Genomic DNA, 56,803 nt, shown 5'->3' with positions numbered 1-56,803 from the left:
CCAGGCCAGGGGCTTGTCGCCGCCCACGTCTTCCAGCCAAAGATAGGGGTCGGAGGCAGGCTGGTGCGCTTGCGCGCCGCCCGCTGCCGCCAGGCCAAGCACTACGCCGGAGGCCATCTTCCGATACGATGGCTTCACAGTTGGCGGGCCTCAAAGGTGTTGCATTGGGCGATTTCGCCCGACTCGATGCCGCGGTTGAACCAGCGCACGCGCTGGGCCGAGCTGCCGTGGGTGAAGGAGTCCGGCATCACTTCGCCGCCGGACTGCTTCTGCAGTGCATCGTCGCCAATGGCGGTGGCTGCATTCAACGCCGCTTCCACGTCGCCTTTTTCAATGATGCTGCGGGCGCGGTTGGCGTGGTAGGCCCAGACGCCGGCGAAGCAGTCGGCCTGCAGTTCAAGGCGCACCGACAGCGCATTGGCCTGGCGTTCGGAGGCATTGCGCTGGGCATTGTGCACCTTGTCGCTCAGGCCCATCAGGTTTTGCACATGGTGGCCCACTTCGTGCGCGACCACATAGGCTTGCGCGAATTCGCCCGGGGCGCGGAAGCGTTGCTCGAGCAAGCGGAAGAAATCGAGGTCGATGTAGATGTCCTGGTCGCCGGGGCAGTAGAACGGGCCGGTGGCGGAACGTCCGGTACCGCAGGCGGTCTGGATTGCGCCGCTGAACACCTTCATCTTCGGCATCTGGTAAGTGCCGCCGTTGCGGCGGAACAGGTCCTTCCATACATCTTCGGTGTCGGCCAGCACGACCTTCATCAATTTGTACTCGCGGTCATTGCCTTCGGTGCGCGGACGCTGTTGCTGCTGCTGGCTTACCTGGACCGGTCCGCCGCCGCTCAGCAGGCCGAGGATCGTCATCGGATTGACGCCCAATACCCAGCCGCCAACCAGCGCAACGACGATAGTGCCGATGCCGATCGATCGGCCGCCGAACCCGAATCCGCCGCCGCCACCGCCGTCGCCGCGGTGATCTTCGACATTTTCGCTTTCCCGGTTACCTTCCCAACGCATTTTTTAACTCCTTGTTTGTTTTCGCTAAGTGTAACGCATTGGTGCGCGGCGCAGGCGCACGTAGAATGCAGACCATGAAGATTGAACGCAAAACTATGGCCTGCGCACTGGCCGCCGTGATGTTGTTGGCAACTGCGGCGGGCGGCGCCTGGTACTTCCAACGGTTAACAGAACGAGAGCGAGAACTAGAGCGCGGCAGCGTGCCGTGCGCGCAGCAAGCGCCTTCCCGGTTCAGCCCCTATTGCCTGGCACAGTCGCAAGCGGCTGCCGGTCGCGGCGACCGCGCTGCGATGGCGGCATTGGTTGAATATTTCGACCAACGCCAGCCTGCGGAAGCGGTGCGCTGGACGCGCGCGGCGGCGAAACTGGGCGAACCGCGCGCGCTCAGCCGGGTGCTGTCTTCATGCGGCACGGCGGGACCGTTCACCGTCGACGAGGCGCAAGCCTTGTTGCCGGCAGCGCCGGCGCTGGAAGCGCTGAATTTCCGCCTCGGGGGTTCGTGCGCGCCGGCAGACATGGAGGCGGCACGCGCGCTGGTGCCGGCCGGGTTGCTGGCCGCGCCGGACAGCGCGGGCCTGTGCAAGGTGGCGCTGCGCTTTGGCCTGCTGCGCCTGTCGCGCGACGGGGCGCAACTGGATTCGCAGGCGGCGCAACAGCTGCTGGCGGAATGCGAACGCCGCCAGCAAGTGCCCGCCGCCGTCCGCAAGGAGGCGGAAACGGTGCGGCAGATGCTGGCGCGCGAAGTCAACCCGGTGCGCATCAGCGTTGATTGACCCAGATCGGGGCTGACCATAACTGCTTGCCGTCGTCCTGGGTCAGGCGCGCGTAGTAAAAATGCGCACCTGGCCGGGGCGTGAAGCTGTGCTGCATGGCGCTCACGCCGGGCAAGGGCTGCACGTCGCCGCGCCGGCCGGGCACGCCTTCCATCACCTCCAGCGCCGCGATGCCGCGTCCCGCGGTGCTCACGTAATGCACTTGCAGCGTGAGCGGGCCGCTATTGTCCATGCGGGCGCCCATCATGTTGCCGTTGGCGGTGAGCGCGATGGCGGCCCGCTTGTCCATCGTGGCGAAAACGCGGCGGGCGCGGATGGCGTCGAGCAGGGCCTCGGCGGTTGGCGTGGTGCCGCTGGGCAGCAGGATGCCGGTGCGGTTGCTGTACGAGGCGCCCCAGTTGGCGCAGTGGTTGTCCTGGTCGCTGCTGAATGCCAGGCGGTAGCCGGCTTCCAGCAGCTTGCCGCAGGCCTCTTCGTAGAAGCTGTGGCGTGGTTCGCTTTCATCCAGGCGTTGCGAGAAGGCGTTGCTGTTCATGACTTCGCACAAGGCCATGACGGCGCCGCCGTCTTCGCTGAAGGCCAGCGCTTCGCCGCCGATCGGGAATTGCCTGGCGCCAGGATGGTTGAACTGCCCCAGCCAGCCTTGCGCTTTCATCACAGCGTATAAGGCGGCGTAATCGTTCTTCGGCGTGACCACGTCGGCAAAGGGCTCGCCATCGGCGCTGCGTTCCCAGCCCAGCAGGGCGGGGCTGTTGAGGATGTTGAGGTGGCCGCCGCCGCTGATCACGCCCCATTCCATGCCGTACATGGCCACGAAGCCGGGGTGCTGGGCGGTGTATTGCTCGGCGCTGGCGATGCCCAGGCGGTACAGTTGGCGGGCGGCCAGCGGGTCGGCATGGGGGTCGCTGCCTTCGCTGCCGTCGTACATGTGGTTGTGTTCCGAGGTGAGCAGGAACTGCAGGCCGTGCTGCTGTGCGAACCGGTAGGCGTCTTCGGGGCCGAATGCGCCTGCGCCGGGCGCCTGGGAACCGCGGCAGCGCGCGGGATCGCCGCCGCCGTCGCTATGGTTGGTCTGGCTGTGCAGGTTGCCATAGACGATGTCGAAGCCCAGGCCGTCGAAGCGTGCCGGCCCGGCCATGCCGTCGGCGGCCACCGTCGCGCTGGCGGGCAGCAGCGGCTGCGCTTGGCCGATCGCGATGGGGCGGTGCTGGCGGATATCGCCGGCTTGCAGGCGCAGCTCGTAAATCCCGGCGGGCAGGGAGGCCGGCGGGCGCCATTTGACCACGGCCTGGCCGCTGCCGCCATGCAAGACGTGGCGTCCGCGCCACTGATGAACCAGCCGCCCGCCCGGCTGGTGCAGGCCCAAACGCCAGTTCACACGGCGCGTCGCGCTGGCACCGGGAAGCGTAAAGTGCACGATGAAAGCCCTGCTGTGCCCCCTTGCCGGCGGCTGAAAAGCGGCCTCCAGCATGGCATCGAATTCGCGGTGTTCCAACACCGGCGCGGGTGGCGGGCGCTGCGGGCCGGTGGGCGCGGCGCCGGCCGGCACGGCAAGGCAGAGTGCCGCGCAATGCGCGAAGGCTAGGAAATTCCGGCCAGCCCGGGATGCCGGTAAGATGTGGAATCCATTTTTCATGATGAGTCCTCCTGTCGCGCTTTGGACCAGGAGGTCACGAATTGGTTCCGTTCAGGCCTGCTTTAATAGTATGCTGCTCAGATGCAAGACTTTTCTCAATGGATGAGGCGTAAGCTGCGGGGCCTGGCCAGCGGGCGGGCTCTACTATGGATTCTTGGCATGTCGCTGGCGGCAGCGGTCGGCGCCACCTTGTTCGCCACCACCTCCAACACGGTGGAGGACGAGGCGCAAGCGCGCTTTGATAATTTGAACCGTGCCACCCAGTACAGCATCTCGGCGCGGGTGAAAGCCTATTCGGACGTGGTGCGCGGCCTGGTGGCGCTGTTCCAGACGTCCGACCACGTGACCCGCCTGCAATTCCGGCAGTACGTGACCACCCTGAACATCAACAAGCATTACCCGGCGATCGAAGCCATCAACTTTGCGCCGAACGTGCCGCAGGCGGGGCGCGATGCCTTTGTGGCTGCGGTGCGCAGCGATATCAGCCTGGCGCCGGGCGGCTACCCGAAGTTCGACATCAAGCCCCCCGGCAAGCGCGAACAGTATTCGCCGCTGACCTATCTTGAGCCCATGGGCCTGATGATGGAGAAGTTTGGCGTGGATATCACCGCCAATCCCGCCATCGACCGCGCCATGCAACTGTCGCGCGACACGGGCGAGATCAGCGCTTCCGGCCAGCCGGTCCTGCTCAAGCAGCCGGTGCCGCACATCGGGCTGGGCATGCGCCTGCCGGTCTACAGGCGCGGCATGCCGGTGGACGATGTGAACAGCCGGCGCGCCAACTTCATCGGTTCGGTGGGCATCGGCTTTTCGGTGGCCAAGCTGATACAGGGCGCGATCGACGAGATGGCCGATCGCCAGGTGCACATGATCCTGTATTCGGACGCCTCCACCGATCCGGAAAAGCGCAACCTCACCATCGAGCCGGAAGACCGCCTGCTGTTCAACGATAACGGCTCGATCGACAAGCCGGCCGCGCTGACGGGCGACCGCAGCGACTATTTCATTTCCGTGCTGCCGATCGATTTCAACGGCAGCCTGTGGAAGGCCCAGTTCTACGCCCGCAAGGATGCGATGATCGTCGGCTTCGACCGCTGGATTCCCTATATCGCACTGGTGATCGGCTTTGTCGGCACGCTGCTGATCTACGGCTACCTGTTCACCATGTATTCGCAGCGCCGCAACGCGATGGAGCAGCGCCGCCTGCTGGACAGCGTGCTCGATAACGTCGAGGCGCACGTCTACATGAAGGACCAGGACCGGCGCTACGTCTACGTCAACGCCAAGATGGCGGAGGTGATCGGCCTGCCGGTGGAAGACATCCTCGGTCGCCTGGACGTGGAAGTGATGCATAAGCGCGAGGCCGACCAGGCCTGGATCGAGGATAGCGTGGTGCTTGCCGACCGCCAGAAGCGCTCGGGCGAAGCCAGCTACACCGACCGTCACGGCGTGGTGCACCACCTGTGGACCGTGAAGGCGCCGGTGCGGCTGGAAAAAGACGTCACGGTGGTGATCGCGCTGTCGACCGATGTCACCGAGTTGCACATGCTGAAAGAGCAGGCGCGCGCGGCCAACCAGGCCAAGAGCGATTTCCTGTCCAATATGAGCCACGAAATCCGCACGCCGATGAATTCCGTGATCGGCATGGCGCACCTGGCGTTGAAGGGGGCCAGCAATCCGAAGCAGAAGGACTACCTGCAAAAGATCTACCACTCCGGCCAGCACCTGCTGGGCATCATCAACGACATCCTCGATTTCTCCAAGATCGAGGCGGGCAAGCTGGACCTGGAAGTGCTGGACTTTGCGCTGGAGTCGCTGTTGACCAATATCTCCGGCCAGTTGGGCGATGCCGCCAACCGCAAGGGACTGGAACTGGTCTTTGAAATCTGGCCGGGCCTGTCGCACCAGTTGCGCGGCGACCCGCTGCGCCTGGAGCAGGTGTTGTTGAACTTCACCAGCAATGCGATCAAGTTCTCCGAAAATAACAAGATCTACATCCGCGCGCGGCCGGTGGAAGACCGCGACAATTACACCGTGGTGCGTTTCGAAGTGCAGGACAACGGCATCGGCATGACGCCGGCCCAGGTTTCCAGCCTGTTCCAATCCTTCCACCAGGGCGACACGTCGACCACCCGCAAGTACGGCGGCACCGGACTGGGCCTGGTCATCAGCAAACAATTGGCCGAGCTGATGGGCGGCACGGTGGGCGTGGAGAGCGAACCGGGCAAGGGTTCGACATTCTGGTTCACGGCCAAGCTGCAGAAGGGCACCCACCTGCTGCAGGCGACCGACACCAACGCACTGCAGCCGGATATGCTGGCGCCGATCCACGGCGCCTCGATCCTGCTGGTGGAAGACAATATCTTCAGCCAGCAAGTGGGCCAGGAACTGCTGGAAGATGCCGGCGCCACCGTGGTGGTGGCCAATAACGGCAAGGAAGCCATCGACCTGCTGCTGAAGGAGCACTTCGATTGCGTGCTGATGGACGTGCAGATGCCGGTGATGGACGGTTACGAAGCGACGCGCATCATCCGCGCCCACCCGAAACTGTCCGGCACCCTGATCATCGCCATGACGGCCAACGCCGGCCGTGAAGACCAGGCGCGCTGCCTGGCTGCCGGCATGGACGAATTCGTGACCAAGCCGATCGCGCCCAACCTGCTGTTCTCGGTGCTGTCCAAGTGGATGAGCCAGCGCGCCGCCGCAGGCCGCATGGCCCAGGTGCGCAGCACCACCACGCCGGGCCAGCCGGCGCCGGCGCCGATGCCGATGCCGGCGGCCATGCCCGCGCCGGCGCCAGCGGCCGGGCCGCAAGCCGATAGCGCCGCCGATGCCTCCGCCGGCGGCGAGCCGGAACTGTTCGATATGCGCGCCCTGGCCCAGACCTTCGGCAACAAGCCCGAAAAGATGCGCAAGTACGCCAATATGTTCCTCGATTCGGCGCAGGACGGCTTGCGCGAGGTGCAGGCGGCCCTGGAGGCGGGCGACATCGTGCGCCTGTCGGAACTGGGGCACCGCATCAAGTCTTCGGCGCGTGCCGTGGGCGCCATGAGCTTTGCCGACCTGTGCCTGGCGCTGGAAAAAATGACCCCGGCCGACGGCATCGATCGGGCCCGCTCCATCGTCAGCCAGATGCAGCCATTGCTGGACCGCTTGCGCGAACATATCGGGCAGGAAATGAACGTCAATATTCCCGGATAGCGGGCTTTGCGGCGATAATGGCACTCCACGCTATTTCGCTGCTTTTACATGTCCCAAAGCATCCAACCCGGACTCCTGATTTTGCACGGCAACCAGCTCGAAGAGTTGCGCAGCGCCGTGTTCCAGTGGTTGCGCGGCCATCCGCTGGCGCCGCTGGAGCAGGAAATCTTCCTGGTGCAATCGAATGGCGTGGCGGAGTGGTTGAAGATTGCGCTGGCCGAGGAAACGGGCCTGTGCGGCGCCACCCGCGTTGCGCTGCCGGCGCGGCTGCTGTGGGAGATTTATCGCGGCATGCTCGGCCATGCGCGCGTGCCGCCGGTTTCCGCCTTCGATAAAGCCCCGTTGACCTGGCGCTTGATGCGCCTGCTGCCGCAATTGTTGGCGCAGGATGCCTTTGCGCCGCTGCGCCATTTCCTGCGCGACGGCGATCCGGAGCGCCGCCTGCAGCTGGCCGAACGGCTGGCCGACTTGTTCGACCAGTACCAGGTGTACCGCGCCGACTGGCTGGAAGACTGGGCCGCCGGGCTTGATCAATTGCGCAATGCGCGCGGCGAAGCCGTGCCGCTGGCGCCCGAGCAGCGCTGGCAGGCCGCCTTGTGGCGTGCGGTGGCGGCCAGCGTGCCGCTCGAGGAACGCGGCCTGGGACGGGCCAGCGTGCACGCGGCCTTCGTCGAGGCGGTGCAGCGCGGCGACACCCCGCTGGGCCGCCTGCCGCGCCGCATCGTGCTGTTCGGCGTATCGGCGCTGCCGTACCAGACCTTGCAGGCCATGGCCTCGCTGGCGCGCTTCACCCAGGTGGTGATCGCGGTGCCCAATCCCTGCCGCTATTACTGGGGCGACATCATCGAGGGCCGCGACCTGCTGCGCGCCGCCGCCCGGCGCCGGCACGCCGCGCGCAAGGATCTCGACCTTTCCTCGGTGCCGCTGGAAGCGCTGCATGCGCACAGCCACCCGCTGCTGGCGAGCTGGGGCCGCCAGGGGCGCGACTATATCCGCATGCTGGACGAATTCGACACCGCCGGCGACCTGGCGGGGCGCGACGACAAGCTGCGCGTCGACCTGTTCGGGGATGAAGAGGGCGCGACGCTGCTGGCGCAGGTGCAGGCCGCCGTGCGCGATATGCTGCCGCTGGCCGAGCATCCCCGGCTTGCACCCGAGGACAGCGACCGTTCGATTGAATTCCACGTGGCCCACAGCGTGCAGCGCGAAGTCGAGATCCTGCACGACCAGTTGCTGGCCATGTTTGCCGCCGACCCCTCGCTGCGCCCGCGCGACGTGGTGGCGATGGTGCCGGATATCGACGTTTTCACCGCCTCGATCCGGGCCGTTTTCGGCCAGCACCGGCGCCACGACCCGCGCTTCATTCCGCACGAAATCGGCGACGTCAACGACCGCAGCGTCAATCCGCTGCTGGTGGCGCTGGAGTGGCTGTTGCGCCTGCCGCAGCAGCGCTGCCGCCAGAGTGAGGTGCGCGACCTGCTGGACGTGCCGGCCCTGGCGCGCCGTTTCGGCCTGGACCCGGACGACCTGCCGACGCTGGGCCAGTGGATCGAAGGCGCCGGCGTGCGCTGGGGACTGGATGCGGAACACCGCGCGGGCCTGGGCCTGGCGCCGGCGGGTGAACAGAATGCCTGGATGTTCGGCGTGCGCCGCATGCTGCTTGGCTATGCCGCCGGTAGCGGCGCCGCCTTTGTCGGCATCGAACCGTATTCGGAAGTGGGCGGCCTGGACGCCGCACTGGCCGGATCACTGGCGCAACTGATCGAGGCTTTGCTGGCCTGGCGCGAGCGCCTGGGCGCGGCGCACCGTCCTGCCGATTGGGCGGAGCAGGCGCGCCTGCTGTTGGCTGCCTTCTTCAGCGACCGTGACGAGGCCGACCGCCTGACGTTGGCGCGCCTGGATGACGCGCTGGACAAATGGCTGGCGACTTGCGAGGACGCCGGCTTCGACGAGGCAGTGCCGCTGGCGACCCTGCGCGAAGCCTGGATGGGCGGCCTCGATGAACCGTCGCTGGAGCACCAGTTCGTCTCCGGCGGCGTCACCTTCTGCACCCTGATGCCGATGCGCGCCGTGCCGTTTCGCGTGGTGTGCCTGCTGGGCATGAACGATGGCGACTTCCCGCGCCGTGCCAGCCGCGCCGACTTCGACCTGCTTGCCTTGCCCGGCATGGCGCGCCCGGGCGACCGCTCGCGCCGCGATGATGACCGCTACCTGATGCTGGAGGCCGTGCTGGCGGCGCGCGACAAGCTGTACGTGAGCTGGGTTGGGCGCAATGTGCGCGACAACAGCGAGCAGCCGCCGTCGGTGCTGGTGGCGCAGCTGCGCGATTACCTGCATGCCGGCTGGAGCCTCGACCTGGCCGCCCGCACCACCTTGCATGCGCTGCAGCCTTTCAGCCGCGCCTATTTTGAGCGCGGCGGCCTGCTGACCTTCGCCGGCGAATGGCGCGCCGCGCACGATGCCGATTCAGATGCGGATACCGATGCGGATGCCGATGCCGATGACGCCGGGGGCGTCGCCGGCGGAAGCGCGTTGCCGCCGTACGAGGTGGAAGACAGCTTCCGGCTGCGGCTGTCCATGCTGGCTGCATTCCTGCGCCAGCCGGTACGGCATTTCTTCCGGCAGCGCCTCGGGGTCTACTTTGCCGAATCGACGATGGTCGGCAAGGACGAGGAACCTTTCCAGCTCGATGGCCTGCAGCGCTATATGCTGGAAGACGCCATGCTGGCGGACGGCGGCCGGATGGAGGCCATGGACGAGGTCCGGGCCAGCCTGCAGGAACGCGCCCAGCGCCTGCGGCGCCAGGGCGTGCTGCCGATCGGCCTGATCGGCGACCGCGTGCTCGATGAACTGGTGGAGGAATTGGTGCCGGTGCGCACCGCGTGGCTGTCCCTGCGCGGGACCTACAGCGAAGAGGCGCCCAAGCTGGCAATCCACCTGGAACTGGCGGGCCTGGTCCTGGAAGACTGGATCGACCAGCTGCACCGCGCCGAAGGCGCCACGGTCTGGCTGATGCAGATGTCCTCGCGGGTATGCGACAAGGCCGCCGCGCCGCGCGGCGAAAAGCTGATTCCGATGTGGCTGCGCCAGCTCGCGGCGGCTGCGCAAGGCCAGCCGGTGACCGGCTTCCTGGTCGCGCGCGATGCGATCGTCATCATGGAGCCGCTTGAGCCGCAGGCGGCCCGGGCGACCCTGGCGCGCATTGTCGAGCTGTGGCGCGCCGGCATGGACCAGCCGTTGCCCGCGGCCTGCAAGACCGGCCTTGCGCTGGTATTGGACGGCGACGCGCGCAGTACCTACGACGGCGGCTTCGAGCTGACCGGGGAAAACGAAGACCCTTGCCTGGCCCGCCTGTGGCCGGACTTTGCGGCCCTGGCCGGGCAGCCGGGGTTTGTCGACATCAGCCGCGCGCTGTACCAGCCGTTGGCGGACTGGCTGGCGCAGTCGGTGACGGTGCAGCCGATTGAAGGCGACGGGGAGGGCGGGGCATGAGCATCGCACTGGACCCGCTCGACTTCCCGCTGCATGGCTCGCGCCTGATCGAGGCCAGCGCCGGTACCGGCAAGACCTGGACCATCGCCGCATTGTACGTGCGGCTGGTGCTTGGCCATGGCGGCGGGAACGCCTATCGCCGGCCGCTGATGCCGAACGAAATCCTGGTGATGACGTTCACCCGCGCTGCCACGCGCGAATTGTCCAACCGGGTGCGCGAGCGGCTGGTCGAGGCGGCGGCCTACTTCCGTGCCGAGGCGCCGCCGGCCGCGGATTCCTACCTGGACGCGCTGCTGGAGGAACTGCCCGACCAGGCGGCGCGCCAGCAGGCCGCCTACCGCCTGCAACTGGCCGCCGAGACGATGGACGAGGCGGCGATCTTCACCATCGACGCCTGGTGCCAGCGCATGCTGCGCGAGCACGCCTTCGACAGCGGCAACCTGTTCGATGAAGAATTGCTGAGCGACGAGACGGCACTGTACGAGGACGCGGTGCACGACTACTGGCGCCAGCAGGTATATCCGCTGGGCGAGCAGGCCTTGGCCGTGTTGCTCTCCGCTTGCCGCGACGTGTCGGCGCTGGGGCGAAGCGTGCGCGAGCTGGCGCGCCGGCCCGCTGCCGCCGCAGCGGCCGGCGACGAGCCGCTGGGCGTCATGATCGGCCGCGTCCTGCACCAGCAGCAAGCCGCGCTGGCGGGCCTCAAGCAGGGCTGGGCCGAGCGTGCCGGGCGCATGGAGGGCTGGATCGCAGCCCAGCGCGAGGCCAATGCGAAGTGTTTCAACGGCACCAAGCTGCGCGCCGACTCGGTCGCCAAATGGTTTGCGGCCCTGCGCGACTGGGCCAACGATCCGGCGCTGGCCGAACCGGAGATGAACGCCACGCCGTGGTTCCGCCTGACGCCGGCCGGCATGGCCGACGCCTGCGCCAAAGGCTTCGCACCCGACATCCCGGCCGACTTTGACGAAGTCGCGCCGCTGCGCCGTGCGCTGGACGCCATCGAACCGGTGCGCCACCATGTCCTGCGCCACGCGGCCGCCACGATTGCCGCCCGCATGGAGGAGTTGAAACGCCAGCAACGCCTGTTCGGCTTTGCCGACATGCTGGAGCGCTTGCGCAGCGCGCTGGAAGGCGCCAACGGCGCGGCGCTGCGCCAGCGCATCGTCACGCAATTCCCGGTGGCGATGGTGGACGAATTCCAGGATACCGCGCCAAGCCAGTACCGCATCTTCAACCTGTTGTACCAGGTTGCCGCCAACGATCCCGATCTCGGCCTGTTCCTGATTGGCGATCCGAAACAGTCGATTTACGGCTTCCGTGGCGCCGACATCCACAGCTATCTCGATGCGCGGCGCGCCACGGAAGGCCGCCATTACCAGCTTGGCACCAACTTCCGTTCCACGGCGCAGATCGTCGCCGCGGTCAACCAGGTCTTCCTGCACGCCGAAGGCGTGGCCGGGCAGGGCGGCTTTGCGCGTGGCGCGTTCCGCTTCCGCACCGAAAACGGCAACCCGCTGCCGTTCGACGCGGTGGGCGCGCGCGGCCGCGCAGAGCGGCTGGTCGGTCCGGCTGGCGATATCCAGGCCCTGACCGCCGGCTGCACGGTGGAGCAGTTGGGCGCCGACGCCTACCGCGAATACTTCGCGGAGCAGTGCGCCGAGCATATCGCCGGCCTGCTGAATGACCCGGCCACAGGGTTCCGGGAGGGCGCCGGATTCAAGCGCCTGCAGCCGGCCGATATCGCCATCCTGGTGCGCGACCGCCGCGAGGCGGCCGCCGTGCGCCGCTCGCTGCAACGCCGCCTGGTGCCCAGCGTCTACCTGTCCGACAAGGATTCGGTGCTGTCGAGCGAGGAAGCGGCCGATATCCTGCGCTGGCTGTCGGCGGTGGCCAATCCTCTGGACGGCCAACTGGCACGCACCGCTTTCGCCACCCGCACCGCCAACTTGCCGCTGTCGGAACTGGCGCTGTTCTCGGCCGACGAGCTGGCCTGGGAGCGCCGCGTTGAACAGCTCAAGGAATTGCACGTGGTCTGGCAGCGCCAGGGCGTGCTGGCCATGCTGCGCCGCTTCATCCACGACCTTGGCCTGCCGGCGCAGTTGCTGGCGCGCGCCGGCGGCGAACGCAGCCTGACCAACCTGCTGCACCTGGCCGAGCTGCTGCAGCAGGCCAGCCGCCAGTTGGAGGGCGAACAAGCGTTGATACGCTGGCTGGCGGAGCAGATCGACGAAGAGACCGACGGCGGCGATGAGCGTGTGCTGCGCCTGGAATCGGATGCCGAACTGGTCAAGGTCGTCACCGTGCACAAGTCCAAGGGCCTCGAGTACCCGCTGGTCTTCCTGCCGTTTGCGGTCACGGTGCGCAAGGTCGACAAGCGCAACCGCACCTTCTTCGAGTACACCGATGCCGATGGCGAGCGCCGCCTCGACATGCGCCTGTCCGATGAGGGCCAGCAAGCCGCGGAGGCCGCCCGTATCGAGGAAGACCTGCGCCTGCTCTATGTGGCGCTGACGCGGGCGCGCCACTTCCTGTGGCTTGGCGTCGCGGCGCTGCCGGCGCGCAAGAAAGATGAAAACACCCTGCACGATTCGGCCCTGGGCTATTTGCTGACAGGCGGCGAGCCGCTGCCTGCCGGCCAACTGCTGGAGAGCTGGCAGCGGCTGCGCGCCGGCTGCGATGCCATTTCCGTCGCCCTGCTGGAGCCTGCCGTGCCGGTGACCCGGCTGGCGCGTGCGGTAGAGCGCCCGCCACTGGAAGCGCCGCAGGCCTATCGGGCACAGTTCGAGCGCGATTGGTCGGTCGGCAGCTTTACCTCGCTGGCGAGGCGCAGCGGCAACGAGCCGCTCCCGGCGCCGATGCACGCCGCGCAGGAAACCCTGCTGGAAGGCGAAGACGCGGGCGCTGCGCTGCGCATCGAGGATACGGCCTGGCACCGCTTTCCGCGCGGCTCCGTGCCAGGCAACTTCCTGCATGACCAGCTCGAATCGCTGGCGCGTGACGGCTTTGCCTCGATCCACCAGGAGCACTATGCGGAGCGCGCGGCGCGCCTGATCAAGCGCGCCGGCTGGGGCCATCGCGAGGCCGACACGCTGGAGTGGCTGCGCATGATCGCCAGCACCGAACTGCCGCCTCTGGGCGGCGCGCTCGACACCATCGGACAACTGCTGCCGGAGATGGAGTTCTGGTTTCCCAGCGAGCGGCTGGACACGGGGCAACTGGACCGCCTGTGCCGCCAGCACCTGCTGGAGGGTATCGCGCGTCCCGGCTTGCCGCAGCGCGAGCTGCACGGCATGCTGAAAGGTTTCTGCGACCTGGTGTTCGAGCATCAGGGCCGCTACTGGGTGCTGGACTATAAATCGAATGCGCTGGGCGGCGGCGACGCGGCCTACCACAAGGCGGCGCTGGCGCACGGCATGGCCGCGCACCGCTACGATGTACAGGGCGCGATCTACATGCTGGCGCTGCACCGCTTGCTGCGCACCCGCCTGGGCGATGTCTACGACCCGGCCACGCAACTGGGCGGCGCAATCTTCTATTTCCTGCGCGGCGTCGGCAATGCCCAGACGCGCGGCTGCTACCTGCTGCCGCCGGACGCCGAACTGCTGGATGGACTGGACGGGCTTTGCCAATGAGTTTTTACGAACATATCGACATGCTGGCCGAAGGCGGCATGCTGCGCCGCCTGGGGCCCGAGTTCGCACGTTTCGTGACGGCGCTGGAGCCGCACGGCAGCCTTGCATCGGGCGCCCCGCTGGCCCTGGCCTGCCTGTTGCTGTCCGAGCTCGAAGGCCGCGGCCACAGTTGCCTGCACTTGTCGGCGCTGTCCGGCGATCCCTCGCCGATGCTGGGCTGGGGCGAAGACGACTGGCAAAGCCTGTGCGCCGAAGCGGGCGACCTGCCGCCAAGCCAGGCGGCCTGGCACGACTTCCTGCAGGCGTGCCCGCAAGTGCTGGCCTGGCCGGGCGGCGCCGACCAGGGCCAGCCGCTGGTACTGGCGGGCGGCCGCCTGTACCTGCGCCGCTACTGGTCCGACGAGAACACGGTTGCCCACGCGGTGCGTGCACGTACCGGCACGCCGCATGTTTCCGAACCGGCGCTGGTGCGCCAATGGCTCGACCGCCTGTTCACCCATGCAACGCGCGAGGGTGGTGCGGACTGGCAGAAGATCGCCTGCGCGGTTGCCTCGCGCGGCGGCCTGGCGGTTATTACCGGCGGCCCGGGTACCGGCAAGACGTATACGGTGGCGCGCCTGCTGGCGTTGCTGTTTGCGGTGGAAGGCGGCAACGCCGCCCAGCTGCGCGTGGCGCTGGCGGCGCCGACCGGCAAGGCCGCCGCGCGCCTCAAACAAGCCATCGACGGCGCGTTGGGGGACTTGGAACAAAGCCTGGCGGGCGCCTTGCCGCTGCGCGAGCTGGCGCAGCGCATGGGGGGCGCCCGCACCCTGCATTCGCTGCTGGGCGCGCGCCCGGACACGCGGGCGTTCCGCCACGACGCCGGCAACCCGCTCGATGTGGACGTACTGATCGTCGACGAAGCTTCGATGGTGCACTTGGAGATGATGGCGGCCCTGCTGGATGCCTTGCCGCACGGTGCGCGCCTGATCCTGCTGGGCGACAAGGACCAGCTGGCATCGGTGGAAGCGGGCTCCGTGCTGGGCGACTTGTGCCACGACGCCCAGGCCGGCGGCTACAGCGCGGCCACGGCAGCGTTCGTGGAAGCGGCATCCGGCCAGGCCATCCCGCCGGAATTCCTCGGCAATGCGGGTGCGCTGGCGCAGCAGACCGTCATGCTGCGCCAAAGCCGCCGGTTCGGCGGTCCGATCGGGCAGCTGGCCACGGCCGTCAACCATGGCGATGCCGACGCCGCGCGCGCCGTGCTGCGCTCCGACAGCGGCGGGCAACTGCACTGGAACGAAGCGGCGCAGCAGGAGGACATGCTGCGCCTGGCGCTCGAGGGCTACCGGCCGTTCCTGCACATGATCGGGCAGGGCGCGGGCATGACCCCGCACGATGAATGGAGCGCCGGCGTGCTGCAAGCCTTCGAGGGCTTCCGCCTCCTGTGCGCCGTGCGCGAAGGCGAATGGGGCGTCTCGGGCCTGAACGAGAGCATCGCGCAGCGCCTTGAAGAACACGGCTTGCTGAAGCGGCGCGGCGACTGGTATGTGGGCCGCCCGGTCATGGTCACGCGCAACGACTACGCCACCGGCGTGTACAACGGCGACATCGGCCTGGTGCTGCCCGACCCTGCACGGAGCGGCTCGCTGCGCGTGTATTTTTCGGACGGCGGCCAGGTGCGCAGCGTGCTGGCGACCCGCCTGCGCAACGTGGAAACCGCATTCGCCATGACGGTGCACAAATCGCAAGGTTCGGAGTTCAGCCATACCGTGCTGGTGCTGCCGCGCGAAGCGTCCAGCGTGCTGGCGCGCGAACTGGTCTACACCGGCATCACGCGGGCCCGCCGGCATTTTACGCTGCTGACGCCCAACCCGGGCGTGCTGCCGGACGCGATCCGGCGCCGCACCGAGCGCACCAGCGGCCTACGCAGCCTGCTCGCCTGACTGATTGCCTGACTGAGCGCCTAACTGAGCGCCCGCTTGCAGGTCGGCGTGGATCGCCTGCAGCATCGTATCCAATGCCGGCGCCAGCTGCGCCAGTTCGGCCGCTGCGTCGCCGCCCGCACGCAGCGCATTGATCACGCCTGCCGCAGCCTGGCGCAAGCCTTCCATGCCCAGCTGTGCCGATAGGCCGGCCAGGGTGTGGGCCATGCGCTGCGCGCGCTGGCGGTCGCCCAGCGCCACCGCGTCGCCGATGGCAGCGTGCAGCGCGGCCTGGCCTTGCAGGAACTGGCCCAGCATCTTGCGCAGTTGCGCGCGGTTGCCCTGCTGGCGCGCCAGCGCCCCGGCCATGTCGGCGCCGAGGGCGGCCAGGGCCGGGAAGGCCGCTTGCGCTGCCGCCTGCGCCTCGGCGGATGCGGCGGCGCCCGGCAGCGCATGGTGGAACAGGGCGCTGAACACGAAGCGGTTGCCTTCGGCCGGATCGCTCTCCAGCAGCAGGTGGCCGCCCATCATAGCCGCCAGTTGGCGCGCCACGGAAAGACCGAGGCCTGCCGCCGAATCGCCTGGGCCGGCCGGCTCGTACAGCTGGACCGCGGCATCGCGCGCCGCGCCGGTGTCGCGCACTTCCCAGCGCAGTACCGTGCCGTCCTGGCTGCCGGCATCTTCCCGCCGCAGCAGCAATTGCACCTTGCCCCGTTCCGTGAACTTGATGGAATGCGCCAGCAGGTGCTGCAGCAGTTGCTGCAGGCGCGCCGCATCGCCCACGAGTTCTTCCGGCAACCCCGCTTCCACCGTGCATTCGAGCAGCAGGCCTTTGGCTTGCGCTGCCGCCTGCCACTCGCTGCAAGCCTGTTCGGCCGCTTGGCGTACGCTGAACACGCAATCTTCCATATGCAGCTGGCCAGCCTCGATGCGCGAAAAGTCGAGGATATCGTTGAACATCGCCATCAGGCTGGCAGCCGCGCCGTCAACCTGCTCAAGATAGCTGCGCTGGCGCGCATCGAGCGGCCCGCGCAAGGCCAGCTCGGTCAGGCCGAGGATGGCGTTCAGCGGGGTACGGATCTCGTGGCCCATATTGGCCAGGAAGGCGCCCTTGCTGCGATTGGCGTGCTGCGCCGCCTCATGGGCCGCGGCCGTCGCACGCTCGGCCTGGCGCAACTCGGTCACGTCGATGCCGAAACTGAGCAAGGCGATCTCGCCTTCTTCCAGTGCGCTGTGGTGCCAGGCGATGCGGCGTTCGTCGCCCGAGGCGGTATGCAGCAGGTGTTCGTGGCCGGCCGGCATGGCGCGGAACTGTTGCGGATGACCGCCCTCGGGCCACTGCGATACGGCCGACATGGGCAACAGCGGCAGGTCGCGCCATACGCGCCCTAGTACGCTGTCGCGGCCGCAGCCGGTGACCTGGGCTGCCGTTTCATTGAAGATCAGCACCTCGCCCTCGTGCCCCAGGCCCAGCACCAGCATGCCGGCGCTGTTCAACAGGCGGTCCAGCAATTGGCGTGTGCAGTGCAGCTTGTGCTCCGATGCGCTGCGCGCGGCCGCAGCCGCGGCCAGGCCTTCCTGCAGCGCATGCAAGGACGACAGCAGCTCGCCCGTTTCGTCGTGGAACGGCTGGGGCGCCGGCGAGGACAGGTCGCCGCTGCGCACGCGCTGCGCGATGGCCAGCGCCTGCGCCACTGGTTGCGTGATGCTGCGGCTGATCAGCCACGCCATGGCGACCGCCAACGCCAGCGAGCCGGCCAGGATCGCCAGCAACAGCGCGCTGTCGGCGCGAATGCGCTCGGCCGCCTGGCCTTCGGTAAAGCGCGCGCGGCTGGCCGCCTGGTTGACCAGGTTATCGATCACTTGCCGGTGCAGGTCGTAATGGCGCTGCATCTTGGCCAGCGCATGCTCGGCGCGCGCCCGGTCGCCCAGTTCCAGCGCGGGCACCAGTTGGCCGAAGGCTTCGTTGTAGAAGGCGGTGGCCTGGCTATTCGCTTGCTTGAGCGATTCCGCCAGGCCGGCGTCGAGCGGCCGGCTTTGCCAGTAATGGACGCGCGCCACCTGCTGCGCATGCAGGGTGCGCAGGCGCTGCGCCAGCTGCTCGCGCTCGACCTGGCTGCCGGCGGCAACCAGCTGCTCCGCCACCAGGAAGGACTCGATGATGTACAGCGGCGGCGGCAGCACGTCCGCAATCAAGTCCTTGCCCTGGATTACCTCGCCATACAGCGGTCCGTTGACGCGCAAGGCATCGAGCGTGCGGAACGACCATAGCCCGTATAGCAGGAAACCGCCGGCGAAGATCCCCACGAGGATCGCCAGGCGGCGCGCGAAGCGCAGGTTGCGCAGCAGGTCCATGGTGCCTCTCGGCAGCGAACCCCGTCAGGCATGCTACATGCGGCGGCGACGGCGTTCCGTTGTGCGCACGGCTTTCTTGCGCGGGCTGGATGCTTTCATCACTTTGGGAGCGTTGTCGCCCGCCAGCAGGCGGCGGATGTTCAGCGCATCCATCAGGCGCGCCGAATTGCCCCCGGCGTTCAGCAGGACCAGGGTGGCTGCGCGGCCGGCTTCGGTGATGCGCATGATCAGGCAGCGGCCCGCTTCTTCGGTATAGCCGGTCTTGGACAGGCCGATATCCCAGCCCTTGGCGCCGACCAGGCGGTTGGTGTTGTGGTACTGCACCATGCGCCCCTTCATCTTGATCACTTCCTCGGTATCGGTGGTGATGCGGCGGATCTCGGGATAGCGGGCGGCGGCGGCGGCCATTTTCACCAGGTCGGCCGCATTCGATGTATTGTTAGGCGACAAGCCGGTCGGTTCATCGATCTGGGTGCTGGTCATGCCCAGCTGCTGGGTCTTGGCGTGCACGGCGGCCGTAAACGCGGCCGGGCCGCCGGGGAAGGTGCGGGCCAGCGCGGCGGCGGCGCGGTTATCGGACGACATCAGCGCCAGTTGCAGCAATTCGCCGCGCGAGATGGTGGCGCCGACCGGCACGCGCGAAGTGCTGTGCTTGAGCGTGTCGACATCGTCCTTGTCGATGCTGATCTGCTCGTCCATATCAAGCTTGGAGTCGAGCACGACCATTGCGGTCATCAATTTAGTCAGGGAGGCGATCGGAACAACGGCGGTGGCGTTCTTCTCGACCAGCACTTTGCCAGTCTCATCCTCGACGACAAGCACGGCTTGCGAGCCCAAGGGCACGGCAAACGCGGCTGCGGAGATCGACATCAGCAGGGCTGCGGTTATTTTCTTCAACATGGTCGGAGCGGGTTCGTTGGGGCGGAATATTGCTAGATTAGGGGCAATATTCTCAATATGGACAATATCACTATCGGGTTAACTCGTCCAGCAAACGTCAATCATGCGCAACTGAACAATAAAAAACATGGCGTGCGGCGTCGGCGCCGGGAATACTGCTATTGTTATTCGATAATATTTCCTTCTTGAAATTTGCCATGTTGGTAATTGAGAGAATTGCAAAATATCCCCTGCGCGCCTGGACCGCGGTGATCTGGTTGGCCTTGGCAGCGGCCTGGCTGGCCGGCAGTGCCTACCGCGCCAGGCTGGAACAAGGACGCCTGGCATTATTGAATATCGACGTACAGCGCGACGCGATTGCCGCCATGTCATTAACCCTGGACAGTAATTTGATGGGGGTGATTTCCCTGCTCGGATTGATTGAGCCGGATATCAAAAAAGAAAGCACCGAAGCAATTCCGTCCAACCAGCCGAAAATATCGGCCTTATTGGAAAACGTCGGTCGCAGCCAGCAAATCCAGGGTTTATTCGTGGTCGGCAAGGATGGTTTTGTCAAATCGTCATGGGACGATAGCGGCCAAGCTTCCACCGGCATCGACGTGCGCTTCCGCCCTTATTACCAGCAAGCCATGGCCGGCCGCAACAATATCTACGCCGCCGTCAGCCTGGCGCGCAGCGACCATGCCCTGTATTTCGCGGCGCCGGTGTATGCCGGCCTGGCGCGCAGCGGCGATCCGGTCGGCGTGGTGGTGGCACGGACCGATATGGAAAAGCTGGAACGCCTGCTGGCGCGCAGCGGCCAGGCCGCCGTCCTGCTGTCGCCGCAGGGCGTGGTGTTCGCCAGCAGCCGGCGTGAATGGCGCGGCATGCTGGCCGGCCCGGTGTCTGCGGCCAGGGTGGCTGAAATCCGCGCCGTGCGCCAGTTCGGCAAGCTGTTCGAAGGGCAGGCACCGCGCCCGCTGCCGGTCAGCCTGGCGCCGGGCATGGCGCAGGGAGAAGGGCGCCGTTACGCGGTGGCATCGGCCGCCGTGGATTGGCACGATCCATCGGGCAGCTGGCAGTTGCTGGTGCTGGAAGACCTGGGCCTGAGCGTGCCGCCGGGCAGCGGCGTGCCGGCCGCCGCCATGGCCGCCAGCGTGGTGTTCCTGCTGGGAGCGGCCGGCCTGCGCGCGGTGCGCAGCCAGGCGGCCCAGCAGCGCGCCCACCTCGAACTCGAACGCGTGGCGCACGAGCAGGAACTGCGCGCCGAGCGCAAGATGCAGCTGGCCCAGGTAGCGCTGCAGATGCAGCAGGCATCACAGCGCCATGCCCGCCTCGCCGTCTTCCTCGATCAATGCCATCAATTGTTCGGCGCCATGCAGGGCGTCATCTACACCGCCGACGCCGATGGACTGGCGCTGGCCGCCAGCTATGCCAGCACGGCGCCGCCGCCACGCCTGGCCCTGGGCGAAGGCTTGCTGGGCCAATGCGCCCTGCAGCGCGAAGCGCGCATCGTCGACACCGCTGGTGCAGGCGCCGCATGGAGCATTCGTTCCGGCCTGGGCGAAGCCAGGGCGGGCGCCTTGTTGCTGGCGCCGGTGCAGTTGCGCGGCCGCCTGTTGGGCGCAGTGGAACTGGCGCTGCTGCAGGCGCCCGATGCGGCCAGCTATGAACAATTCCTGTCAGCGCTCGACCTGCTGGCAATCAATTTGACTGAGTAGGGAGGACGCGTGGCCCGCTTACTGGATAGACTCGAGAAACTGGGGCTGGCGTGGAAACTCGCGCTGGGTTTTGGCGGCAGCCTGTTGATCACGCTGGCGTTCGGGCTGCACAACGTCACCACCCAGGCCCGGATGCATGACGAGATCCTCGGCATCTACAAGAATGACCTGCTGGGCATTTCGGACGCCAAGGATGCCCTGGCCCAGTTTGCGCAAGGCGGCAGTGCGCTGCGCCAAGCCTTGCTGGCCCGCGACAAGAGCGGCCGCGATCGCGCGCTGGGCCTGGCGGAGGAGGCGAAGCGCCAGCAGGACCGGGCGCTGGACCAACTGCGCCCACGCATCATCCGCGAAGAAAATCGCAAGAACCTGGCCGAATTCGAGACTGCCTATGCCGGCTACGACTTGCGCGTGGACCAGGCGGTGCGCTTGTTGCGCGCGGGGCAGGCCGAGCAGGCCGCCGCGGTGGTGGCCGAGCAGGCGTTCCAGGAGCACGGGGTGCGCGCCAATCACGCCCTGGCGCGCATCGCCGCGATCAAGGAAGACAGTGCGCGCCACCAGATCGAGCAGATGCAGTCGCTGTCGCGCTACGAGATGCAGCTGACCTACGGTTTGCTGGGACTGAGCCTGGTGTTGGGCATCCTTTTCAGCTACCTGGTGGGCCGCTCGGTGCGCCTGCCGTCGGAGCGGTTGCGCAGCGCTGTGCAGCAGCTGGCAAAAGGCAAACTGGGCGCCGAAGTGCCGCTGACGGATTTTCCGAACGAGATGGGCAGCCTGGCACGCTCGATCAAGGTGCTGCAGGAAGAGGCCTGCAAGATGGAGGCGCAGCGCTGGCTCAAGACCCACCTGGCCGCGATCGGCAACGACCTGCAGTCGGCCGACAGCGCTGAAGACCTGGCCACGCGCACGCTGGCGGCACTGGCGCCGCTGGTGCAGGCCGGCCACGCGGCCTTCTACCGGCATGAAGCGGAGGAGGGCAGTCTGGCGCTGTTGGCCGGCTATGCGATACGCGGCAGGTCCGCGGCGCAGCACAGCTTCCTGCTCGGCGAAGGGCTGGTGGGGCAATGTGCCGCGCAACGCAAGCCGATCATCATGCGGCAAGCGCCGGCCGGTTATGTCCGCATCGGCTCCGCGTTGGGCGAGGCCGACCCGGCCAGCATCGCCATCGTGCCGTTGCTGCGCAATGAGCGGCTGCTGGGCGTGCTGGAATTGGCAACGCTGGAGCCCTACGGCGACCAGGCCCAGTCGCTGCTGGAGGGCGCACTGCCGGTGGTGGCCATGAATATGGAAATCCTGGAGCGCAATGCGCGCACCCGGATGCTGGAGGAACGCAGCCGGCTGGTACTGGGCACCGTGAGCGACGGTATTGTCGGCCTGGACCTGGCCGGCCGGATCACCTTCGTCAATCCGGCCGCGCCTGCCTTGCTGGGCTACGGCGAAGGCGAGCTGGTTGGCGCGGCGTGGCAGCAGGACGGCGAGCAGTTGAAACGCAAGGACGGCAGCAGCTTCCCGGTCGATTATGTGGACCGGCCAATGTACAAGGATGGCGCGCAAGTCGGTTCGGTGGTGGTGTTTCGCGACATCACCGAACGCAAGGCCTTGGAGCAGGAAATCAAGCGCAGCAATTTCCTCGGCGATATCGCGCTGGAGATGACAGGCTGCGGCTACTGGGTGATCGACTACAACGACCCGGAATACTATATCCAGTCCGAGCGCGCTGCGCGCCTGCTGGGCGAAGCGGCGCGGCCCGATGGCCGTTTCCACCTGCAGGACGAATGGTTTACCCGCCTGGTGGAAGCCGATCCCGAAGGCGCGCTGCGCGTCGCTGCCCGGGTGCAGGGAGCGCTGGACGGCACCTACGACAAGTTCGATGCGGTCTACGCCTACAAGCGCCCGGTGGATGGCCGCATCGTCTGGCTGCACGCGGTCGGCACGGTGGTGCGCGATGAGGAAGACGGCGTGCCGCGCTTCATGTACGGGGTGTACCAGGACATCACCTCGCAGAAGAGCGCCGAAGACGAACTGCGCATCGCCAAGGAGCAGGCGCAGGCCGCAACGCGGGCCAAGAGCGATTTCCTGGCCAATATGAGCCATGAGATCCGCACGCCGATGAACGCCATCATCGGCATGTCGCACCTGGCCCTGCAGACCAATCTCGATAAGCGGCAGCGCAACTACGTCGAGAAGGTGCAGCGGGCGGGCGAGAACCTGCTCGGCATCATCAACGACATCCTCGACTTCTCGAAGATCGAGGCCGGCAAGATGACGGTGGAGCAGGTTGCGTTCGACCTTGACGACGTGCTCGATAACCTGGCCAACCTGATCGGCTTCAAGGCCGAGGACAAGGGCCTGGAGCTGCTGTTCCAGGTGGCTCCCGAGCTGCCGACCGGGCTGGTTGGCGATCCGCTGCGGATCGGGCAGGTGCTGGTCAACCTGGCCAATAACGCGGTCAAGTTCACCGAATGCGGCGAAGTGGTGGTCGGCATCGAGCAGTCGGCGCGCGACGAACAGGAAATCGAGCTGCATTTCTGGGTGCGCGACTCCGGCATCGGCATGAGCGCGGCGCAGAGCGCCAAACTGTTCCAGTCCTTCAGCCAGGCCGATGCTTCCACCACCCGCAAGTACGGCGGTACCGGCCTTGGCCTGGTGATCAGCAAGAACCTGCTTGAGCTGATGGGCGGGCGCATCTGGGTCGAGAGCGCGGAGGGCAAGGGCTCCACTTTCCACTTCACCGCCCGCTTCGGGCTGCAGGCCAATGCGAAACCGCGCCGCATGTTCCGCGCCGACGAATTGCTTGGCGTGCGGGTGCTGGTGGTCGACGACAATGCCGCGGCGCGCGAAATCCTGTCCACCGTCGCCCGTTCCTTCGGCCTGGCAGTCGACGTGGCCGTGGGTGGCCAGCAGGCGCTCGACATGGTGGCGCGCGCGCAACAACAGGCTTTGCCTTATGACCTGATCCTGATGGATTGGAAGATGCCGTCGATGGACGGGGTTGAGACGGTGCGCCGCTTGCAATCCGGGCAGGCCGGCCGCCTGCCGGCCGCCATCATGGTGACCGCTTACGGCCGGGAAGAAGCGTTGACCAGCGCGGAGGAGCGCCGGGTCCAGCTGAAGTCGGTGCTGACCAAGCCGGTCACGCCTTCAGCCCTGCTGGAGGCTGTCGGCGAGGCGCTGGGCAAGGGCGTGCTCGCCGAGGGGCGGCGCGCGGCGGAACGCGACCTGCAGCAGGGCGAAGTCATGGCGCGCCTGGCGGGCACGCGCGTGCTGCTGGTCGAAGACAACGACATGAACCAGGAACTGGCGATCGACCTGCTGGGCAAGGCCGGCATCGAAGCAGTGCTGGCCCGCCACGGCCAGGAAGCGCTGGATATCCTGGCACAGGACGCGCGCTTCGACGGCGTGCTGATGGACTGCCAGATGCCGGTGATGGATGGCTTCCAGGCTTCACGCGCGATCCGCGCCAATCCTGCCTTCGACCAGTTGCCGATCATCGCCATGACGGCCAACGCCATGGCCGGCGACCGCGAAAAGGTGCTGGCCAGCGGGATGCAGGACCACATCGCCAAGCCGGTCAATGTGGCTGAAATGTACGCCACGCTGGCGCAATGGCTGCGGCCGGAGCCGGGCCAGGGCCGGGCCGCCGCGCATCCGGCTGCACCGAACGCGCATGCCGCCGGCGCTGCGGGCGACAAGACTGCCCCCCTGCCTGCGCTGCCGATGGTCGATGTGCGGGCAGGGCTGGCGACATCGATGGGCGACCAGAAGCTGTACCGCCGCCTGCTGGTCAAGTTCCGCGATGGGCAGCAGGATTTTTCCGCCATGTTCGTGCAGGCGCTGATGGGCGGCGATGCGACCGCGCCGGAACGGCTGGCGCATACTTTGAAAGGCGTGGCCGGCAACATCGGTGCACGCAGCGTGCAGGCGGCGGCGCTGGAGTTGGAACAAGCTTGCCAGCAAGGCGCTGCGCGCGAAGACCTGGAGCGCTTGCTGGCGATGGTGCTGGTGGAGCTGGACCCGTTGCTTGCCGCACTGCGGGCGGTCGACGCGGAAATGCGCGGTGGCGCCGCGCACCCGGCGCTGGTACCGGTGGCGCCGGCCGCCGCGGCCCCGCTCGACCGCCTGCAGCGCTTGTTGTCGGAAAGCGACTCCGAGGCGGCAGAGCTGTGGGATGGACAGCTCGATCAATTCAAGGCCGCCTTGCCCGACCACTGGCGCCGCATCGCAAACGGAATTGGTAACCTGGACCTGGAAGCCGCCCTGGCGGCGCTGGATGAAGCAATGGCTAGCCTGGAGGGAAAGTGAGATGGAACTGGAACTGATCGCAAGGAAAACCGTGCTGCTGGTCGACGATTCGCCCGACAACCTGGTGCTGATGAACGACCTGCTGAAAGACCTGTACAAGGTAAAGGTCGCCAACAGCGGCGAGAAGGCCCTGCGCATCGCCAGCACCGGGCAACCTCCCGACGTGGTGCTGCTGGACGTGATGATGCCCGAAATGGACGGCTATGAAGTATGCCGCCGCCTGAAGGCCGATCCGGCCACGCGCAATATCCCCATCATCTTCCTGACTGCCAAGACGGAAGTGGAAGACGAAAAACTGGGCCTCGACCTGGGCGCCGTCGACTACATCACCAAGCCAATCAGTCCGCCGATCACGCTGGCGCGCGTGCGCAACCACCTGATGCTGAAAGAGCACGCCGACTTCCTGCGCGACCAGAACGAGTACCTGGAACAGGAAGTGCGTGAACGCACGCGCGAAGTGGTGGCGATCCAGGACGTCACCATCCTCGCCATGGCGTCGATGGCCGAAACCCGCGATTCAGAAACCGGCAACCACATCCGCCGCACCCAGTTCTATGTCAAGGCGCTGGCCGAACGGTTGAAAGGGCACCCGCGCTTTGGCGCCGTGCTGACCGACAGCTACATCAACCTGCTGTTCAAGTCCGCCCCGCTGCACGACATCGGCAAGGTCGGCATTCCCGACCGCATCCTGCTCAAGCCGGGCAGGTTCGAACCGCACGAATTCGAGATCATGAAGACCCACACCACATTGGGCCGCGCCGCCATCGAACACGCGGAACGCTCCTTGGGCACGCCGATGGCCTTCCTGTCGATCGCCAAGGAGATCGCGTACTCGCACCAGGAAAAATGGGATGGTTCAGGTTATCCGGAAGGACTGGCGGGGGCGAAGATCCCGGTATCGGCGCGCCTGATGGCGGTGGCGGACGTGTACGACGCCCTGATCAGCCGGCGCGTCTACAAGGACGGCATGCCGCATGAGAAGGCGGTGCAGATCATCATTGAGGGCAAGGGGAAGCACTTCGACCCCGACGTGATCGATGCCTTCGTCGGCTTGCAGGAGGAATTCCGCGCCATTGCGGCGCGGTTCCATGATACCGACCATGACATGGCCGAGAAGAAGGCGCAGATTGAGCGCCTGACGAAGGCGTAAGGCTTACTTCGAGCTGTAGATCTTGTCGAACTCGCCGCCGTCGTCGAAGTGCTTCTTCTGGGCCGCGCGCCAGCCGCCGAACACTTCATCCACGGTGAACAGCGAGATCGGCTTGAAGCTGGCCGCATACTTCTTGAATACCGCGTCCGAGCGCGGGCGCAGGTAGTGCTTGGCGATGATCTCCTGGCCGGCATCGGAGTACAGGAAGTTCAGGTAGGCGGTGGCTTCCTTGCGGATGCCTTTCTTGTCCACCACCTTGTCCACCACGGCCACCGGCGATTCGGCCAGGATGGAGGACGATGGATACACCACCTCGAAGTTGTCGCCGAATTCGGCGCGCACCATGTTCACCTCGTTCTCGAAGGTCACCAGCACGTCGCCGATCTGGCGCTGGGTGAAGGTGGTGGTGGCGGCACGGCCGCCGGCATCCAGCACCGGCACGTTCTTGAAGATCTTGCCCACCAATTCGCGCGCCTGTGCTTCATTGCCGCCTTTTTTCAGCACCGAGCCCCATGCGGCCAGGTAGGTGTAACGGCCGTTGCCCGCGGTTTTTGGATTCGGGATCACGACAGCCACGCCAGGCTTGGCCAGGTCGCCCCAGTCCTTGATCGCTTTCGGATTACCCTTGCGCACCAGGTAGACCATGGTGGAGTAGGCCGGCGCAGCATTGTTCGGGAACTTCCTGGCCCAGTCCTGCACCACCAGGCCGCGGTCGGCCAGCATGTCGATGTCGTTGGCCTGGTTCATGGTCACCACCGACGCTTCCAGGCCATCGGCCACGGCGCGCGCCTGCTTGGAGGAGCCGCCGTGCGACTGCTTGATGGTGACGTCCACGCCGGTGCTCTTCTTGTATGCAGCGGCAAAGGCGGGGTTGACATCTTTATACAGCTCGCGTGCCACGTCATAGGACACGTTCAGCAGGGTCACTTCATTGGCCGCTGCGACCGGGGCGAAACCGATGGTGGCCGCGGCCAGGGTGGCGCTGAGTGCAAATGCGAATTTGTTATAAGTCATGGCAATCTCTATTGTGAAAACAGATATGCATGGTCTAGAATCTCGCGCCGAAAGGAAACTACATATTCGTTATAAGCTTAGTATCAGGCTTGGTATCAGGCTTGGCATCGGCCCCGGATCTGCTGGCGCGCACGCGGCCACAGACGGGGTTTTGGCTGCTGGTGTATATTCCGGTTATTGAATACCTGTGAGCACGCATGAGTTTTGAAATTCGCCGCGCGGAAGCGAACGACGCCACGGCTGCCTGTGAGGTGCTGCGACGCTCAATCGCCGAATGTTGCGTGCTTGACCATAAAAATGACCCCGCCATCCTTGGCGCCTGGCTTGGAAACAAGACGCCCGAGACGGTGGCGTCCTGGTTCGCCTCGCCGACCAATTTTTCCCTGGTCGCGATCGAGGACGGCGTGGTCGTCGGCGTCGCCTTGCTGACGGCTGCCGGCAAGCTGGCCCTGTGCTACCTGTTGCCCGAAGTGCGCCAGCGCGGCGCCGGCAAAGCGCTGCTGGCCTGCGTCGAACAGCAAGCTTGCAGCTGGGGCGTGAAAGCCCTGCAGCTCCACAGCACCGCGAGCGGCGAGGAATTCTTTGCCCGCCAGGGCTACCTGCGCGCGGGCAACGTCCGCTCCCCGTATGGTGTCGACACGGTCTTCTTCTGGAAGCAGCTTGACGGCACCGTCTGCGATGTCAGCAAACCCAAACGCTTCTGCGGCTGCAACTAGGGCCCAGGCGAAGTAGCCGAGCCCCGTTGCATGACGGTTGACGTCAATCAGCCGCCTTGTGCCTTTTCGGCGGCCCTGGCGCGCAACGTGGTGACGTTGTCGTAGCCGATGCCCCAGTTATCGGTCTCTACCTCATCGATGATGACGAAGGTAGTGGCCGGATTCTTGTTGAGCACGCGCTGCAGCAACTCGGTTGCACCCTTGATCAATTCCAGTTTCTGTTCGGCGGTCGCGCCTTCTTTGGTGATGCGGAAGTTTACGTACGGCATAGTGAAGCTCCTTTGCTTGGAAGTGGATGTCTGATGCAGTACCAGGCCAACGCGGCGCCCAGCAGCAGCAGGATGGTTGAAACGGAAAGCGCGAATTCGATATTCTGCATGGCGCCGAAAATGGCCACGCCCATGGCGCCGCCAACCTGGCGCGCGGTGTTCAACACGGCCGACGCCGTGCCCGCCTGGCTGCGGTCGACGGCGGCAAGGATGGAGGTCGTCATCGCCGGCACGGCCAGCCCCATGCCGCCCGGGATCAGCGCCAGGCCGGGCAGCATTTCGAGGAAAGTGGCATCATTCGATACCCCAAAGATCCCGAGCAGGGCGTATCCCGCGGCGCCAGCCAGGCCACCGACAATCATCGGCATGCGCGATCCCATGCGTGCCTGCATGCGGCCACTGGCGATATTCGAGATGATGAAGGTGCCGGTCAGCGGCAGGAACACCAGGCCCGCATGCATCACCGAAAAGCCGCGCACCTGCTGCAGGTGGAAGCTGAGCACGAAGATCACACCGTAATAGGCAAAGTTGACCAGGACGCCGAATAGTACCGCGCCCGAAAAGCCGGTATCGCGGAACAGGCCAAGCGGCAGCATGGGCGCGGCGCTGCGCCGCTGGCTGCGGATGAACAGTGCCGCCGATGCCAGGGCCACCAGCAGCGCGCCCTGTACCAGGTGGCTGGAAGCGCCCAGCGCATTGACTTCGATCACGGCACCGATGAAGGTAGTCAGTGCAACGATGGCCAGCACCTGGCCGGCGAGGTCGAAAGAACGCGCCGGATCCTTGCCGCGCAGGGCCGGGACCACGCGCCATGTAAGCCAGAAGCCCAGCACGCAAATCGGAATATTGACCCAGAAGATGCTGCGCCAGCCGGCGAAGCTCATGAGCAAGCCGCCCAGCACCGGGCCGGCCGCAATCGACACGCCGCCGGCGGCCGTCCACCATGCAATCGCCTTCGCCAACTGCGCGCGGTCGTGGGCGTAGCTTGCGTTGAGAATGGCCAGCGAGCTCGGAACCAGCAGCGCGGCGCCGACACCTTGCACGGCACGCGCCAGATCCAGCGCCAGCGCACCCGGCGCCATTGCGCACGCCAGCGAAGCCAGCGTGAACAGCGCAAAGCCCGACAGGAACACCCGGCGCGCGCCAAAACGGTCGCCCAGCACGCCAGCCGACAGCAGGAACACGGCAAAGCCCAGGGTATAGGCATCGACCACCCATTGCAGCGCGCTGACGCTGGCGCCAAGCTCACGGCCGATCTCCGGCAGGGCCACGTTGACGATGGTGACATCGAGCTGGACGATGATGAAGGCAAAGCTGGCGGCCAGCAGTACGGCAGGTGATGGCTTGTTCATGGTGAAGCTCCGTTTGGCTCCCGTTGGATAGCCTGAACTATAAATGGCTTCACGCATCAATAAAAATGAATAATAATGATGAAAGCCATCTCAAACGGAGAACGAAATGGAACTCTCTTCGCTGAGGATATTCAAGACAGTTGCCGAGGAAGGCAGCGTGACCCAGGCTGCCGCCCGGCTGCACCGGGTGCAATCGAATGTCTCCGCGCGCCTGAACCAGCTCGAAGAATCGCTGGGCGTCACCCTGTTCAACCGCTCGGGGCGGCGCATGCTGATCACGGCGGAAGGAACGCGCCTGCTGGAATACGCCGACCGCCTGCTGCGGTTGGCGGACGAAGCGCAGATGTCGGTGCGCGGCGGCCAGGAACCATCCGGCCAGCTGCGCATCGGATCGATTGAAACCACCGCCGCCGCGCGCCTGCCGCGCGTGCTGGGCGGCTTCCACCGCAAATACCCGCAAGTCGACCTGGTGCTGGATACCGGCCCTACCGACTACCTGCTGCAGGCCGTGGCAAACCATAAAGTCGACGTAGCGCTGGTATCGTCGCCGATCGACCGTCCGGAGCTGGAGCAGGTACCGGTGTTTGTCGAAGAACTGGTGCTGCTGACGGACGCGCTGCACGGCCCCGTCACCGGCCCGGCCGACGTCGCACGCCGCACCCTGCTTGGTTTCCGCAGCGGCTGCTCCTACCGGCGCCGCCTGGAATGGTGGTTCGCCGAGGCGGGCGTGGCCCACACGCGGGTTGCCGAATTCGGCACCTTCGAAGCCATCATCGGCTGCGTCGCCGCCGGCATGGGTGTCGCCATGATGCCGCGCGAAGTGCTGCGCCAGCGCGGCCTTGGCCGCACCGTGCAATGCCACACGCTGCCCCCTGAAGTCGCCGAGGTCGAAACGATGCTGGTCTGGCGCCGTGACATCCCCCACCACGCCGCCCGCGACGCCTTCATCGCAAGCTTTAGCCAATCAAAATGAAAGTCGGGGTCAGCTCTGGCAATCGGACATTTCGCTGCGCGAAATGTCCGATTGCCAGAGCTGACCCCGACTTTTAATGTCGAAGCGAAGGGCGGCTTACAGGGCTGCCAGGGCTGCGTTGAAGGTGGCGCTTGGGCGCATCACGGCTGCGGTCTTGGCTGCGTCCGGCTTGTAGTAGCCGCCGATGTCCATGGCGGCGCCTTGCACGGAGTTCAGCTCTTCGACGATCTTGGCTTCGTTCTCGGTCAGCGATTTGGCCAGCGGCGCGAACTTGGCTTTCAGTTCGGCGTCGTCGTTCTGCGCTGCCAGGGCCTGGGCCCAGTACATCGACAGGTAGAAGTGGCTGCCGCGGTTGTCCAGCTCGCCGGTGCGGGTCGATGGGGACTTGTTGTTGTCCAGCAGCTTGCCGGTGGCTTCGTCCAGGGTCTTGGCCAGGATCTTGGCTTTGGCGTTGCCGGACTTGATGCCCAGTTCTTCCAGCGACACGGCCAGGGCCAGGAACTCGCCCAGCGAATCCCAGCGCAGGTGGTTTTCTTCCACCAGTTGCTTGACGTGCTTCGGTGCGGAGCCGCCGGCGCCGGTTTCGTACATGCCGCCGCCAGCCATCAGCGGGACGATGGACAGCATCTTGGCCGAGGTGCCCAGTTCCAGGATCGGGAACAGGTCGGTCAGGTAGTCGCGCAGGATGTTGCCGGTCACGGAAATGGTGTCCAGGCCGCGCGATACGCGTTCCAGGGTGTAGCGCATGGCGCGGGTCTGCGACATGATCTCGATATCCAGGCCGCTGGTGTCGTGGTCTTTCAGGTAGGTTTCCACCTTCTTGATCACTTCCGCTTCGTGCGGACGGTAGGTGTCGAGCCAGAACACGGCCGGCATGCCGGAGTTGCGGGCGCGGGTGACGGCCAGCTTGACCCAGTCACGGATCGGCGCATCCTTCACCTGGCACATGCGCCAGATGTCGCCTTCTTCCACGTTCTGGGTCAGCAGCACTTCGCCGGTGGCCAGGTCGGTGATGTTGGCGATGCCGGCTTCCGGCACTTCGAAAGTCTTGTCGTGCGAGCCGTATTCTTCGGCTTGCTGCGCCATCAGGCCCACGTTCGGCACGGTGCCCATGGTCTTCGGATCGAAGTTGCCATGCCATTTGCAGAAGTTGATCATCTCCTGGTAAATGCGGGCGAAGGTCGATTCAGGCATGACTGCCTTGACGTCGGCGGTGCGGCCGTCGGCGCCCCACATCTTGCCGCCGATACGGATCATGGCCGGCATCGATGCATCGACGATCACGTCGTTCGGCGAGTGGAAGTTGGTGATGCCCTTGGCCGAATCGACCATGGCCAGCTTCGGACGGTTTTCCAGGCAGGCGTGCAGGTCTTTCAGGATTTCGTCCTTCTGCGACGCTGGCAGCTTTTCGATCTTCTCGTACAGGTTGACCATGCCGTTGTTGACGTTCACGCCCAGTTCTTCGAACAGCTTGGCGTGCTTTTCGAACGCTTGCTTGTAGAAGATGCGCACGCAGTGGCCGAACACGATCGGGTGCGACACCTTCATCATGGTCGCTTTCACGTGCAGCGAGAACATCACGCCGGTCTTGTAGGCGTCGTCGATTTCGCGCTCGTAGAATTCCAGCAGGGCTTTCTTCGACATGAACATGGAGTCGATGATTTCGCCGGCTTGCAGTGCGACCTTCGGTTTCAGGACGATGGTCTTGCCGGACTTGGTCAGCAGTTCCATCTTCACTTCACGCGCCTGGTCCAGGGTCATGGACTTTTCGCCGTGGTAGAAGTCGCCGCCGTGCATGTGCGACACGTGGGTGCGCGAGGCCTGGCTCCATTCGCCCATCGAGTGCGGGTTCTTGCGGGCGAATTCTTTCACCGCTTTCGGTGCGCGGCGGTCCGAGTTACCTTCGCGCAGGACCGGGTTCACGGCGGAACCGATGCACTTGCCGTAGCGCGCTTTCAGTGCTTTTTCTTCTTCGGTCTTGGCGTCTTCCGGGTAGTCCGGCAGCTTGTAGCCGGCCGCCTGCAGCTCGCGTACGCAAGCGATCAGCTGCGAGACGGATGCCGAAATATTGGGCAGCTTGATGATGTTGGTATCGGGATTCTGGGTCAGTGCGCCCAGTTCTGCCAGGTTGTCCGGCACTTTCTGGGCGTCGGTCAGGGCTTCCGGGAAAGCTGCCAGCACGCGGGCGGCAACCGAAATATCGCTGGTCACGACGTCAACGCCAGCTGGTGCTGCGAACTTCTGCACGATAGGCAGCAGGGAATAAGTCGCCAGCAGTGGCGCCTCGTCGGTAAGGGTGTAGATGATTTTAGACTTTTGAGACATGTTTATTCCCTCAAATGCGGAGGTTTTCCGCTGAATATTCTTCCCTGGGCCTGCCGGGTTCGACAGGATCGGGGTGTGTGGCGGGTGGGCGATGGCCTACCGGACAAGCTTGACATTGTAGCTCACAGGAATGGCCGTAACAATTGGCGATGATACTTAGACGGGGCATCCGGGGTGTCCAGCCCGACCTGGCCTGGGCCGATCCGGCCCGGCGGCTGGCGATAGGTGCGGAACAGGTGGTCCCACAGCATCAGCCATTCGCCGAAGTTGACCTGGGCGTCCTGATAGTCGCGTTTGTGGTGCCAGCGGTGGGTCTGGGCGACGCCGAACACATGGCGCAGCGGTCCCAGTGAATAGTCGAGATTGGCATGCTGGAAGGCCAGGTGGACGGAAAGTATGGCCAGTCCGGTCGAGATGACCGCAGCCGGTGCGCCGAGGGCCAGCAGGACGGCGAAGCCCGGTGCGCCCATCATCATGGCGTGCAGCGGGTGGCGCCTCTCGCTGTTCAGCCAGTACAGGCGCTCGCTGCTATGGTGGGCTTCATGGAACAGCCACAGGCGATGATGCCGATGGCTCAGCCAATGCATAAAAAACAAGCCGAAGTCGAGCACGATCATGGCGGCACCGGTTTGGGCCCATGCCGGCCAGTGCGACGGCCAGGCCGCCGGTGCAGGCAGCAGGGCGCGCGCCCAGGTCAGGATGGCGATGCTGCCGTACAGGACACTCGCGTTGACCAGGAAGTGCAGGCTGTCGGTCAGTGTGTCGCCATGGCCGGCCAACCAGGCCCGCTCATAGGGTTGCCGGCGTTCGAGCAGGGCGACGCAGGCGACGCCGGCCAGCGCCATCAGCGGCACGCTTGGCCAGTAAGCCAGGCCTTGCGTGGTGGCCCACAGAATCGTCGCGGCGGTACCGCCAAAAACGATTGGATAGCTCAAGAAACGTATTGCCCATTGCTTCATGTTGACCTCCTGTGATGAATGGAGGTCAGCGTAAGGGTCCGCGCGTCAGGCGGCTTGAACGAAAGAGCTGTCCAGCACGATTCCTTGCAGCAGGGCAGCCGGGTTCAGGCCGAACATCTCGCGGAAGGTGCGCGACAGATGCGCCGAATCGGCGAAGCCGGCGGCGTGGGCCGCATCGGTCAGGTTGCCGCCGTGCGCAAGCTGGTGTAGCGCCAGTTCCAGGCGCAGCCATTTGCGGTAGCTGCGCAAGGGCAGTCCGGTTTGCTCGACGAACCAATGGGAAAACCGGCTTGGCGACAGGTTTGCCAGCTGCGCCAGCCGCAGGCGGCTGATGCCGCCGGTGCCGACGCCGGCACGCAGTGCCGCCGCCACGGCAGCCATGCGCGCGTCCGGCGCAGGCGGGCGGGACAGGCCGAACGCATGGCGCAGCGTGGCGCGCAGGGCCTGGCCTGCATCCGCAGCCGCCAGCAATTGGCCGCAGAGATCGGCAGCCAGCGGTAAAGCGGTGCTGCCCCCTTGCTGGAACAAGGCCGCTCCTTCCGGCGTCAGCGGGTCCAGGTAGACCAGCAGGGCCTGTTCCGCGCAAACGCAATGCGCTAGCCCGGCCGGAATGGCAATGCCCGGTGCGCGCAACGGACCGGAGGGCAATGCAACACCGACCTCTCCATTGAGCGCGATCACCAGTTGGTGCGCGTAATGGGCGTGCAGGGCGTGGTCGCCGACCGTGCCGCGGAATGCACCGAAGCCGGCCGACAACAGGGCCTCACCCGACCAATGCCGAGACGCCATCAGGCTGCCGCGCATTTACGCACCGTGTCCCAGGTGCGGGTGGTGATGTCCTTGCCGAAGGTCTTTTCGATCAGGCGCATGAAGACCGGCCCGTCACTGCTGGGCAAATAGGTCGAAAACACCTCGCTGCCGATGATGCCGAGCATCTGTGCGCCGCTGACGGGCGGCGGCAGGACAGTGTCGGGCGGGGCCGCACGCATAAAGCTGACTACCCGCTTGGCGCCCGGATCGGCGCCAAGGCCAGGGTAGGGGTCATCGGCCAGCAAGTCCAGCAGGTGCTGTTGCGGGCGCACGATGGTGTAAAAGCTGCGGCCGAGCGCCTTTTCCATCGCAGCTTCGGCCTTGCGCGCCAGCGCGGCTTCCGTGGCGGAGCGCGCGTCGAATGCTACATTGCCGCTTGATAGAAGCGTCTTGACGTTGGAAAATCCGGCACTTTCGAAAGCAGCTTTCAGTTCCGGCATCTTGCAGTTCATCGGGCTGACGCCGCGGAGCAGGGCAATATAGCGAGGCATTGTGTTTCAGATAAGAGTTGAGCCGAAGGGATTATCGTTCGAAACGGATGGCGAGGCCAGCCTGTTGGTGGCGGCCGCCCGCGCCGGCGTGGTGCTGCCCAGCTCCTGTCGCAACGGCACTTGCCGCAGCTGTATTTGCCAGCTGCGCAGCGGCACCGCGCGCCACCTGATCGAATGGCCCGGCCTGAGCCGGGAAGAGAAGCAGCAAAGCTATATTCTGCCCTGTGTGGCGGTAGCGACGTCCGATCTGGTCATCGAGGCCCCCGCAGCGAAGTTTACGACAAATTGTTAAAGGGGTTTCTCAACTCATTCTCTATTGCTATAGTAATCGTTATTGCAATAGACGGAATCGCCATGACAACTCGCAGAGACTTCCTCCATATGATGGCGGGCACCGCACTGGCAGGCTTGCCGCTGATTGGCCAGGGTCGCGCGCAGTCGGAGCCGGAGCCTCCGCCCGATATTTTCGACGCACAGATGCTCGACCTGGAGTTCTGGATCAAGCCGCGCACCATCAGCGTGATCCGGCCGCAGAGCGGGGAGAAAGCCCGGCTGACGTACTGGAAGGATGGCGAGATCATCGACGCGGCTTACCAGGAACTGTGCCATTTGCTGCGGGATGTAAACGGCAAGGAGACCGCACCCATCGACCCCAAACTGTTTGAAACGCTGTGGGGAGCGCAGGCCTTCGTGCAGCGTTTCGGCATCGAGAGCCCGCTGGAGATCCTGTCGGGGTATCGTACCCAGGCGTCCAACAAGCGCCTGATCGAGCAGGGAATCCCCGCAGCGCGCCAGTCGCTGCATATGAGCGGCAAGGCGGCCGACATCCGGATTCCGAATTTGAATGCGGAGGTGTTGGGTAGCCTGGTGCAGAGTTTCCGCCAGGGCGGCGTCGGCTTCTATTACCGCCAAGGCCCGCGTGGCGGCTGGATTCATGCCGATACCGGCCTGCAGCGAAGCTGGAAAGGCTGACGGCTGTAGGCGGCCACGCTGGTCCCGGTTTCAATGGTAATCAATGGTAATAATAAGCCGGCGTCGGCACCGCATCCGTCCGCGCCAAGCGCTCAGCCTCCAGATCCACCCGATGATCCCACCAGATATTCCAGCCAAGCCGCTGGTCTTCCACCATCTCCGGATGCTCATCGAGCAGCTTGCCGAAGAAGCACTCAAACTCAGATACATATTCGTTTACTTTCATACCGCCTCCTAAGCTTTCGGTTACACTCCTGACCCATGTTTAATCACGATGACGAAGCGGCCAAGCCGCGCTTTCGCCCGGTGCCATGGACCGCACTGGAAACGCCGCAGGACGTGGAGCTGTGGATTGCCGAGCACGACCTCGCGCTGAAGGAACACGTCGCCAAGCAGGAAACCGGTTACGGCGTGTGTTTCAGCCTGGCCGAGGGCGGCGACATTTACATGCAGACCACCGAGGGCGCCGTTATCCTCGATGTTACTCCTGAAGCCGATTGGGTGGAGCCCTTGCTGTGCGCCATCGCCGCTTGCGAGCCGCCCAAAGGCCGCCTGTGGACCCTGCCCGACGACAAACTGGTGCAGCTCATCCTTGGCCTGTCCGTCCTGATCGCCACCACCACCCTCGTAGTAGGTCACGATTTCGGCCGCCGCCATTCTTACTAAAGGATTCCTGATGCGCAAACCCTTGATTGCCCTCCTGCTGGCTGCTGCCGCGCTGCACGCCAACGCCGCCGACCTGCTGCAAACCGTCAAGGCACGCGGTACGCTGAAAGTGGCGATGGAAGGCGTCTACCCGCCGTTCAACTTCAAGGAAAAGAACGGCGAGTTGGCGGGTTACGACGTCGACGTGGCGCGCCTGGTGGCAGGCAAACTGGGGCTGAAACCGGAGTTCGTCACCACCGAATGGGCATCGATCCTGGCTGGCTTGGCCAGCAATAAGTACGACGTGATCATTTCGCAGGTCGGCATCAACCCCAAGCGTGAGCAGGCTTTCGATTTCAGCACGCCCTACATCTACTCCTCGCCGATGCTGATCGTGCGCAAGGACAACAAGAATAACTGGACCTCGCTGGAGCAACTCAAGGGTAAGCGTGTCGGCGCGGGGCAGGGCAGCGTGTACGAGATGCAGTTGAAGGCTGTGCCTGGAATTGAGGTCAAAGGCTACCCGGCGGCGCCGGAAAACCTGACCGACCTGGCGCTGGGCCGCATCGATGCCGCCCTCAACGACAGCCTGATGACAGCCTACCTGCTGAAAACCACCAAGCTGCCGATCAAGGCGGGCGCCCGCGTTGGTGCCATCGAACGCATGGGCATTCCCTTCCAGAAAGGCAATCCCGAATTCAAGGCCGCGCTCAACAAGGTGCTGGCCGATGCCGCGGCCGACGGCAGCCTGAAAGCCATTTCCATGAAATGGTTCGGCACCGACGTCAGCAAGGCCCCGTAAACATGGAGTGGCTGGAGCTGCTGCACGAGGCGGCGCCCGTGATGTTGAAGGGCGCCGGCTACACCCTGGTGTTCGCGATCGCGGCGATGGTGGGCGGGCTGGTGCTGGGCTTCCCCACCGCCGTGATGCGCATCCTGCCCTGGAAAGTGCTGCGCTGGCCGGCCAATGTGTACGTCAGCCTGATGCGCGGCACGCCGCTGCTGGTGCAGATGTTCGTGATCTATTACGGCCTGCCTTCGGTCGGCATCGAATTCACGCCGGTCAGCGCCGGCATCCTGGCGCTGAGCCTGAACGCCGGCGCCTACCTGTCGGAAAGCCTGCGCGGCGCCATCCTCTCGATTCACAAGGGGCAATGGTCGGCCAGCTTCAGCCTCGGCATGGGCTACCGCCAGACCTTGCGCTACGTGGTGATGCCGCAAGCGCTGCGCATTGCCGTGCCATCGATGAGCAACACCCTGATCAGCCTGATCAAGGACACTTCCCTGGTCTCGGTCATTACCCTGACGGAACTGATGCTCTCGACGAAGGAAGTGATTGCCACCACCTTCCAACCCTTGCCGCTCTACTTGGCGGCGGCGGTGATTTATTGGGTACTCAGCCTGGCATTCGAGCAATTACAACGCTTTGCCGAGCAACGCTTGAACCGCGCGCATCGACAAAGTTAGCTGCTCGACATTGTCACAAGGGCATGCTAGGCTGGAACCAATATGGATAAAGACCAGCATGCCAGGCAGGCGGAGCAGGTAACCGCCATCCGCACCGCCGTCCCTGGACTGGCTGGGATCGATGCACTCTTGCCGGGCGAAGCAGTGCTGGCCGCGATGGGCGGCACCCCGCCCGCCGTCTACAGCGGCATGCAGCGCGCCACCGGCGACCTGCAACTGGCCAATGACCAGGACTACTTCAACGATCTCTACCTGCTGGCCCCGGTTGGCTATTTCGTCCTTGCCAGCGACACCACCATCCTGCAAATGAACCTGGTCGGCGCCGACCTGCTCGGGCTGCCGCGCCAGAATCCCGAGGGCATTCCGTTCCGCAACTATGTTGCGCAGCGCTTCATGGCCGATTTCGACGCGTTTGTCAGCAACAGCCTGGCCAGCGAAGAGCCGCAGCGCCTGGCGCTGCAACTGACGCGCGGGCGCGGCGACCGCGGCTTTGCGGTCACGCTGCTGGGCAGCGGCACGCCTGGCATGTCGCAACTACGCGTGGTGCTGGAAATGGCCGAAGGCAAGCTGGCGGCATTGGAAAAGAGCGAAGAACGCTTTCGTCGCATCGTGCACAGCGCGGAAGAGGGCATCTGGGAAATCGACGCCTCGGCGCGCACCAGCTTCGTCAATCCCAAGATGGCTGCCATGCTGGGCTATACGATCGAGGAAATGCTGGAGCAGCCGCTGGTCAATTTCATGGACGATGAAGGGCGCGCCCTGCTCGAGCGCAATATTGCACGCCGCCAGCAAGGCATGGCCGAGCGCCACGAATTCAAGTTCCTGCGCCGCGATGGCAGCGATATGTGGGCCACCCTGGCCACCAACCCGATCTTTGATGCCGACGGCAGCTACCTGGGCGCGCTGGCGCTGGTCAGCGACGTCACCGAGCGCAAGCTGTCGACCGAGCTGATCTGGCATCAAGCCAATTACGACTCGCTGACAGCCCTGCCGAACCGCAATATGTTCCAGGACCGCCTGTCGCAGGAAATGAAGAAGGCCCGCCGCGACGGGCTGTTCCTGGCGCTGCTGTTCATCGACCTTGACCAGTTCAAGGAAATCAACGACCGCCTTGGCCACGAAATGGGCGATGCGCTGCTGGTGGAAGCGGCAGGGCGCATCGGCGCCTGCGTGCGCGCCTCCGACACGCTGGCGCGGCTGGGCGGCGACGAGTTCGTCGTGATCCTGCCCGGCCTCGACCATGTCACCAGCGCCGAGCGCGTCGCACAGCAGATCATCGCCAGCCTGAACCGGCCCTTCATGCTGGGCGAGAGCACCGGCTCGGTATCGGCCAGCATCGGCATCGCCCTGCATCCCTCGGACGCCAACGACCCCGAGCAGTTGCTGCGCAATGCCGACCAGGCCATGTACGCGGCCAAGAATGCCGGCCGCAATCGCTACAGCTACTTCACGCCCGACATGCAAGCGGCGGCCCAGCTGCGCCTGCGCATCACGCGCGACCTGCAGATGGCGGTGGCCAACGAACAGTTCGAGCTGCACTACCAGCCCATCGTCAACCTGCATACCGGCGCCATCGAACGCGCCGAAGCACTGCTGCGCTGGCGCCACCCCGAACGCGGCATGCTGAACCCGGTTGACTTCATCGGCAGCGCCGAAGCCAGCGGCGTCATCCTTGAAATCGGCGACTGGGTGTTCCGCAACGCCGCCGACCAGGCCAAGCGCTGGCAGGACGAGCTGGGGCGCCCGTTCCAGATCAGCGTCAACCAGTCGCCGATGCAATTCCGCACCGGCCCCGAGGCTTTCGAAAAATGGATGCAATACGTTGAGCAATTGCGCCTGGCGCCGCGCAGCATCGTCATCGAAATCACCGAACGCCTGCTGCTGGACGACAGCGCCCCGGTGGTCGAGCGCCTGCGCCAATTCAAATCGATGGGCTTGCAGGTCGCGCTGGACGACTTCGGCACAGGCCACTCCGTGCTATCCCACCTCAAGAACTTCGACATCGACTACCTGAAGATCGACCGCAGTTTCGTGATGGACCTGGCCGGCGACTCCGGCGACCTCGCGCTGTGCGAAGGCATCATCGTCATGGCGCACAAGCTCGGCCTCAAGGTGGTGGCCGAAGGCGTCGAAACCGAAACCCAGCTCAACCTCCTGAAAGCCGCCGGCTGCGACTACGCCCAAGGCTTCATCTACGCCCGCCCCATGCCCCCCGCCCAAATGGGCAGCATGGCCCGCGGCCCCGCCAAACTTGCTTGATTAAAGTCGGGGTCAGCTCTGGCAATCGGACATTTTCCGAAAAGCACTGACCGCCCGGCTGACGGTGCGCACCGAAACTTCGCAAAAGGATGCGATCTCGATCATCGTGTAGTTGTGTGAAAGATAGGCATGGGCCATTGCTTCGTGACGGTCCAGGTAAAGAAGGAAGTACTCCGCCAGTGGGCGCACGATTGCCTGCCGCTGCGTGCGCTTAATTTCCATTAAGTCACCGCGGACTTGCCCTTGGGCTGCATGCTCGCAGAACTCGTCGCTGCCAAGGAAAAGCTGGTTGCGTACCGCTCGGAAGGGGCTTTCTTGTCCTATGCCAGCCAAGACAAAGTCTTCAAACGTGCGCACTGCTTGTTCGCGATTACTGCCAAATTGTGCGAGGACGGTATCGCGCTCGAGCCACGCCGGCGTATCAACCGAGCCGACCAATGCGCCGTAGCTGCTCCATAGCCAGTGGCCAGGGTGTTTTACCAGCCCGGCGCGCACCGGATTCAGGACGGTGTAACGCGATAGCTCCATCAGGTATTCATTCTCCTGGCAGAGTATGGCGTGGTAGCGTCCCTGGAACACGTGCCCGACCAGTCGATGCTGCCGATTGAAATACTGGGAGTAGTTGCCGTTGAGGTAGCGCATGCCGCGCGCCAGCTTGCCCTGCCGGGTCTTCAAGACCAAATGATAGTGATTGCCCATTTGGCAGTAGGCCAGGACGCTGAAATCGAAACGGTCGCAGGCTTCCGCGAGCAGTGCCAGCCAGGTCAAGCGATCGCTTTCAGTGCGGAAGATGGTGAAACGCCGGTCCCCACGCGAAGTGACGTGGTAACAGGCATTGTCGTGCTCGATTCGCAAAGGTCGGCTCATAGACCAAGTTTAGGTCCGGCCGGTGCAGCGAAATTTGCGTCAGCGCAAGAAATGTCCGATTGCCAGAGCTGACCCCGACTTTTAACTTAGTTGTAACAGGGAGACGACGCGGTCGCGGTTGATGCCGACCAGGGCGGAGGTGAGGGAGACCAGGGCGGAGTAGCCGGGCTCGTTGGCGACGTTGGCGAACACTTCGGCCATCTGGCCCATGCCGACCACTTCGATTTCGGGCAGCTCGCTTTGCACGCGCTGGGTGGCGACGGCCAGTTCCATGCGCACCTTGGTCAGCGCGGCTTCGACGTGGGCCAGGGCTTGCGTCACTTGCAGCAAGGTGGCGCGCATGGCTTCGATGTCGCTGGTGCCCCAGCCTTCGGGCATCACCACCGGCGCTTCGGCTTCGGCCTTGAGACGGTTGAGCTGGCCGGCCGGGAAGCGGATGCCGGAGCCTTGTACGGCCAGCGCGTCGCGCACGCCGGGCCAGGCGCTTTCCGGTGCGGTGAACACCAGCTCGCCGTCCTTGTTGACCGAGACGCGCACGCCGGCCGGGGCCATCGCCTGGTCGAAGCGGGAGATGATCTCGGCGTCGGACAGGCCGGGTGCCAGGTGCACCGAGCGCAGGCCGGCCGTGCCGCCGCCGACCGAGATGGCCAGGGTTTCGCGGGCGCCGTTGCGCAGGTTGGCCAGCGTCATGCCGCGCACGGTGAAGCGCTGGGTCGACGGCTGGTTGGAGAAGTTCAGTTGTGCGTCGAGCGTGCCGCCGGAGGCTTGCGTGCGGCTGCGCCAGGTTTCGCTGAACTGGCGCACGCGTTGTTCCACCTGGCCGTCGCGCATGGTGCGCGTGGCGAGCTTGGCGGCGATGTCGCTTTTCAGCGCGCGCAGCTGGGCGGCGCTTTGCTCGAGGAAGTCGATGGCTTGCTGGGCGCCGGAGACGTCATTTTGCAGCGGGGCGTCCATATGGCTCAGGCCGCGGCGCAGGGGGACGGGTGCCTTGCTGGGGGCGGCCTGGTCGATCGCCGCGCCCGCGTCCGCCAGCGTAGTCTCAGGCTGGCCGGCCGCCGGGTTGGCGGTGGCGCGGGCGGAGAGGCCGGTAGTGCTGGGGCGCTGGGCGATTTCCATGATATTTACAGTACGTTAAACAGCGACAAGCCGCTGACCTTCGAATAGGCCTGGTAGGTCGCTTGTAGGGCGCTATTGTAACCAGACAGCTGGGTGGCCGCGAGGCCGTAATCCAATTGCGCGATATCGGTGATCGCGATCTTGTTCGACAGGCTGACGTTGCCGTGGTTGTTGGCCAGGGTTTCCATCACGTTCTGTGCGCCGCCGAATTGGGCGATCCGGCCCGAGATCAGTCCCAGCGCGGTGTCGGTGCCGTCCAGTGCGGTTTTCAAGACGCCTTGCAGCACCGGGTCGTTGGCGTTGACGGTCGGGCTGGACAGCATGCTGATGGCGACATCCAGCTGGTTCAGGTAGTCTTCCATGCCGTCCACCGTCACATTGGCGGGCTGGGTGATGCCGTTGCCGACCACCACTTCCTGGGTGCCGTTATTGCCGCTGTAGCTGTAGCGTGCGCCGGGGGCGGCGGCGGCATTCAGGCTCAGCGCGGGGCTCGAGGTCAGGGTGCCGGAGAAGATGTACTTGCCTTCCTGGTCCTTGGTATTGCCGTTGAAGTACAGCGAGTCGCGCAGCGCGACCAGGCTGTTGACCATGGAGTTCAAGTCGGCCGGCGTGTTGGAGCCGTCCGAGGCCCAGACGAACAGGTCGCGCGCGGCGCCCATGTCGTCGACCATCGAGCTCAGGTAGGTTTCGTTCTTGGACAGGCGGATTTTCACCGCGCTGATGTTGTCGACGTATTGGCTGACAATGTTCTCTTCGCGGCGCAGGCGCGACAGGCGCACATTGGCAATCGGCTCGTCGGACGGCACCTGGATCTTGTTGCCAGTGGCCATCTGCTCGGTCAGCTTGGCGATCACCGTCTGGTTGATCTGCAGCGAGCGGTTCATGGATGCCTGGAACTGGCTGGAGGCGATACGCATGTCAATAATCCTCAGAACAGCGCCAGGGTGGCGTCAAACAGGGTGTTGGCCACGGCGATCACTTTCATGTTCGCCTGGTACATATTCTGGAACTCCACCAGGTTGATCGCTTCCTCGTCCTTGTTGACGGAGCTGGTGGCGGCCCAATCGTCTTCCGATTGCTGGCGGATGGTGCTGGCAGTCTCCAGCAGCGAGTGGTTCTGGCCGCTATCGATGGCCAGCTTGCCCACCAGCTGGGTGTCGGCATCGCCCAGCAGCACCGTGCCGATCGAGGCCAGGGTGATCGGCTGGCCCTTGATGGCGATCAGGTCTTGCAGGTTCTTGCTGTCGCCTGGCGCGCCGTTGGCCGAGAAGGCCAGGTCCTGGGCTTGGATGCCAGGCACCAGGCCCAGGATGCCGCCGGCGCCCGTGGCGTTGAAGGAGAACAGGGCGGTGCCCGGCGTGGCGGTAATGGGCGGACCCGGCAGGCCGTCGGGCTTGTAGCCGGCGGCGAGGGTGGTGTTGACCTTGGTTGCGAGCTGGTTGGCCATGTCGAGCAGCGACTGCTGCAGCGGCTGCAGGGTGTTTTTCTCAAAATCGCCGATGCCGCCAAGCTGGCCGCCGACCTTGGTGTCGTCCAGGCCGAAGGTGGTGCCGGCGAATTTCAGTTCCAGCGAGGCCGGGGTGGTCGAGGTGTTCATCGCCATGGTGCCGGCCAGGTTGCCCACCACCAGCGGCTGGCCGCTGCGCAGGGACACGCTGCGGCTGCCGTCGGGCTGCTCCAGCACTTCCACCGACACCAGGTTGGCCAGCGCGTCGATCGCGCGGTCGCGCTCGTCGACCAGGGCCGAGGTATTGGTGCCGAGCGAGGCGGCCTGGCTGATGCGGTTGTTCAGGGCGGCAATATTGGTGCTCAGGGTATTCAGTTGCGGCAGCATGGCGTCGCGCTGCTGCGTGATCGACACTTGCTGCTGGCGCGTGACGTTGTAGATGCTGTTGAACGATTGCGCCATGGCGTTGGCGGCCGTCAGCACCTGCTGGCGCAGCGGGGTCGACACCGGGTCGACGCCGGCCGCGTTCAGCGCGCGGAAGAACTGGTCGACGCCATTCGACAGGCTGGTCTGCTCATCGCCCATCACGCGCTCGAGTTGCGTGAAGTAGGGCTGGGACTGGGTGCGCAAGCCGAGCTCGGAATTGGCGCGCCACAGTTGCTGGCTCTTGTAGGAGTCCGAGAAGCGCAACAACTTGCTCACTTCGACGCCGAAACCGGGGCCGCCGGAGCCGGTCGCCGGGGCCACCGCCGACAGCAGCACGCCTTGGCGGGTATAGCCCTTCGTTTGCAAGTTTGCAATGTTCTGGCTGGTCGTGTTGATGGCGGCCTGGGCGGCCAACGATCCCGACAGTGCATTGTTGATAATCGACATGGTGCAATCTTCCCTGTGGCTGGGCCGTTGCTCAATGGCATCTTTAGCCCGTTAACGAGTAAAGGCGACCGCGCTGGAGGGGAGATTAAGCGTCGGTCGGATTTTTCTTGGATAAAACTGAAATTTCTTGCGGGGAAGCCGTGGCGGCCGGGGTTACGTCCGGCGTTGCCGGCAACAGCTGGCGCAGGATGGCGTCGGCGATGCCGAAGGCGCGGCGCCCGGCCAACTGGTCGGCCACCATATTGTCGGCCATGTCCAGCATGTCGCTGTTGATCGAGTCCTTATAGATGCTGTCGTCATCGGCCATGGCCTTGGTGGCGTCGCGCATCTTGTGCAAGGTCTGGGCGATGAAGAAGCTCTCGAACTTGACGGCGGCGCCGGTGGCCTTGTCGCGGTAGCGCGCTTCCTCGGTCTGCGGGGCCGGGGCGGCCTGGCCGATCTTGGCGTCGTCGGTGCCGATGTCCAGCTTGCGCACCGGCAGGGGCAGGAAGCGGCTGTCCATCAGATCACCACCAGTTCGCCTTCGATGGCGCCGGCCTGGTCCAGGGCTTGCAAAATTGCCATGATGTCATCCGGCGTCGCGCCCAGGCTGTTGACCACGTCGATGATGGCTTGCAGCTTGGCGCCGGCCGGCCATTTGAACATTTGCGGCTTGGCTTCGTTCACCGCCACATTCGATTGCGGGGTGACGACGGTCTGGCCCTGGCTGAACGGCGCCGGCTGGCTTACTTTCGAGCTTTCCGAAATGACCACCTTGAGCGAGCCGTGGGTGACGGCTGCGGCCTTCACGCGCAGGCCGTCGGCGATCACCACGGTGCCGGTACGCGAGTTGAACACCACTTTCGGGATCTCCTGGCCCACTTCGATCGGCAGCGCTTCCAGCTTGGCCATGAAGGCCACGCGCTGGGTCGGGTTCTGCGGCGCCAGCACGTCGATGCCGGTGCCGTCGGCGGTACTGGCCACGTCGCCGAACTTGCGGTTGATCGCTTCCACGATATTGGTGGCGGTTTCGAAGTTCGGCTGCTTCAGCGACAGGTGCACCGATGGCTTGGTGGCGAAGTCGGTGGCGATTTCGCGTTCGATCACGGCGCCGTTCGGGATGCGGCCCGCAGTCGGGGTGTTGACGGTGACGGAGGAGCCGCTCTTGCCGCCAGCGGACAGGCCGCCCACCACCACATTGCCTTGTGCCAGGGCGTAGACTTCGTTGTCGGCGGCCTTCAGCGGGGTCAGCAGGAGGGAGCCACCGCGCAGGCTCTTGGCGTCGCCCAGCGAGGATACGGTGACGTCGATTGGCTGGCCGCGCCGGTAGCCGGGCGGGAATACGGCGGACACCATGACGGCGGCCACGTTCTTGGACTTGGCATCGGCGCCGTCCGGCATTTTCACGCCGAACTGCTTGAGCATGTTGACCACCGACTGGCTGGCAAACTTGACCTGGGTCGAGTCGCCGGAACCATTCAGGCCGACCACCAGGCCATAGCCGACCAGGGGATTGTCGCGCACGCCTTCGATGGCGACCAGGTTGCGCAGTTGCGGAGCGGCGCTGGCGGGAATGGCGATGGCCAGCAGCAGCGCTGTCACAAACCGGTAAATCGGTGTCTGACCCGCAGGGTCAGACACCAGCCTGCGCCAGCCGCGTACCGGTGTCTGACCCTGCGGGCCAGACACCGTTTTGCCGGTTTTGAAGAACATATCCATCACCTCAGAAAGGCATCAAAGGGCCAAGGAAGAAGCGCGTCAGCCAGCCCGGTTGGTTGGTATCGGCCAGGGTGCCCTGGGCGCCGTATGCAATGCGCGCATTGGCGATGCGCTGCGACGACACCATATTGTTGGCATCGATATCGGCCGCGCGCAGGAAACCGCGCAGGCGCACGAATTCTTCGCCCTGGTTCAAGGTCAGTACTTTTTCGCCGGCCACTTTCAGCAAGCCGTTCGGCATCACTTCCTGCACGATCACGGTGATCGCGCCGCTCAGGGCGTTCTGCTGGGTGCTCTGGGCATCGCCCTTGAAGCCGCGCTCGGCCGAAATATCGACGCCGGCCTTCGGGAACGTCTTGCCCAGCAGGCCAGGGGAGGCGATGCCGACGCTGGAATCCTTGGCCAGGGTGGTGCCGGCACTCTTCGAGGCTTGCGTGGTTTCCTGCAGGATCACGGTGACGATGTCGCCGACGCGGAAGGCGCGGCTGTCCGACACCAGCGAAATGCTGCTGTCGGCATTGAAGACGCCGCCCGAGCTGCCGCGCGGCAGCGCGGAACGCGACAGGGCAGGCGCTTCGTCGTAGGGCGCCGGGCGCACGGTCGGCTGCAGGCTGGAGCAACCAGCCAGCAGGACCAGGGCCAGCGCGGGCAGTGCGGTTTTCATCAGCGTGCGGCCTGTGCCAGGTACTGCAGCATATTATCCGCCGCTGTCAAAACTTTGGTGTTCATTTCGTAGGTGCGCTGGGCCGCGATCATGTCCACCATCTCTTCCACCACCTGCACGTTGGAGCCTTCCAGCGCGCCCTGCTTGAGCTTGCCGAACTGGGCGTCGCCGGCGCGGCCTTCGGTCGGGGCGCCGGACGCTGGGGTTTCGGCAAACAGGTTTTCACCCAGCGCTTGCAGGCCGGTCGGGTTGATGAAGGAGGTCAGGGTCAGCTGGCCCAGTTCGGTCGGCGTGGCATTGCCCGGCACCGTGGCCGAGACGGTGCCGTTTTCGCCGATGGTGATGGCGGTGGCATTGGCCGGCACGGTGATTTGCGGCACCAGTGGCAGGCCGGACGCATTCACCAGCACGCCATCCTTGTCGACTTGCAACTGGCCGGCGCGGGTGAAAGCCGGCTCGCCATTCGGGCGGCGCACCTGCAGGAAACCGTTGCCCATCACGGCCACGTCGAGCGCGTTATTGGTGGTTTGCACATTGCCGTTGGTGAAGATCTTCTGGGTGCCCACCAGGTGGGTACCGTTACCCATCTGTACGCCGGACGGGTTCAGGGTGTTGTTGTCGGCACGCTGGGCGCCCGGCTGCTGGTCGATCGAATAAAACAGGTCTTCGAACACCACGCGGTCGCGCTTGAAGCCGACGGTGTTGGCGTTGGCCAGGTTGTTGGCGATGGCTTGCAGCTTGGCGTCTTGCGCCTGCACGCCGGTCTTGCTGATCCACATTGCTGGATTCATCGGGATTCTCCTGTTAGCCGCTAATCAGTTTATTGCCGACCGAAGTCATATCGTCGGCGGCCTTGAACAATTTCATCTGGATTTCAAAGGTGCGGTTCAAGCTCATGGTGGCCACCATCTCTTCCACCGCCGTCACATTGGCGCCTTCCAGGTGGCCGGCCCGGACCTGCACGGTTGCATCGGTAGCCAGCAACTGGCCATCGCGCGCCACCAGCAGGCCGGCTTCGTTCTTGGTCAGCTCGGACGCTTCGGCGCGCACCAGCTTGAGCTTGTCGATCACCTGCATCTCGGCATTGGCGGTCGGGCCCAGGATGGACACGGTGCCGTCCTGGCCGATCTCGACCTTGCGGTGCACCGGCAGGGTGATCGGGCCGCCTTCACCCAGCAACTGCATGCCGTTGACGGTCAGGGTGCCGTCGGCGTCGAGGGTGATCGCGCCGGCGCGGGTATATGCCTCGCCGGTCGGGCCTTGCACGGCAAAGTAGCCGGGGCCGGAGATCGCCACGTCCAGGTCGCGCCCGGTCTGGCGCAGCACGCCCTGGCGGTCGGTCACGGCATTCGACTGCATCTGCGACATGTGGCGGTCGTCGTAGCCGTAGCCGGGCAGCTTGGCAGCCTGCGCCAGTTCGAGGTTGGCGCGGAAACCGTTGGTATCGAGGTTGGCGAGGTTGTTGGCGTGCACCTGCTGGCCACGCATGGCCCGCTCGGCGCCGCTCATCGCGGTGTAGATCAGCGCGTCCATTCAGTTCGCCTTTACAGCGCTTGCATCAGCGACTGCAGCATCTGGTTCTCCGCGGTGATGACCTTGGAGTTGGCCTGGTAGTTGCGCTGCGACGTCATCAGGCTGACCAGTTCCGACGTCACGTCGACGTTGGAGGTTTCCAGCGACGCGACGGTCAGTGCGCCGGCGATGCCCTGGCCCGCTTCGGACAGGTTGGCGTTGCCGGACTGGACGTTTGCGGTCCAGGACGTTTCGTTGACCGGGGTCAGTGCATCTTCGTCAGGGAAGGTGGCGATGGCCAGGCGGGCAATGGCTTGCTTCTCGCCGTTGGAATACTTGGCCACCACGTTGCCGGCCTGGTCCAGTTCCACACCCACGTAGCTGCCGGCGGCATAGCCGTCGGCCGAGTTGGTCGAGGTGGTCGATTCGCCTTTCTGGAAGGTGGTGCCGGTGTAGTCGATCTCGACCGTCATGGCGGCGGCCGGGGCGGCGCCGAAGCTCAGGTTGTGGGCGTAGGATGCGCCGCCGTTGGCCGCCAGGTCCAGCTGGCCGTTGGTGTCGAACACCAGGGTATAGGGCGAGCCGCCAGCGGCGCCCAGGTCGGTGCCATCCACCGCCGAATACACCTTGACGGTGCGGGCGGCCGGGTCTTTCACGAAGTACTGGGTCACCGTGTGTTCATTGCCCAGCGAGTCGTGCACCACGGTGACCTTGGACATATTGTACATATTCGCATCCGGCACCACGGCGGGGGTGACGGTGGCATCCGGCAGCTTGGTGGCGATGTTGCCGGTCGGTACGGTCCAGTCGGCCGACATATTGGCGACGAAATCGATATTGGTGGTGGCCTTGGCGGTCAACAGGTTGGTCGGCACCTTGATGTCGCCCATCGGGCCGGCGATCAGGCTTGGCGGGGTCAGCTGGAAGCCCTGCACCTTGCCGCCGGCGCTGTTGACCAGGAAATCGGAAGCGTCCTTGGTGAAGATGCCGACGCGGGTGTAGTTGGTCTGGCCGGTGGAATCCTTGGCCACGAAGAAGCCGCGGCCATTGATCAGGGCGTCCAGGCCGCGGTTGGTGGCCTGGATGCCGCCGTTCAGGCCGATCGACTGGGTGGTCGAACCGATGTGCACGCCGGTCGGCTGCGCGCCGGCGTGCAGCGACGCGAAGTTGGCGCGGCTGGACTTGAAGCCGTAGGTCCCGGCGTTGGCGATATTGTTGGAAATCGTACCCAGTTGCTCATTGATGGCCTGGATGCCGGACAAAGCGATATCGAAACTCATGGCGAGGACCTTTCGTTAAATAGCGGTAGTCGGGGTTTTGCCCCGGAATGCGGTAATGGCCGATGGCGACACTTCGCCCACGGTATTGATCTTGACGGTAACGCTACCGGCGGCGCCGACCTGAACACTGTCGAGGCGGCCCAGCACGGCCACCGGCGCGGCCGGATTGCTTTCGCTGGCAATGCGCATCGAATACGTGCCGGCCGGCAGGCCCAGTGCGGCCGGGTCGATGCTGAACTGGTGGGTGCCCGCCGGCAGGGTGCCCATCACCACCTCATATTGCTGGCCGTTGCTGCCGGTCAGCACCAGGCTGGTCTTGGTCGAGTTGCTGGCCAGGGTGGCTTCGCCCGTCACCTTGTGGCCGTCGAGGGTCACCTGGCTGGACTGCACCATCACGTCGGAACCGACCTGGGCACCCATCGCCAGCACCTGCATCGATTGCAGCACGGAGGCGTTGGCAGTGGTCAGGTTGGCCAGGTTTTGCAGCGCTTCGGTTTGTGACAGCTGGGTCAGCTGCTGGACGAACTGGGCCGGGTCTTGCGGCGACAGCGGGTCCTGGTTCTGGATCTGGGCCACCAGCAGCTTGGTGAACATGTCGCGGCCCTCGTTGGAGGCGCCGTTCAGTGCCACGCCGGCCGGGTTGCCGTTTTGCGCAGCGGCGTTAGTGAACAGGTTAGTTTCCATCAGGATTCACCGAGTTTGAGCAGGGAAGCCTGCATGCCGCGGATGCGGCCCAGCACTTCCACATTGGTTTCAAAAGCGCGCGACGCCGACATCATGTCGGTCATCTCGGCCACCTGGTTGACGTTCGGGTAGAACACCATGCCGTCGGCGTTGGCCAGCGGGTTGCCCGGCTCGTACACCTTGCGCAGCGGCTCGGCCGATTCGACCACGTCCAGCACCTGCACCCGGCCGCCGGCCGCGGCATCGAGGTTGTCGTCCATCACGGTGGCGAACACCGGCTTGCGGGCGCGGTAGGTCTCGGCCTCGCTGCCGGCCACCGAGTCGGCATTGGCCAGGTTGGAGGCGACGGTATTCAGGCGCACTGTCTGCGCCGCCATCGCCGAGCCGGCAATTTGCGCAATGTCTTTAAAGCTCATGGGAGGTCCCCTTATTGACCGCTATTGACCGTTACTGACCGCTACTGACCATTAATGGCCTTGGCGATGCCACGCAATTTCATGTTGATGAAGGTCAAACTGGTTGCGAAGTCAGTTGCATTTTGCGAGAAGGCGGCTTGCTCCACGCCAATTTCGACGGTGTTGCCATCGCCGCTGGGGTGGTAGGGCACACGGAACTTGGTTTCGCCGTCGCCCTCGAGGATGGGCGCACCGGACAGCTCCGCTTCGACGCGCGCCAGCGATTCCTTGAAGTCGATATCCTGGGCCGAGTAGCCCGGCGTATTCTCGTTGGCGATATTGGATGCCAGGATGCGGGTGCGTTCCGCACGCAGCTGCAATGCATCCGCATGCAAACCTACCGCGTCCTTGAAATTTATGGCCATTGTTACTCTCCTCTGGTAATGTCCCAGCGAATTTACATACTAAAGGTATTGCCCATGTCCAACAATCCTATTGTACAGGTTTTCGCTGGATTATTGCTCATAGGAATTTTAAATTGCCATGTTGCAACTGCTTCAACAATGGAGGAATTGCTAAGCAAAGTGAAACTAGCTGCAGAAAATCAACTGAAAAACAATGCAGAAAGTCAACGCTGGCTGGCGCCGCAGTTCGATGTCGAAGTAGTAAGGACGAATCGCACGATTCCGGACTGTCCCTCTGAAACGCGGGTGGAGAGCCTGGACCGGCGCGGCCTTGCGCGCATGCGCTTCGTGGTGATTTGCCCAAGCTTGCAAGGTTGGCGTTATGAGTTCATTGCCAAGGGCAAGGTGTCGGCAAACGTTGCAGTTGCGGCCAGCGATTTAATTTCCGGAAAAATTCTGTCGCCTTTAGATTTGTTGCGGGTGCGCCACGATATCACCTTGATTCCCGATGCTTTTTCCGACCTGGGCGAGCTGGAGGGAATGGCGGCAAGGCGCAGTATCCGCGCCGGCGAAGTGATACGGCCGAATATGTTGGCAGCGCCACAACTGGTCAAGCGCGGCGAGCAGGTGCGCATTGTCGCCAGGCGCGAACAGATCGAGGTGTCGATGGCGGGGGAAGCGCTGGACAATGGCACGCGCGGCGCCATCATCCGGGTCAGGAACAGCAGCGGCACCCAGATCCGGGCGCGCGTTATCGATGCGGGGACGGTTGAGCCTGCTGACTTGCCTTGATGCTGGCCGCGACGCGGCCGAGCTTGTCGGCGTAGGCCGGATCGGTGGCATAGCCGCCGGCCTGCAGCGCGTGCGCGAAGGCTTGCGCGTCGCTGCCGGTGTTCAGGGCGCGCCGGTAGCGCGGGTTGTCGAGCAGCAGGCCGGCGTAGTCTTCGAACGAAGCCGCCATTTCGCCATAGCCGCGGAAACGCTCGTTGCGGGTCTGCGCCACGCCGTCTTCCACTTCCATCGTGGCCAGCGCCTGCACCGCGCCTTGCCAGTTGTCGCCGGCCTTGATGCCGAACATATTGTTGCCCGGGGCATGACGGCCCCAGCCTGACTCGAGGGCCGCATGGGCGGCCACCAGTTCCGGCGCCACGCCAAGGCGGGCCGCGGCAGCTTCCGCATGGGGCCGGATCGCTTGCAGGAAGGCTTGCTGGGCATCGTTGGGGACGCTGCCTTCGGCTGTTGCAGCGCTGCCGCCCACGGCACGTGCGGCCAGGCGGGCGCGCAAGGCGGCGCCGTCGGCCGTCAGCGCGCTGCCGGCGCCGGACGCGGCGGCAGCGGGGGTGTCGGCCGTGGCGATGTAGCGCGCCACGTCGGCATGCACCTGGCGGAAAGTCGCGCTGCCCGCGCTAGCCGCGGCCATGCCCGCATTGGCGGCCAGGGCTGGGCTGAAGGCGGCCGGCAGCGCAGGGCGCGTGGCGCTCATATTGCTCACGGTGGCCGCAGTGGCCCGGGTAGGCGCTGTGGCTGCCGTAAAGGCCCGCAAGGGCGTGAATTCAGACCGGCTCATAGGTTTGATCGTCGCCATGCAGCACGCGCTGCATGATGGTGTATTGCTCCGCCAGCAGCTCAGCATTGCGGCGGCCCATTTCGCGCGCCGTCTGCACCATGCCTTCCAGCTGCGCCCAGTCCGCTTCGAGGCGCGCACGCGCGTCGGGCTTGAGCAGGGTGAACACTTGGTCCATGGAAGGCTGGGGACCGACCAGGCGGGTCGCCAGGTCGACACGCTGGGCGCGGCGCGCTTCCAGCACATCGACCAAAGCGCCGATTTCTTTAGCGATTTCGCCCAGCTGTTCGCTCTGGTGGCGAATCGCCGCCTCGAACTGCCGGGCAATCAGGTCCAGCATCTGCTGGTAACTTTGCAAGTCCGCCTTGATGCCGTCGAGCAGCATCTTCATGGCGTCCTGGCGTGACAGCTGACTCACTGCTCGCCCCGGTGGAACTTCTGGATCAGGCCGGCCAGCTTGCCGGCGTCGAACGGCAGCTCGCCCTTGGCCAGGGCATCGCGCAACTGGGCCACGCGCTCGTGGTCGATGTCGCCCATTGCCTGCATGGCTTTCATGGCGGGTTGCAACACGGCCGATTCCAGCTCGCGCTGGGCGGCCGGGGCGGCGGCCGGGCGCGCCGTTTCGGCCGGCGCGCTGTCGGCCACGGTTTGCACCGGGGTGCCTGGGGTGGAACCGGAAATCCGCATACGGTTGCCTCTTGACTTAACGTTAATTGCCATTGCTCTTCCCCTTGCCGGGCAGCAGTTGTTGTCGCAATTGCTGCAACAGGCCGGGCGCGGGCAAATCCGATTCCCGGATGATAGCAGTCTTGCTGCTTGGCATGCCAAACATCTCGGCGATGGCTTTCGCCTGCGTGTTGGTCAGGATCAGCAATTCAATCCGGCGGTTGACGCCAGCATCGGCCCGTTTGGCATCGAGCGGCGCACGGTCCGCCATGCCCACCACCTGCAACACGCTGTCCTGCGGCATGGTGCCGGCCAGCAGTTGCGAACGGGCGGCCATGGCGCGGTTGCTGGACAGGTTCCAGTTGGAGAAGGCCTGGTAGCTGGTATCGGCGTATTGCGACGAGTCGGTATGGCCGACGATCAGCATCTGGTTTTCCATCTTGGCGAACAGCGGCCCCATGCTCTGCAGCAGGCGCGCGAACTTGTCGGTCGGTACCGCCGAGCCGCGCACGAACATGCCCTGGCTGTCGGTATCGTGCAACATCACGCGCAAGCCATACGGCGTGACCACCGACTCGAGGTTGGCGGCCAGGCCGGTTTCCTCGCTCATCCTGGCCAGCGTCTTCGACAACAGCTTGAGGTCTTCCGGCGACTCGTAGCGCACCCGGTTTTCAGCGGTATTGGTGGGGCTCTTGTTGAAGCCCTGGGTGGCGTTGCCGTCCACATCGGTATTGCCGGTGCGCGGCATCGGGAAGCGCTCGATCAGGCTGCCGCGCGGGCCGCCCACCTGTTCCGGCATCACGCCCTTGCCGACGTCGGTCTTGCTGCCGTCGGCCTGGGTCAGCACGTGTTCCAGCGATTCCTGGTTGCGCACGGCCATCAGCCACAGCACCAGGAACAGGCACATCAGGGCCAGGCAGAAGTCGGCAAACGCGACTTTCCAGGCGCCGCCATGTTCATCGTGCTTGTGCTTGCCACCGCCACGCTTGACGATGGTTTGCTCATGGTGCTTGTCATGCGGCTTTAGCACGGCCACCTCCCCGGCGTGAAGTCGATTCAGGCTCGTCGCCGCCTTCCATCGCATTGATCCAGCCTTCGAGCTGGGCGAAGCTTGGCTTGATATTCAACTGCACCAGGCGGCGGCCGGCGTCGATCGCCAGCAGCGGCGGCTTGCCGGCGACGTGGGTCACCAGCACCACTTTCACGCACTCCATGGTGGACGCTTCCTGGCTCACCAGTTGCTTGAGCATATTGGAGATCGGGTCCAGCACGCCGTAGCAGAAGAAGATACCGATGAAGGTGCCGACCATGGCCGCGCCGACGTGCTCGGCGATCTCGGCCGACGTGGCGCCTTCGCCCACGGTGCCCATGGTGATCACGATGCCCAGCACCGCGGCCAGGATACCGAAGCCCGGCATCGCTTCGCCGATCTTGCCCAGCGATTTGGCCGGCTGCGTCAGTTCTTCATGGATGGCTTCCAGTTCCTGTTCCAGCACGCCTTCCAGTTCGTGGGCGTTGATCTTGCCCATCGCCATCAGGCGGAAGTTATCGACGATGAAGGCCAGCAACTTCGGTTCATCCAGGATCAGCGGGTAGCGCTGGAACAGCGGCGATTCGCGCGGCGCTTCGACGTGGGCGTCCAACGCCTTCAGACCGCCGGCGGCCAGCTGCAGCAGTTCATACATCAGCAGCAGCAACTGGCGCTGGAATTCCGAGTCGTACTTCTTGCGCGACATCAGGTGCTTGCACTGGGTCATGGTCTCGGCCAGCACGTGGCGCGGGTTGCCGATCACGAAGGCGCCAATGCCGGCGCCGGCAATCACCAGCAGTTCCAGCGGCTGCCAGATCGCGGTGAAGTGGCCGCCCATCATGGCGTAGCCGCCAAACACCGAGCCAAACACGATCATGATGCCGAATAGTTGCTGCATGGTTTATGCCTTTCGATAGGTCTTGGAGGTGGGCGGCGGCTCAGGCCGCCAGCACCGCTTTCATCTTGTTCAGGGCCTGCTTGTTCAACTGGCAGACGCGGGCGTCGGTCAGGTCCAGCACGGCGGCGATTTCTTTGTAGCTGAGCTCGAATTCGTAATACATCTGGATCACGCGCTGCTCGCGCTCATCGAGGCCGGTCAGCGCTTGCTCCAGGCTGCGGCGTATCATCAATTGCTCTTCCGGGCCGGCCACGCTGCCGGTGTCGGCCAGCGTGTCTTGCAGGATCTCGTCGAAGCTGGCGATGGTTTCCGCATTTTCGTCCAGCAGGTAGGCCTGGTAGCTGTCGGCGTCGAGGCCGAGTGCGCTCATGATGTCCTGTTCGCCCGGTTCGCGGCCCAGCTTGCGCGTCAGTTCGCGCACCGCATCGCGCATCTTGTGGCTTTGCTGGCGCACTGCGCGCGGACGCCAGTCCTGCCGGCGCAATTCGTCCAGGATGGCGCCGCGGATGCGCAGCGAGGCGTAGCTGCCGAAGCCGGTGTCCGGCTCGCCGTAGCGGCGCAAGGCTTCAAGCAGGCCCATCAGGCCGATCTGCTCCATATCGTCGCGGTCGATCGCGCCTTGCACCTGCGAATTGAGCTGGCGCACGATGCGCTTGACCAGCGGCGCATAGGCGAGCAGGTGCTTCTGCTCGTCGGCTACGCTGAGCGCGCCGTAGCTCTCGGCATATGGCTCTGCAACCGTGTCCACCAAGCCCATGGCCCTTACTCCAGGATCAACTTGCCGATCATCACCTGCTCGAAGGGGCGTTCGCGCGCCTCCTTGGCATAGGCTTCATCGTAAGCCTTGTTCAATTCCTCGACAAACTGGTCAATGGTCATCATGGAAGCTTTTTCCATCGGCAGCGCCGACAGGGCGCGCACGGCAACGCTGCGCAGCAGCGGCAGGGCTTCCTTGGCTTCCTTTTCCTGCTTGGCCGTGGTGGAGATGACGAGGTCGGCCGACATATAGTGCGGCACGGTATCGCCCGGCTGGCGGCGCAGCATGACAATGACTTTCTCGATGGTCAGGTACTTCAGCGGCTCGCCCGGCTTTTTCTCTTCGGCCGCCGCCTTGGCTGGCTCGGCGCTCTTGCCTTTCATAAACCAGACGGCGCCACCGGCGGCGCCAGCGCCTACCAGCAGCACGACGGCTGCGATCAAGACCAGTTTCTTGTTCATCTAATGCTTACTCCCGTTCGCCCAACATGGCAAAAGTGGTGGTGACGGCATCACCGTCTTCCAGGGCACGGCCTGGCTGGCGCTGTTGCTCGCGTTGTTGCTGTGCTTCCTGTTGGCGCTGTTGCTGGCCGCCATCGGCCAGGTTGCGCGCAGTGCTGGCGGACACCGTGACCGCCACGTCGC

General features: G+C 65.0%; 51 protein-coding genes (2 of these 51 cut by a window edge). 17 read left to right on the top strand and 34 right to left on the bottom strand.

From position 1 onward, the window contains the following. Together BM269_RS07990 and BM269_RS07985 are read right to left on the bottom strand one after the other, a co-directional pair. On the bottom strand, positions 1–117 hold the beginning of the coding sequence (locus BM269_RS07990) for a prolyl oligopeptidase family serine peptidase (RefSeq protein ID WP_090436483.1). It extends 1,956 nt beyond the left edge of the window; the window shows 117 of its 2,073 coding nt (coding positions 1–117); it begins with the start codon at positions 115–117; its stop codon lies beyond the left edge, outside the window. 17 nt (positions 118–134) lie between these two features. Then, complete coding sequence (locus BM269_RS07985; RefSeq protein ID WP_090436482.1) at positions 135–1,013, bottom strand: KPN_02809 family neutral zinc metallopeptidase; 879 nt, start codon at positions 1,011–1,013, stop codon at positions 135–137. A 74-nt stretch (positions 1,014–1,087) separates the two neighbouring features. Between BM269_RS07985 and BM269_RS07980 the strand changes: the two genes are divergently transcribed. Then, positions 1,088–1,786 carry a hypothetical protein gene (locus tag BM269_RS07980; protein ID WP_139232685.1) on the top strand — a complete coding sequence of 233 codons (699 nt, stop codon included), beginning with the start codon at positions 1,088–1,090 and terminating at the stop codon, positions 1,784–1,786. Here the strand turns inward: BM269_RS07980 and BM269_RS07975 are convergent. Next, positions 1,773–3,422 carry a CehA/McbA family metallohydrolase gene (locus tag BM269_RS07975; RefSeq protein WP_229204542.1) on the bottom strand — a complete coding sequence of 550 codons (1,650 nt, stop codon included), beginning with the start codon at positions 3,420–3,422 and terminating at the stop codon, positions 1,773–1,775. The genes BM269_RS07980 and BM269_RS07975 overlap by 14 nt on opposite strands. 159 nt (positions 3,423–3,581) lie before the next feature. Here BM269_RS07975 and BM269_RS07970 point away from each other — a divergent pair, with 159 nt between their 5' ends. The 4 genes from BM269_RS07970 to recD are packed head-to-tail and all read left to right on the top strand — an operon-like array spanning position 3,582 to position 15,669. Continuing rightward, positions 3,582–6,623, top strand: coding sequence for a CHASE domain-containing protein (locus BM269_RS07970; protein ID WP_229204541.1), 3,042 nt, complete (start codon positions 3,582–3,584; stop codon positions 6,621–6,623). Positions 6,624–6,671: 48 nt separating this feature from the next. Beyond that, positions 6,672–10,115, top strand: a complete 3,444-nt coding sequence (gene recC, locus BM269_RS07965; RefSeq protein ID WP_090436479.1) for an exodeoxyribonuclease V subunit gamma — start codon at positions 6,672–6,674, stop codon at positions 10,113–10,115. Continuing rightward, positions 10,112–13,744, top strand: coding sequence for an exodeoxyribonuclease V subunit beta (recB, locus tag BM269_RS07960; protein ID WP_090436478.1), 3,633 nt, complete (start codon positions 10,112–10,114; stop codon positions 13,742–13,744). The genes recC and recB overlap by 4 nt, the downstream gene beginning before the upstream one ends. After that, positions 13,741–15,669, top strand: coding sequence for an exodeoxyribonuclease V subunit alpha (recD, locus tag BM269_RS07955; protein WP_090436477.1), 1,929 nt, complete (start codon positions 13,741–13,743; stop codon positions 15,667–15,669). Before recB ends, recD begins: the two co-directional genes overlap by 4 nt. Here recD and BM269_RS07950 read toward each other — a convergent pair. Further along, a complete protein-coding gene (locus tag BM269_RS07950; protein ID WP_090436476.1) occupies positions 15,649–18,003 on the bottom strand; it encodes a histidine kinase dimerization/phospho-acceptor domain-containing protein in 2,355 nt (784 codons plus the stop codon). The two genes, recD and BM269_RS07950, sit on opposite strands and share 21 nt — an antisense overlap. A 33-nt stretch (positions 18,004–18,036) precedes the next feature. Further along, entirely contained in the window at positions 18,037–18,903 is an 867-nt protein-coding gene (locus tag BM269_RS07945; RefSeq protein ID WP_090436475.1) for a serine hydrolase, read from the bottom strand. Positions 18,904–19,100: 197 nt separating this feature from the next. Here BM269_RS07945 and BM269_RS07940 point away from each other — a divergent pair, with 197 nt between their 5' ends. Genes BM269_RS07940 through BM269_RS07930 form a run of 3 tightly spaced genes read left to right on the top strand, consistent with a single transcriptional unit; the run spans position 19,101 to position 26,052 of the window. Beyond that, entirely contained in the window at positions 19,101–20,603 is a 1,503-nt protein-coding gene (locus BM269_RS07940) for a cache domain-containing protein (RefSeq protein ID WP_090436474.1), read from the top strand. A gap of 9 nt (positions 20,604–20,612) precedes the next feature. Next, positions 20,613–24,902 (top strand): response regulator, encoded by a 4,290-nt coding sequence (locus BM269_RS07935; protein ID WP_090436473.1) that lies wholly within the window; start codon positions 20,613–20,615, stop codon positions 24,900–24,902. A 1-nt stretch (position 24,903) separates the two neighbouring features. Beyond that, on the top strand, positions 24,904–26,052 hold the full coding sequence (locus BM269_RS07930; RefSeq protein ID WP_090436472.1) for a response regulator: 1,149 nt from the start codon (positions 24,904–24,906) through the stop codon (positions 26,050–26,052). A 3-nt stretch (positions 26,053–26,055) separates the two neighbouring features. Here the strand turns inward: BM269_RS07930 and BM269_RS07925 are convergent, their stop codons facing one another. After that, positions 26,056–27,066, bottom strand: coding sequence for a sulfate ABC transporter substrate-binding protein (locus BM269_RS07925; protein ID WP_090436471.1), 1,011 nt, complete (start codon positions 27,064–27,066; stop codon positions 26,056–26,058). Between the two features lie 197 nt (positions 27,067–27,263). On the opposite strand from BM269_RS07925, the gene BM269_RS07920 reads away from it, so the two are divergent. Further along, entirely contained in the window at positions 27,264–27,782 is a 519-nt protein-coding gene (locus BM269_RS07920; RefSeq protein ID WP_090436470.1) for a GNAT family N-acetyltransferase, read from the top strand. Positions 27,783–27,829: 47 nt separating this feature from the next. Here the strand turns inward: BM269_RS07920 and BM269_RS07915 are convergent, their stop codons facing one another. Both BM269_RS07915 and BM269_RS07910 read right to left on the bottom strand, forming a co-directional pair. Next, on the bottom strand, positions 27,830–28,051 hold the full coding sequence (locus BM269_RS07915) for a 2-hydroxymuconate tautomerase family protein (protein ID WP_090436469.1): 222 nt from the start codon (positions 28,049–28,051) through the stop codon (positions 27,830–27,832). Beyond that, positions 28,039–29,403 (bottom strand): MFS transporter, encoded by a 1,365-nt coding sequence (locus tag BM269_RS07910; protein ID WP_090436468.1) that lies wholly within the window; start codon positions 29,401–29,403, stop codon positions 28,039–28,041. Before BM269_RS07910 ends, BM269_RS07915 begins: the two co-directional genes overlap by 13 nt. A 106-nt stretch (positions 29,404–29,509) precedes the next feature. Between BM269_RS07910 and BM269_RS07905 the strand changes: the two genes are divergently transcribed. Then, positions 29,510–30,376, top strand: coding sequence for a LysR family transcriptional regulator (locus BM269_RS07905; RefSeq protein WP_090436467.1), 867 nt, complete (start codon positions 29,510–29,512; stop codon positions 30,374–30,376). A 96-nt stretch (positions 30,377–30,472) separates the two neighbouring features. Here BM269_RS07905 and BM269_RS07900 read toward each other — a convergent pair whose 3' ends face one another. From BM269_RS07900 to BM269_RS07885, 4 genes are all read right to left on the bottom strand, one after another. Further along, on the bottom strand, positions 30,473–32,701 hold the full coding sequence (locus BM269_RS07900) for an NADP-dependent isocitrate dehydrogenase (protein WP_090436466.1): 2,229 nt from the start codon (positions 32,699–32,701) through the stop codon (positions 30,473–30,475). A gap of 122 nt (positions 32,702–32,823) precedes the next feature. Further along, positions 32,824–33,660: a sterol desaturase family protein gene (locus tag BM269_RS07895; protein WP_090436465.1), complete on the bottom strand. Its 837-nt coding sequence runs from the start codon at positions 33,658–33,660 to the stop codon at positions 32,824–32,826. A 45-nt stretch (positions 33,661–33,705) separates the two neighbouring features. Continuing rightward, positions 33,706–34,449 (bottom strand): helix-turn-helix domain-containing protein, encoded by a 744-nt coding sequence (locus tag BM269_RS07890; protein ID WP_170860315.1) that lies wholly within the window; start codon positions 34,447–34,449, stop codon positions 33,706–33,708. Continuing rightward, a complete protein-coding gene (locus BM269_RS07885; RefSeq protein WP_090436463.1) occupies positions 34,449–34,961 on the bottom strand; it encodes a DUF1697 domain-containing protein in 513 nt (170 codons plus the stop codon). Before BM269_RS07885 ends, BM269_RS07890 begins: the two co-directional genes overlap by 1 nt. A 1-nt stretch (position 34,962) precedes the next feature. On the opposite strand from BM269_RS07885, the gene BM269_RS07880 reads away from it, so the two are divergent. Together BM269_RS07880 and BM269_RS07875 are read left to right on the top strand one after the other, a co-directional pair. Further along, positions 34,963–35,253, top strand: coding sequence for a 2Fe-2S iron-sulfur cluster-binding protein (locus BM269_RS07880; RefSeq protein ID WP_090436462.1), 291 nt, complete (start codon positions 34,963–34,965; stop codon positions 35,251–35,253). Between the two features lie 92 nt (positions 35,254–35,345). Next, positions 35,346–35,933 carry a YcbK family protein gene (locus BM269_RS07875; RefSeq protein WP_229204560.1) on the top strand — a complete coding sequence of 196 codons (588 nt, stop codon included), beginning with the start codon at positions 35,346–35,348 and terminating at the stop codon, positions 35,931–35,933. Positions 35,934–35,973: 40 nt separating this feature from the next. On the opposite strand, the gene BM269_RS07870 is transcribed toward BM269_RS07875, so the two are convergent. After that, a complete protein-coding gene (locus tag BM269_RS07870; RefSeq protein ID WP_090436460.1) occupies positions 35,974–36,159 on the bottom strand; it encodes a DUF3460 family protein in 186 nt (61 codons plus the stop codon). Positions 36,160–36,194: 35 nt separating this feature from the next. Between BM269_RS07870 and BM269_RS07865 the strand changes: the two genes are divergently transcribed. Genes BM269_RS07865 through BM269_RS07850 form a run of 4 tightly spaced genes read left to right on the top strand, consistent with a single transcriptional unit; the run spans position 36,195 to position 40,304 of the window. Next, positions 36,195–36,599: a hypothetical protein gene (locus BM269_RS07865; RefSeq protein ID WP_090436459.1), complete on the top strand. Its 405-nt coding sequence runs from the start codon at positions 36,195–36,197 to the stop codon at positions 36,597–36,599. Between the two features lie 10 nt (positions 36,600–36,609). Continuing rightward, complete coding sequence (locus BM269_RS07860; RefSeq protein ID WP_090436458.1) at positions 36,610–37,380, top strand: transporter substrate-binding domain-containing protein; 771 nt, start codon at positions 36,610–36,612, stop codon at positions 37,378–37,380. Positions 37,381–37,382: 2 nt separating this feature from the next. Beyond that, positions 37,383–38,045: an amino acid ABC transporter permease gene (locus BM269_RS07855; RefSeq protein ID WP_090436457.1), complete on the top strand. Its 663-nt coding sequence runs from the start codon at positions 37,383–37,385 to the stop codon at positions 38,043–38,045. 42 nt (positions 38,046–38,087) lie between these two features. Then, complete coding sequence (locus BM269_RS07850; RefSeq protein ID WP_229204540.1) at positions 38,088–40,304, top strand: putative bifunctional diguanylate cyclase/phosphodiesterase; 2,217 nt, start codon at positions 38,088–38,090, stop codon at positions 40,302–40,304. Between the two features lie 12 nt (positions 40,305–40,316). Here the strand turns inward: BM269_RS07850 and BM269_RS07845 are convergent, their stop codons facing one another. From BM269_RS07845 to flgB, 13 genes are all read right to left on the bottom strand, one after another. Beyond that, positions 40,317–41,159: a transposase gene (locus BM269_RS07845; protein ID WP_229204539.1), complete on the bottom strand. Its 843-nt coding sequence runs from the start codon at positions 41,157–41,159 to the stop codon at positions 40,317–40,319. 93 nt (positions 41,160–41,252) lie between these two features. Next, entirely contained in the window at positions 41,253–42,287 is a 1,035-nt protein-coding gene (locus BM269_RS07840) for a hypothetical protein (RefSeq protein ID WP_229204538.1), read from the bottom strand. Positions 42,288–42,292: 5 nt separating this feature from the next. Next, the gene (flgL, locus tag BM269_RS07835) at positions 42,293–43,204 is read right to left on the bottom strand and encodes a flagellar hook-associated protein FlgL (protein WP_090436455.1); all 912 of its coding nucleotides are present in this window, start codon (positions 43,202–43,204) and stop codon (positions 42,293–42,295) included. 11 nt (positions 43,205–43,215) lie between these two features. Further along, entirely contained in the window at positions 43,216–44,607 is a 1,392-nt protein-coding gene (gene flgK / locus BM269_RS07830; RefSeq protein ID WP_090436454.1) for a flagellar hook-associated protein FlgK, read from the bottom strand. Positions 44,608–44,692: 85 nt separating this feature from the next. Next, positions 44,693–45,109, bottom strand: coding sequence for a rod-binding protein (locus BM269_RS07825; RefSeq protein WP_090436453.1), 417 nt, complete (start codon positions 45,107–45,109; stop codon positions 44,693–44,695). After that, positions 45,109–46,299, bottom strand: coding sequence for a flagellar basal body P-ring protein FlgI (locus tag BM269_RS07820; protein WP_090436622.1), 1,191 nt, complete (start codon positions 46,297–46,299; stop codon positions 45,109–45,111). The genes BM269_RS07825 and BM269_RS07820 overlap by 1 nt, the downstream gene beginning before the upstream one ends. Before the next feature lie 10 nt (positions 46,300–46,309). Beyond that, on the bottom strand, positions 46,310–46,969 hold the full coding sequence (gene flgH / locus BM269_RS07815; protein ID WP_090436452.1) for a flagellar basal body L-ring protein FlgH: 660 nt from the start codon (positions 46,967–46,969) through the stop codon (positions 46,310–46,312). Then, entirely contained in the window at positions 46,969–47,760 is a 792-nt protein-coding gene (flgG, locus tag BM269_RS07810) for a flagellar basal-body rod protein FlgG (RefSeq protein WP_170860314.1), read from the bottom strand. The genes flgH and flgG overlap by 1 nt, the downstream gene beginning before the upstream one ends. A gap of 13 nt (positions 47,761–47,773) precedes the next feature. Next, positions 47,774–48,502, bottom strand: a complete 729-nt coding sequence (gene flgF / locus BM269_RS07805; protein WP_090436451.1) for a flagellar basal-body rod protein FlgF — start codon at positions 48,500–48,502, stop codon at positions 47,774–47,776. 11 nt (positions 48,503–48,513) lie between these two features. After that, a complete protein-coding gene (locus BM269_RS07800) occupies positions 48,514–49,761 on the bottom strand; it encodes a flagellar hook protein FlgE (protein ID WP_090436450.1) in 1,248 nt (415 codons plus the stop codon). A 15-nt stretch (positions 49,762–49,776) separates the two neighbouring features. Next, the gene (locus BM269_RS07795) at positions 49,777–50,445 is read right to left on the bottom strand and encodes a flagellar hook capping FlgD N-terminal domain-containing protein (RefSeq protein WP_090436449.1); all 669 of its coding nucleotides are present in this window, start codon (positions 50,443–50,445) and stop codon (positions 49,777–49,779) included. Then, positions 50,445–50,861 carry a flagellar basal body rod protein FlgC gene (gene flgC / locus BM269_RS07790; RefSeq protein WP_090436448.1) on the bottom strand — a complete coding sequence of 139 codons (417 nt, stop codon included), beginning with the start codon at positions 50,859–50,861 and terminating at the stop codon, positions 50,445–50,447. Before flgC ends, BM269_RS07795 begins: the two co-directional genes overlap by 1 nt. Positions 50,862–50,902: 41 nt before the next feature. Beyond that, the gene (flgB, locus tag BM269_RS07785) at positions 50,903–51,265 is read right to left on the bottom strand and encodes a flagellar basal body rod protein FlgB (protein ID WP_090436447.1); all 363 of its coding nucleotides are present in this window, start codon (positions 51,263–51,265) and stop codon (positions 50,903–50,905) included. Between the two features lie 54 nt (positions 51,266–51,319). Here flgB and flgA point away from each other — a divergent pair, with 54 nt between their 5' ends. Next, the gene (gene flgA, locus BM269_RS07780) at positions 51,320–52,036 is read left to right on the top strand and encodes a flagellar basal body P-ring formation chaperone FlgA (protein WP_229204537.1); all 717 of its coding nucleotides are present in this window, start codon (positions 51,320–51,322) and stop codon (positions 52,034–52,036) included. On the opposite strand, the gene BM269_RS07775 is transcribed toward flgA, so the two are convergent. The 8 genes in view from BM269_RS07775 to BM269_RS07740 are tightly spaced (at most 40 nt apart) and all read right to left on the bottom strand, a layout consistent with a single transcriptional unit that may run on beyond the window. Further along, entirely contained in the window at positions 51,996–52,811 is an 816-nt protein-coding gene (locus BM269_RS07775; RefSeq protein ID WP_090436445.1) for a glycoside hydrolase family 73 protein, read from the bottom strand. The two genes, flgA and BM269_RS07775, sit on opposite strands and share 41 nt — an antisense overlap. Continuing rightward, a complete protein-coding gene (flgN, locus tag BM269_RS07770) occupies positions 52,798–53,226 on the bottom strand; it encodes a flagellar export chaperone FlgN (RefSeq protein ID WP_229204536.1) in 429 nt (142 codons plus the stop codon). Before flgN ends, BM269_RS07775 begins: the two co-directional genes overlap by 14 nt. Then, positions 53,223–53,495 carry a flagellar biosynthesis anti-sigma factor FlgM gene (gene flgM, locus BM269_RS07765; RefSeq protein ID WP_090436443.1) on the bottom strand — a complete coding sequence of 91 codons (273 nt, stop codon included), beginning with the start codon at positions 53,493–53,495 and terminating at the stop codon, positions 53,223–53,225. The genes flgN and flgM overlap by 4 nt, the downstream gene beginning before the upstream one ends. Before the next feature lie 22 nt (positions 53,496–53,517). Next, positions 53,518–54,504 (bottom strand): flagellar motor protein MotB, encoded by a 987-nt coding sequence (locus BM269_RS07760; protein WP_229204535.1) that lies wholly within the window; start codon positions 54,502–54,504, stop codon positions 53,518–53,520. Then, complete coding sequence (gene motA / locus BM269_RS07755) at positions 54,488–55,402, bottom strand: flagellar motor stator protein MotA (protein ID WP_090436442.1); 915 nt, start codon at positions 55,400–55,402, stop codon at positions 54,488–54,490. Before motA ends, BM269_RS07760 begins: the two co-directional genes overlap by 17 nt. A 40-nt stretch (positions 55,403–55,442) precedes the next feature. Further along, positions 55,443–56,159: a FliA/WhiG family RNA polymerase sigma factor gene (locus BM269_RS07750; RefSeq protein ID WP_090436441.1), complete on the bottom strand. Its 717-nt coding sequence runs from the start codon at positions 56,157–56,159 to the stop codon at positions 55,443–55,445. A 5-nt stretch (positions 56,160–56,164) separates the two neighbouring features. After that, on the bottom strand, positions 56,165–56,620 hold the full coding sequence (locus BM269_RS07745) for a flagellar basal body-associated FliL family protein (RefSeq protein WP_090436440.1): 456 nt from the start codon (positions 56,618–56,620) through the stop codon (positions 56,165–56,167). Between the two features lie 7 nt (positions 56,621–56,627). Further along, positions 56,628–56,803, bottom strand: partial view of a flagellar hook-length control protein FliK gene (locus tag BM269_RS07740; protein WP_090436439.1) — the 3' portion only. Its footprint extends 1,108 nt past the window's final position; only the last 176 of its 1,284 coding nucleotides appear in the window; its start codon lies beyond the right edge, outside the window — the gene reads right to left on this strand; its stop codon occupies positions 56,628–56,630.

This window comes from Duganella sp. CF458, from assembly GCF_900113115.1.
GTDB lineage: Bacteria > Pseudomonadota > Gammaproteobacteria > Burkholderiales > Burkholderiaceae_D > Rugamonas.
Note: the sequence above shows the minus strand (reverse complement) of the source record. Positions and strands in the feature narration are given on the sequence as shown.

Bases quoted from the DNA above. Each gene is read 5' to 3' on its own strand.
- BM269_RS07985 (WP_090436482.1), bottom strand. From the start codon at position 1,013: ATGCGTTGGGAAGGTAACCGGGAAAGCGAAAATGTCGAAGATCACCGC.
- BM269_RS07980 (WP_139232685.1), top strand. From the start codon at position 1,088: ATGAAGATTGAACGCAAAACTATGGCCTGCGCACTGGCCGCCGTGATG.
- BM269_RS07975 (WP_229204542.1), bottom strand. From the start codon at position 3,422: ATGAAAAATGGATTCCACATCTTACCGGCATCCCGGGCTGGCCGGAAT.
- BM269_RS07970 (WP_229204541.1), top strand. From the start codon at position 3,582: ATGTCGCTGGCGGCAGCGGTCGGCGCCACCTTGTTCGCCACCACCTCC.
- recC (WP_090436479.1), top strand. From the start codon at position 6,672: ATGTCCCAAAGCATCCAACCCGGACTCCTGATTTTGCACGGCAACCAG.
- recB (WP_090436478.1), top strand. From the start codon at position 10,112: ATGAGCATCGCACTGGACCCGCTCGACTTCCCGCTGCATGGCTCGCGC.
- recD (WP_090436477.1), top strand. From the start codon at position 13,741: ATGAGTTTTTACGAACATATCGACATGCTGGCCGAAGGCGGCATGCTG.
- BM269_RS07950 (WP_090436476.1), bottom strand. From the start codon at position 18,003: ATGGACCTGCTGCGCAACCTGCGCTTCGCGCGCCGCCTGGCGATCCTC.
- BM269_RS07945 (WP_090436475.1), bottom strand. From the start codon at position 18,903: ATGTTGAAGAAAATAACCGCAGCCCTGCTGATGTCGATCTCCGCAGCC.
- BM269_RS07940 (WP_090436474.1), top strand. From the start codon at position 19,101: ATGTTGGTAATTGAGAGAATTGCAAAATATCCCCTGCGCGCCTGGACC.
- BM269_RS07930 (WP_090436472.1), top strand. From the start codon at position 24,904: ATGGAACTGGAACTGATCGCAAGGAAAACCGTGCTGCTGGTCGACGAT.
- BM269_RS07925 (WP_090436471.1), bottom strand. From the start codon at position 27,066: ATGACTTATAACAAATTCGCATTTGCACTCAGCGCCACCCTGGCCGCG.
- BM269_RS07920 (WP_090436470.1), top strand. From the start codon at position 27,264: ATGAGTTTTGAAATTCGCCGCGCGGAAGCGAACGACGCCACGGCTGCC.
- BM269_RS07915 (WP_090436469.1), bottom strand. From the start codon at position 28,051: ATGCCGTACGTAAACTTCCGCATCACCAAAGAAGGCGCGACCGCCGAA.
- BM269_RS07910 (WP_090436468.1), bottom strand. From the start codon at position 29,403: ATGAACAAGCCATCACCTGCCGTACTGCTGGCCGCCAGCTTTGCCTTC.
- BM269_RS07905 (WP_090436467.1), top strand. From the start codon at position 29,510: ATGGAACTCTCTTCGCTGAGGATATTCAAGACAGTTGCCGAGGAAGGC.
- BM269_RS07900 (WP_090436466.1), bottom strand. From the start codon at position 32,701: ATGTCTCAAAAGTCTAAAATCATCTACACCCTTACCGACGAGGCGCCA.
- BM269_RS07895 (WP_090436465.1), bottom strand. From the start codon at position 33,660: ATGAAGCAATGGGCAATACGTTTCTTGAGCTATCCAATCGTTTTTGGC.
- BM269_RS07890 (WP_170860315.1), bottom strand. From the start codon at position 34,449: ATGGCGTCTCGGCATTGGTCGGGTGAGGCCCTGTTGTCGGCCGGCTTC.
- BM269_RS07885 (WP_090436463.1), bottom strand. From the start codon at position 34,961: ATGCCTCGCTATATTGCCCTGCTCCGCGGCGTCAGCCCGATGAACTGC.
- BM269_RS07875 (WP_229204560.1), top strand. From the start codon at position 35,346: ATGGCGGGCACCGCACTGGCAGGCTTGCCGCTGATTGGCCAGGGTCGC.
- BM269_RS07870 (WP_090436460.1), bottom strand. From the start codon at position 36,159: ATGAAAGTAAACGAATATGTATCTGAGTTTGAGTGCTTCTTCGGCAAG.
- BM269_RS07865 (WP_090436459.1), top strand. From the start codon at position 36,195: ATGTTTAATCACGATGACGAAGCGGCCAAGCCGCGCTTTCGCCCGGTG.
- BM269_RS07860 (WP_090436458.1), top strand. From the start codon at position 36,610: ATGCGCAAACCCTTGATTGCCCTCCTGCTGGCTGCTGCCGCGCTGCAC.
- BM269_RS07855 (WP_090436457.1), top strand. From the start codon at position 37,383: ATGGAGTGGCTGGAGCTGCTGCACGAGGCGGCGCCCGTGATGTTGAAG.
- BM269_RS07850 (WP_229204540.1), top strand. From the start codon at position 38,088: ATGGATAAAGACCAGCATGCCAGGCAGGCGGAGCAGGTAACCGCCATC.
- BM269_RS07840 (WP_229204538.1), bottom strand. From the start codon at position 42,287: ATGGAAATCGCCCAGCGCCCCAGCACTACCGGCCTCTCCGCCCGCGCC.
- flgL (WP_090436455.1), bottom strand. From the start codon at position 43,204: ATGCGTATCGCCTCCAGCCAGTTCCAGGCATCCATGAACCGCTCGCTG.
- flgK (WP_090436454.1), bottom strand. From the start codon at position 44,607: ATGTCGATTATCAACAATGCACTGTCGGGATCGTTGGCCGCCCAGGCC.
- BM269_RS07825 (WP_090436453.1), bottom strand. From the start codon at position 45,109: ATGGACAGCCGCTTCCTGCCCCTGCCGGTGCGCAAGCTGGACATCGGC.
- BM269_RS07820 (WP_090436622.1), bottom strand. From the start codon at position 46,299: ATGTTCTTCAAAACCGGCAAAACGGTGTCTGGCCCGCAGGGTCAGACA.
- flgH (WP_090436452.1), bottom strand. From the start codon at position 46,969: ATGAAAACCGCACTGCCCGCGCTGGCCCTGGTCCTGCTGGCTGGTTGC.
- flgG (WP_170860314.1), bottom strand. From the start codon at position 47,760: ATGAATCCAGCAATGTGGATCAGCAAGACCGGCGTGCAGGCGCAAGAC.
- flgF (WP_090436451.1), bottom strand. From the start codon at position 48,502: ATGGACGCGCTGATCTACACCGCGATGAGCGGCGCCGAGCGGGCCATG.
- BM269_RS07800 (WP_090436450.1), bottom strand. From the start codon at position 49,761: ATGAGTTTCGATATCGCTTTGTCCGGCATCCAGGCCATCAATGAGCAA.
- BM269_RS07795 (WP_090436449.1), bottom strand. From the start codon at position 50,445: ATGGAAACTAACCTGTTCACTAACGCCGCTGCGCAAAACGGCAACCCG.
- flgC (WP_090436448.1), bottom strand. From the start codon at position 50,861: ATGAGCTTTAAAGACATTGCGCAAATTGCCGGCTCGGCGATGGCGGCG.
- flgB (WP_090436447.1), bottom strand. From the start codon at position 51,265: ATGGCCATAAATTTCAAGGACGCGGTAGGTTTGCATGCGGATGCATTG.
- flgA (WP_229204537.1), top strand. From the start codon at position 51,320: ATGTCCAACAATCCTATTGTACAGGTTTTCGCTGGATTATTGCTCATA.
- BM269_RS07775 (WP_090436445.1), bottom strand. From the start codon at position 52,811: ATGAGCCGGTCTGAATTCACGCCCTTGCGGGCCTTTACGGCAGCCACA.
- flgM (WP_090436443.1), bottom strand. From the start codon at position 53,495: ATGCGGATTTCCGGTTCCACCCCAGGCACCCCGGTGCAAACCGTGGCC.
- motA (WP_090436442.1), bottom strand. From the start codon at position 55,402: ATGCAGCAACTATTCGGCATCATGATCGTGTTTGGCTCGGTGTTTGGC.
- BM269_RS07750 (WP_090436441.1), bottom strand. From the start codon at position 56,159: ATGGGCTTGGTGGACACGGTTGCAGAGCCATATGCCGAGAGCTACGGC.
- BM269_RS07745 (WP_090436440.1), bottom strand. From the start codon at position 56,620: ATGAACAAGAAACTGGTCTTGATCGCAGCCGTCGTGCTGCTGGTAGGC.